At 57.4% G+C, this 56,616-nt stretch carries 57 protein-coding genes (1 of these 57 only partly in view); 46 read left to right on the forward strand and 11 right to left on the reverse strand.

Features of this window, described 5'->3' with window-relative positions:
* Positions 1 to 29: 29 nt before the first annotated feature.
* Positions 30 to 1,412, reverse strand: coding sequence for an ATP-binding protein (locus WIR04_RS07075; protein WP_307764339.1), 1,383 nt, complete (start codon positions 1,410 to 1,412; stop codon positions 30 to 32).
* Positions 1,412 to 2,086: a response regulator gene (locus WIR04_RS07080; protein ID WP_025327574.1), complete on the reverse strand. Its 675-nt coding sequence runs from the start codon at positions 2,084 to 2,086 to the stop codon at positions 1,412 to 1,414. The genes WIR04_RS07075 and WIR04_RS07080 overlap by 1 nt, the downstream gene beginning before the upstream one ends.
* 850 nt (positions 2,087 to 2,936) lie before the next feature.
* Here WIR04_RS07080 and rfbB point away from each other — a divergent pair.
* The 23 genes from rfbB to WIR04_RS07195 all read left to right on the forward strand — a co-directional run bounded on the left by rfbB (position 2,937) and on the right by WIR04_RS07195 (position 29,515).
* Positions 2,937 to 3,992, forward strand: coding sequence for a dTDP-glucose 4,6-dehydratase (gene rfbB / locus WIR04_RS07085; protein WP_338891532.1), 1,056 nt, complete (start codon positions 2,937 to 2,939; stop codon positions 3,990 to 3,992).
* Positions 3,993 to 4,055: 63 nt separating this feature from the next.
* Positions 4,056 to 5,234 carry a UDP-N-acetylglucosamine 4,6-dehydratase gene (locus tag WIR04_RS07090; protein WP_338891534.1) on the forward strand — a complete coding sequence of 393 codons (1,179 nt, stop codon included), beginning with the start codon at positions 4,056 to 4,058 and terminating at the stop codon, positions 5,232 to 5,234.
* A 9-nt stretch (positions 5,235 to 5,243) separates the two neighbouring features.
* Positions 5,244 to 6,386, forward strand: coding sequence for a LegC family aminotransferase (locus WIR04_RS07095; protein ID WP_338891536.1), 1,143 nt, complete (start codon positions 5,244 to 5,246; stop codon positions 6,384 to 6,386).
* Positions 6,387 to 6,388: 2 nt separating this feature from the next.
* Complete coding sequence (gene neuC / locus WIR04_RS07100) at positions 6,389 to 7,549, forward strand: UDP-N-acetylglucosamine 2-epimerase (protein ID WP_338891538.1); 1,161 nt, start codon at positions 6,389 to 6,391, stop codon at positions 7,547 to 7,549.
* Complete coding sequence (gene neuB, locus WIR04_RS07105) at positions 7,546 to 8,619, forward strand: N-acetylneuraminate synthase (protein WP_325784812.1); 1,074 nt, start codon at positions 7,546 to 7,548, stop codon at positions 8,617 to 8,619. The genes neuC and neuB overlap by 4 nt, the downstream gene beginning before the upstream one ends.
* Positions 8,612 to 9,253 (forward strand): acetyltransferase, encoded by a 642-nt coding sequence (locus tag WIR04_RS07110; RefSeq protein ID WP_338891542.1) that lies wholly within the window; start codon positions 8,612 to 8,614, stop codon positions 9,251 to 9,253. The genes neuB and WIR04_RS07110 overlap by 8 nt, the downstream gene beginning before the upstream one ends.
* A 12-nt stretch (positions 9,254 to 9,265) precedes the next feature.
* Entirely contained in the window at positions 9,266 to 10,318 is a 1,053-nt protein-coding gene (locus WIR04_RS07115; protein WP_338891543.1) for a nucleotidyltransferase family protein, read from the forward strand.
* Positions 10,318 to 11,007, forward strand: a complete 690-nt coding sequence (locus WIR04_RS07120) for an acylneuraminate cytidylyltransferase family protein (protein WP_338891544.1) — start codon at positions 10,318 to 10,320, stop codon at positions 11,005 to 11,007. Before WIR04_RS07115 ends, WIR04_RS07120 begins: the two co-directional genes overlap by 1 nt.
* Positions 11,008 to 11,089: 82 nt before the next feature.
* Positions 11,090 to 12,340: a lipopolysaccharide biosynthesis protein gene (locus WIR04_RS07125; RefSeq protein WP_338891545.1), complete on the forward strand. Its 1,251-nt coding sequence runs from the start codon at positions 11,090 to 11,092 to the stop codon at positions 12,338 to 12,340.
* Entirely contained in the window at positions 12,337 to 13,323 is a 987-nt protein-coding gene (locus tag WIR04_RS07130) for a glycosyltransferase family 52 (protein WP_338891546.1), read from the forward strand. Before WIR04_RS07125 ends, WIR04_RS07130 begins: the two co-directional genes overlap by 4 nt.
* Positions 13,324 to 14,574 carry a hypothetical protein gene (locus WIR04_RS07135; protein WP_338891548.1) on the forward strand — a complete coding sequence of 417 codons (1,251 nt, stop codon included), beginning with the start codon at positions 13,324 to 13,326 and terminating at the stop codon, positions 14,572 to 14,574.
* A gap of 2 nt (positions 14,575 to 14,576) precedes the next feature.
* Entirely contained in the window at positions 14,577 to 15,500 is a 924-nt protein-coding gene (locus tag WIR04_RS07140; RefSeq protein WP_338891550.1) for a glycosyltransferase family 2 protein, read from the forward strand.
* Positions 15,501 to 15,518: 18 nt separating this feature from the next.
* Positions 15,519 to 16,562: a glycosyltransferase family 4 protein gene (locus WIR04_RS07145; protein WP_338891552.1), complete on the forward strand. Its 1,044-nt coding sequence runs from the start codon at positions 15,519 to 15,521 to the stop codon at positions 16,560 to 16,562.
* Positions 16,563 to 17,312 carry a glycosyltransferase family A protein gene (locus WIR04_RS07150; RefSeq protein ID WP_338891554.1) on the forward strand — a complete coding sequence of 250 codons (750 nt, stop codon included), beginning with the start codon at positions 16,563 to 16,565 and terminating at the stop codon, positions 17,310 to 17,312.
* Between the two features lie 212 nt (positions 17,313 to 17,524).
* Positions 17,525 to 18,637, forward strand: coding sequence for a sugar transferase (locus WIR04_RS07155; protein ID WP_338891556.1), 1,113 nt, complete (start codon positions 17,525 to 17,527; stop codon positions 18,635 to 18,637).
* Positions 18,638 to 18,642: 5 nt separating this feature from the next.
* Positions 18,643 to 19,560, forward strand: a complete 918-nt coding sequence (gene rfbD, locus WIR04_RS07160) for a dTDP-4-dehydrorhamnose reductase (RefSeq protein WP_338891558.1) — start codon at positions 18,643 to 18,645, stop codon at positions 19,558 to 19,560.
* 32 nt (positions 19,561 to 19,592) lie between these two features.
* Positions 19,593 to 20,498, forward strand: coding sequence for a glucose-1-phosphate thymidylyltransferase RfbA (gene rfbA / locus WIR04_RS07165; RefSeq protein ID WP_338891560.1), 906 nt, complete (start codon positions 19,593 to 19,595; stop codon positions 20,496 to 20,498).
* 54 nt (positions 20,499 to 20,552) lie between these two features.
* The gene (gene rfbC, locus WIR04_RS07170; protein WP_338891562.1) at positions 20,553 to 21,080 is read left to right on the forward strand and encodes a dTDP-4-dehydrorhamnose 3,5-epimerase; all 528 of its coding nucleotides are present in this window, start codon (positions 20,553 to 20,555) and stop codon (positions 21,078 to 21,080) included.
* 23 nt (positions 21,081 to 21,103) lie between these two features.
* Complete coding sequence (locus WIR04_RS07175) at positions 21,104 to 22,186, forward strand: LPS O-antigen chain length determinant protein WzzB (protein ID WP_338891564.1); 1,083 nt, start codon at positions 21,104 to 21,106, stop codon at positions 22,184 to 22,186.
* 96 nt (positions 22,187 to 22,282) lie between these two features.
* The gene (locus WIR04_RS07180; protein ID WP_338891566.1) at positions 22,283 to 23,998 is read left to right on the forward strand and encodes a PglL family O-oligosaccharyltransferase; all 1,716 of its coding nucleotides are present in this window, start codon (positions 22,283 to 22,285) and stop codon (positions 23,996 to 23,998) included.
* Between the two features lie 177 nt (positions 23,999 to 24,175).
* Positions 24,176 to 24,628: a glycine zipper 2TM domain-containing protein gene (locus WIR04_RS07185; RefSeq protein WP_338891568.1), complete on the forward strand. Its 453-nt coding sequence runs from the start codon at positions 24,176 to 24,178 to the stop codon at positions 24,626 to 24,628.
* Between the two features lie 173 nt (positions 24,629 to 24,801).
* Positions 24,802 to 25,455 carry a YceH family protein gene (locus tag WIR04_RS07190; RefSeq protein WP_338891570.1) on the forward strand — a complete coding sequence of 218 codons (654 nt, stop codon included), beginning with the start codon at positions 24,802 to 24,804 and terminating at the stop codon, positions 25,453 to 25,455.
* A gap of 217 nt (positions 25,456 to 25,672) precedes the next feature.
* On the forward strand, positions 25,673 to 29,515 hold the full coding sequence (locus tag WIR04_RS07195) for a DEAD/DEAH box helicase (protein WP_338891571.1): 3,843 nt from the start codon (positions 25,673 to 25,675) through the stop codon (positions 29,513 to 29,515).
* A gap of 110 nt (positions 29,516 to 29,625) precedes the next feature.
* Here the strand turns inward: WIR04_RS07195 and WIR04_RS07200 are convergent, their stop codons facing one another.
* Positions 29,626 to 30,519, reverse strand: coding sequence for a DNA replication terminus site-binding protein (locus WIR04_RS07200; RefSeq protein WP_338891572.1), 894 nt, complete (start codon positions 30,517 to 30,519; stop codon positions 29,626 to 29,628).
* A 522-nt stretch (positions 30,520 to 31,041) separates the two neighbouring features.
* Between WIR04_RS07200 and WIR04_RS07205 the strand changes: the two genes are divergently transcribed.
* The 7 genes from WIR04_RS07205 (at position 31,042) to WIR04_RS07235 (ending at position 36,957) form a co-directional block, all read left to right on the forward strand.
* Complete coding sequence (locus tag WIR04_RS07205) at positions 31,042 to 31,251, forward strand: DUF1127 domain-containing protein (RefSeq protein ID WP_338891573.1); 210 nt, start codon at positions 31,042 to 31,044, stop codon at positions 31,249 to 31,251.
* A gap of 273 nt (positions 31,252 to 31,524) precedes the next feature.
* On the forward strand, positions 31,525 to 32,541 hold the full coding sequence (gene astE, locus WIR04_RS07210; protein ID WP_338891574.1) for a succinylglutamate desuccinylase: 1,017 nt from the start codon (positions 31,525 to 31,527) through the stop codon (positions 32,539 to 32,541).
* Between the two features lie 261 nt (positions 32,542 to 32,802).
* On the forward strand, positions 32,803 to 33,900 hold the full coding sequence (pdhA, locus tag WIR04_RS07215) for a pyruvate dehydrogenase (acetyl-transferring) E1 component subunit alpha (protein WP_025327557.1): 1,098 nt from the start codon (positions 32,803 to 32,805) through the stop codon (positions 33,898 to 33,900).
* A 68-nt stretch (positions 33,901 to 33,968) separates the two neighbouring features.
* Positions 33,969 to 34,955 (forward strand): alpha-ketoacid dehydrogenase subunit beta, encoded by a 987-nt coding sequence (locus tag WIR04_RS07220; protein WP_234569727.1) that lies wholly within the window; start codon positions 33,969 to 33,971, stop codon positions 34,953 to 34,955.
* Between the two features lie 94 nt (positions 34,956 to 35,049).
* Positions 35,050 to 36,150 (forward strand): dihydrolipoamide acetyltransferase family protein, encoded by a 1,101-nt coding sequence (locus tag WIR04_RS07225; protein ID WP_338891575.1) that lies wholly within the window; start codon positions 35,050 to 35,052, stop codon positions 36,148 to 36,150.
* A 205-nt stretch (positions 36,151 to 36,355) separates the two neighbouring features.
* Entirely contained in the window at positions 36,356 to 36,565 is a 210-nt protein-coding gene (locus WIR04_RS07230; protein ID WP_005331438.1) for a cold-shock protein, read from the forward strand.
* Positions 36,566 to 36,648: 83 nt separating this feature from the next.
* Positions 36,649 to 36,957, forward strand: a complete 309-nt coding sequence (locus tag WIR04_RS07235; protein WP_080675170.1) for a hypothetical protein — start codon at positions 36,649 to 36,651, stop codon at positions 36,955 to 36,957.
* Here the strand turns inward: WIR04_RS07235 and WIR04_RS07240 are convergent.
* Positions 36,944 to 37,192, reverse strand: a complete 249-nt coding sequence (locus WIR04_RS07240) for a TIGR02647 family protein (RefSeq protein WP_025327553.1) — start codon at positions 37,190 to 37,192, stop codon at positions 36,944 to 36,946. The two genes, WIR04_RS07235 and WIR04_RS07240, sit on opposite strands and share 14 nt — an antisense overlap.
* A 248-nt stretch (positions 37,193 to 37,440) precedes the next feature.
* Here WIR04_RS07240 and WIR04_RS07245 point away from each other — a divergent pair, with 248 nt between their 5' ends.
* Positions 37,441 to 37,998, forward strand: a complete 558-nt coding sequence (locus tag WIR04_RS07245; protein ID WP_338891576.1) for a hypothetical protein — start codon at positions 37,441 to 37,443, stop codon at positions 37,996 to 37,998.
* Between the two features lie 94 nt (positions 37,999 to 38,092).
* Positions 38,093 to 38,485: a DUF2750 domain-containing protein gene (locus tag WIR04_RS07250; protein WP_005331447.1), complete on the forward strand. Its 393-nt coding sequence runs from the start codon at positions 38,093 to 38,095 to the stop codon at positions 38,483 to 38,485.
* A gap of 86 nt (positions 38,486 to 38,571) precedes the next feature.
* Here WIR04_RS07250 and WIR04_RS07255 read toward each other — a convergent pair whose 3' ends face one another.
* Together WIR04_RS07255 and WIR04_RS07260 are read right to left on the reverse strand one after the other, a co-directional pair.
* Positions 38,572 to 40,377, reverse strand: coding sequence for an extracellular solute-binding protein (locus WIR04_RS07255; protein WP_420883458.1), 1,806 nt, complete (start codon positions 40,375 to 40,377; stop codon positions 38,572 to 38,574).
* 137 nt (positions 40,378 to 40,514) lie between these two features.
* Positions 40,515 to 41,408, reverse strand: a complete 894-nt coding sequence (locus WIR04_RS07260; RefSeq protein WP_338891580.1) for an EamA family transporter — start codon at positions 41,406 to 41,408, stop codon at positions 40,515 to 40,517.
* Positions 41,409 to 41,623: 215 nt separating this feature from the next.
* On the opposite strand from WIR04_RS07260, the gene WIR04_RS07265 reads away from it, so the two are divergent.
* A complete protein-coding gene (locus WIR04_RS07265) occupies positions 41,624 to 41,812 on the forward strand; it encodes a hypothetical protein (protein WP_025327549.1) in 189 nt (62 codons plus the stop codon).
* Here the strand turns inward: WIR04_RS07265 and WIR04_RS07270 are convergent.
* On the reverse strand, positions 41,809 to 42,996 hold the full coding sequence (locus WIR04_RS07270; protein ID WP_338891582.1) for an HD-GYP domain-containing protein: 1,188 nt from the start codon (positions 42,994 to 42,996) through the stop codon (positions 41,809 to 41,811). The two genes, WIR04_RS07265 and WIR04_RS07270, sit on opposite strands and share 4 nt — an antisense overlap.
* A gap of 174 nt (positions 42,997 to 43,170) precedes the next feature.
* Here WIR04_RS07270 and rsuA point away from each other — a divergent pair, with 174 nt between their 5' ends.
* Positions 43,171 to 43,863: a 16S rRNA pseudouridine(516) synthase RsuA gene (gene rsuA / locus WIR04_RS07275; RefSeq protein WP_338891584.1), complete on the forward strand. Its 693-nt coding sequence runs from the start codon at positions 43,171 to 43,173 to the stop codon at positions 43,861 to 43,863.
* 180 nt (positions 43,864 to 44,043) lie between these two features.
* Here the strand turns inward: rsuA and WIR04_RS07280 are convergent, their stop codons facing one another.
* A complete protein-coding gene (locus WIR04_RS07280; RefSeq protein WP_338892487.1) occupies positions 44,044 to 44,955 on the reverse strand; it encodes a DMT family transporter in 912 nt (303 codons plus the stop codon).
* Positions 44,956 to 45,261: 306 nt separating this feature from the next.
* Here WIR04_RS07280 and WIR04_RS07285 point away from each other — a divergent pair, with 306 nt between their 5' ends.
* Both WIR04_RS07285 and yfcE read left to right on the forward strand, forming a co-directional pair.
* Positions 45,262 to 46,899 (forward strand): peptide ABC transporter substrate-binding protein, encoded by a 1,638-nt coding sequence (locus WIR04_RS07285; RefSeq protein ID WP_338891586.1) that lies wholly within the window; start codon positions 45,262 to 45,264, stop codon positions 46,897 to 46,899.
* Between the two features lie 10 nt (positions 46,900 to 46,909).
* A complete protein-coding gene (gene yfcE / locus WIR04_RS07290; protein ID WP_338891588.1) occupies positions 46,910 to 47,464 on the forward strand; it encodes a phosphodiesterase in 555 nt (184 codons plus the stop codon).
* A gap of 29 nt (positions 47,465 to 47,493) precedes the next feature.
* On the opposite strand, the gene WIR04_RS07295 is transcribed toward yfcE, so the two are convergent.
* The 3 genes from WIR04_RS07295 to flgA form a co-directional block, all read right to left on the reverse strand.
* Positions 47,494 to 47,910 carry a flagellar protein FlgN gene (locus WIR04_RS07295; protein ID WP_338891589.1) on the reverse strand — a complete coding sequence of 139 codons (417 nt, stop codon included), beginning with the start codon at positions 47,908 to 47,910 and terminating at the stop codon, positions 47,494 to 47,496.
* Positions 47,907 to 48,227 (reverse strand): flagellar biosynthesis anti-sigma factor FlgM, encoded by a 321-nt coding sequence (gene flgM, locus WIR04_RS07300; RefSeq protein WP_025327542.1) that lies wholly within the window; start codon positions 48,225 to 48,227, stop codon positions 47,907 to 47,909. Before flgM ends, WIR04_RS07295 begins: the two co-directional genes overlap by 4 nt.
* A 94-nt stretch (positions 48,228 to 48,321) precedes the next feature.
* Entirely contained in the window at positions 48,322 to 48,927 is a 606-nt protein-coding gene (flgA, locus tag WIR04_RS07305; protein WP_025327541.1) for a flagellar basal body P-ring formation chaperone FlgA, read from the reverse strand.
* Positions 48,928 to 49,164: 237 nt separating this feature from the next.
* On the opposite strand from flgA, the gene WIR04_RS07310 reads away from it, so the two are divergent.
* The 10 genes from WIR04_RS07310 to WIR04_RS07355 all read left to right on the forward strand — a co-directional run.
* Positions 49,165 to 50,076, forward strand: coding sequence for a chemotaxis protein CheV (locus WIR04_RS07310; protein WP_025327540.1), 912 nt, complete (start codon positions 49,165 to 49,167; stop codon positions 50,074 to 50,076).
* 17 nt (positions 50,077 to 50,093) lie between these two features.
* Positions 50,094 to 50,918, forward strand: a complete 825-nt coding sequence (locus WIR04_RS07315) for a CheR family methyltransferase (protein WP_005329773.1) — start codon at positions 50,094 to 50,096, stop codon at positions 50,916 to 50,918.
* 61 nt (positions 50,919 to 50,979) lie between these two features.
* Positions 50,980 to 51,378, forward strand: coding sequence for a flagellar basal body rod protein FlgB (gene flgB, locus WIR04_RS07320; protein WP_025327539.1), 399 nt, complete (start codon positions 50,980 to 50,982; stop codon positions 51,376 to 51,378).
* Positions 51,378 to 51,797, forward strand: coding sequence for a flagellar basal body rod protein FlgC (gene flgC / locus WIR04_RS07325; protein WP_005329775.1), 420 nt, complete (start codon positions 51,378 to 51,380; stop codon positions 51,795 to 51,797). The genes flgB and flgC overlap by 1 nt, the downstream gene beginning before the upstream one ends.
* A gap of 105 nt (positions 51,798 to 51,902) precedes the next feature.
* Positions 51,903 to 52,640 (forward strand): flagellar hook assembly protein FlgD, encoded by a 738-nt coding sequence (locus WIR04_RS07330; RefSeq protein WP_025327538.1) that lies wholly within the window; start codon positions 51,903 to 51,905, stop codon positions 52,638 to 52,640.
* A gap of 10 nt (positions 52,641 to 52,650) precedes the next feature.
* Positions 52,651 to 54,009 (forward strand): flagellar hook protein FlgE, encoded by a 1,359-nt coding sequence (gene flgE, locus WIR04_RS07335; RefSeq protein WP_025327537.1) that lies wholly within the window; start codon positions 52,651 to 52,653, stop codon positions 54,007 to 54,009.
* Positions 54,010 to 54,155: 146 nt separating this feature from the next.
* A complete protein-coding gene (flgF, locus tag WIR04_RS07340) occupies positions 54,156 to 54,902 on the forward strand; it encodes a flagellar basal-body rod protein FlgF (protein WP_025327536.1) in 747 nt (248 codons plus the stop codon).
* A 14-nt stretch (positions 54,903 to 54,916) separates the two neighbouring features.
* Positions 54,917 to 55,705 (forward strand): flagellar basal-body rod protein FlgG, encoded by a 789-nt coding sequence (gene flgG / locus WIR04_RS07345; RefSeq protein WP_010675290.1) that lies wholly within the window; start codon positions 54,917 to 54,919, stop codon positions 55,703 to 55,705.
* Positions 55,706 to 55,731: 26 nt separating this feature from the next.
* Positions 55,732 to 56,403, forward strand: a complete 672-nt coding sequence (gene flgH, locus WIR04_RS07350; RefSeq protein WP_025327535.1) for a flagellar basal body L-ring protein FlgH — start codon at positions 55,732 to 55,734, stop codon at positions 56,401 to 56,403.
* Positions 56,404 to 56,464: 61 nt separating this feature from the next.
* A protein-coding gene (locus tag WIR04_RS07355; protein ID WP_025327534.1) for a flagellar basal body P-ring protein FlgI crosses the window boundary here: on the forward strand, positions 56,465 to 56,616 show its beginning. 946 nt of this gene lie beyond the right edge of the window; only the first 152 of its 1,098 coding nucleotides appear in the window; it begins with the start codon at positions 56,465 to 56,467; the stop codon falls past the right edge of the window.

Here is a 56,616-nt window from a genome sequence, read left to right on the forward strand (position 1 = left end):
GGCCCATGGCATGGGCCCTTATCGCGGTATCAGGGGAGGGTGATATGGAACCTGGCGCCGCCAAGCGGTGACTCGTCAACCCGGATCTTGCCACCATAGCTGTGCACTATTTCGGTCACTACCGCTAGCCCTATTCCCTGGCCGGGGGAGCTGTCTGCCCGTACACCGCGCTGGAAGATCTGCTGCGATTTGCCGGGGTCTATGCCCGGGCCGTCGTCTTCCACCACGATGAGCAGGCCGCTGCCCTGGCGGTTGACCCGCACCTGGATCTCGCTGATGGCAAACTTGCAGGCGTTGTCGAGCAGGTTGCCCATCAGCTCCATCAGATCGCCCTGTTCACCGTGAAAGAAGACGTCGTCATCAAACTGGAAGCCGGTCTGCAGCTTCTTGTGGCGGTAGACCTTGGTGAGGCTGGCCAGCAGCTTCTCGATGAGGGGCACCGGCTCGGTGCCCTTGCTGGCAAGGCGTTTTCGTCCGGTGACGGCACGGCGCAGCTGGTACTGGATGATCTGATCCATGGTGGTGATCTGCTCACTGATGTTGTCATGGATATCGTGGCCGAGCTTGAGCTCCTGGGCGGTGATCTGGATGAGCGCCAGCCGAGTTTTCAGGCTGTGGGCCAGATCGTTCAGGGCGTGCTGGTACCGCTGGGTCTGCTGGCGTTCGTTCTCCAGCAGCTGGTTGACCGACTCGGTCAGCGGTGTCAGTTCCCGCTCGTAGTCGTTGGAGAGCGACTCCCGGGAGCCTGCGCGGATCTCGTCAATCTGCCGCGCCATGGTGCGCAGGGAGGAGAGACTCCAGAAGCTGGTCAGCAGCAGCAGGGCCCCGAGCAGGCAGTAAGAGAGCAGCGCCTGACGAATGCAGCGGTAGAGATACTCCCTGGTCTGGGCCTGGTAACGCTTGGCGGAATCGACCATGACCACGTAGTAGGTGGTGGGGCCGTCGCCGTGGTTGCGCAGGAAGCGCAGGCTGTAGATGAAGTAGCTTTCACCGTTCTTGATGGTGTGCAGTTTGAAGAAATAGTCCTGATCCAGACCGCCAAGGTATTTCATCAGATCCCGGCAGATGGTCCCCTTCATGGTGATCACCTCGGGCATGTGCAGGCTGGACCAGCTCAGCTCACCGTCGGAGCGGCAGATAAGGGTGTCGAGATTGGGGTCGATGGCATCCGGGGTGATGTTGCCAAGATCCGTAATGGCATGGGGATCGGGCTGCTTGGAGGAGAAGAGCTTGGAGAGATTCTCCTGCATGCGGATGCTGGCCTTCTGCGCCTGCTCCTCGGCGTGGCCAAGATAGAGGATATAGACGGAGAAGGTCATGATGATTGCGATGACCAGCATGGCGCTCAGCATCAGCTTGAGGTGCAGCGAGCGGCGGATCAGTTGCATGGGGTGCAGCATGAAACGGGGCATCAGCTGCAGGAGAGATTGAAGATGTAACCCTGACGGCGGATGGTGGAGATGGGGGCTATGACCCCTTCCGGATCCAGCTTCTTGCGCAGTCGGCTCACCATCACCTCTATGGTGTTCGGATCCCCTTCGCCATCACCATAGAGTTGATCCAGCAACTGCTGCTTGGAAACCACCTGGCGGGCGTTGCGCATCAGGTATTCCAGGATCAGATACTCGAAACTGGTGAGCACAGTGACTTCGCCGGCGACGGTGAGCTCCTTGCGGGAGAGATCCAGCTCGTAGTCACCCGCCTTCACTCTGGGGGAGATGAAACCGGCGCTGCGGCGAACCAGGGCATTGAGGCGGGCGAGCAACTCGTCTTTCTGGAAGGGCTTGACCAGATAGTCGTCGGCGCCGGCCTCCAGACCCTCCACCTTGTCTTGCCAGTTGCCCCGGGCCGTCAGGACTATGATGGGGAAGGGGATCTGCTGTTCGCGCAGCCGGCTGATGAGCTGCAGACCGTCCATGTCCGGCAGGCCCAGATCGATGATGCCCACATCGATGGGGTAGTCGGCCGCATAGTGCAGCGCCACCTGGGCACTGTCCGTGCTGTGAACTTGATTCTGGGCCTCGGTCAACAGCGTGGTGAGGTGATGATTGAGCAGCTTGTCGTCTTCGACCAGTAGGATTTTCATAAGATGCATGATGATAAGGGTCCAGGCTGTCAATTAGAGGGTGTCTAAGGGGGAGAGTCAACGAGGATCCTACATAGCCCCCCTGTATCGGGACTGAATCGTGTCTGCCTTTATTATCATCGCTCCGCCTCACTCCGTGACCAGGCGGATTCATGACCCCTCAACCAAAGCTATCGGCAACCTTGGGCTCACCCAGCACTTCGGTACCAAGGGTTGCGACCGTTCTTATCGCACGGGCCGGGGCTTGACATATATATAGGCGCTCTATCAGGGGCCATGGTGTCGTTGTGGTTACCTCATCTTGACGACCAGACCACTACAGGTGCATAGATTTAACCTTATGAATTAATTTGACTTTCATCTTATTGTCAGAGGTTGGATAACACAGTCTGGCGGGATCTATACATGTCTCCTGAAGCGATCTGGGTGGAAAGTTCGATGAACGGTTTTTATTGAATCCTGGATGGCATGGGGGGTTTCCTGTTGTTTTGACTGTTCATCCTTGGGGCAAACAAGATAGAATCTGGCCCAAAATCGGGTTTGGGGCACTTAACTGCCCAAGATGTGAACAATGGGGCACCAGGAATGCCTGTACGTGCAATGTGATGTAACGCCATTGTTAAACATCAACCAAAACAAGAAGCTGGAGGATATGATGACCAACAGCGCACACAATCAGGTTAAAAGCAGCGTGTTGGGAGCTGTAACTCAAGGGCGGTAGCTAACGCAGTTACCAGAAAAACAGCGTGTTTTGACGGTTTGGTAGCTATTTGTATTAACCGCATTGTCAGTACTGCAGTGCGCGTTTTGTTCCCCGCCATTCACTGGCTTTGCATGAATATCTATTGATATGAAGATTCTTGTTACCGGAGGTGCCGGCTTTATCGGTTCGGCTGTGGTACGCCATATCATTGGTCATACTCAGGATCTCGTCATCAACCTCGATAAACTGACCTATGCAAGCAATCTGGCATCCTTGGCGAATGTGACCGATAGCGAACGCTATGTGTTCGAGCAGGTAGATATCTGCAATCGTGCCGAGCTGGATCGCGTATTTGCTGTGCATCAGCCAGATGCCGTGATGCACTTGGCGGCAGAAAGCCACGTCGATCGCTCCATCACCGGACCTGCCGCTTTCATCGAGACCAACATCGTCGGCACCTATATGTTGCTGGAAGCCGCCCGCGCCTATTGGAGCGGCCTGGATGAGGTGCGCCAGCGCATTTTTCGTTTCCATCATGTCTCCACCGACGAAGTTTATGGGGATCTGCCCCATCCCGATGAGGTGAGTGTTGGCCACCCTCTGTGGAACGAGCCGCTTCCGCTCTTTACCGAGAGAACGCCCTACGCGCCCAGCAGCCCCTATTCTGCTTCCAAGGCATCTAGTGACCATCTGGTGCGCGCCTGGCATCGGACATACGGGCTGCCCATTCTGGTGACCAACTGCTCGAACAATTACGGGCCCTGGCAACATGCGGAAAAACTGATTTCACAAACCATAGCCCACGCCCTCGCGGGCAAGCCGATCCCTCTTTATGGCAAGGGAGATCAGATCCGCGACTGGCTCTATGTGGAAGATCATGTCAGTGCGTTGCTGCTGGTCTTGACCAAAGGGCGGGTGGGAGAGACCTACAACATCGGTGGTCACAACGAAAAGCAAAACCTGGACGTGGTACGTACCGTCTGCGATCTGTTGGACGAAATGGTGCCCAAGGCTGGCTCCTACCGTGACCAGATTTCCTATGTGGAAGATCGCCCAGGCCATGATCGCCGTTATGCCATCGATGCCGGCAAGATGGCCACTGAATTGAAATGGCTGCCGCAGGAGAGTTTTGAGTCAGGATTGTCCAAGACGATAATCTGGCATCTCTCCCAGACAAGCGACGTTGACAGAATTCATCATTGATATATTGCATGTCCTGCGTGGACTGAACTTGAGATTGGTATCTTTTATATGAAGAGTAATATTTTGAGTCTCATTGGTCGTAATAAAGACCTGTTTGTTGATGACATTGGTAAAAATGAGAAAAAACTGTCTGAGATCGTCAGCCAGTCCCGTTTTCTTGTTCTTGGTGGCGCTGGTTCTATTGGCCAGGCGGTGACCAAAGAGATCTTCAAGAGAAATCCACGTAAATTGCATGTTGTCGATATCAGCGAGAACAACATGGTCGAGCTGGTGCGCGATATCCGCAGCTCGTTCGGGTATATCGATGGTGATTTCCAGACGTTTGCGCTGGATATTGGTTCCATTGAATATGACGCCTTTATCAAAGCCGACGGCGCCTATGATTACGTGCTCAATCTTTCTGCGCTCAAGCATGTACGCAGCGAGAAAGACCCTTTCACGTTGATGCGCATGATCGACGTCAATGTGTTCAACACGGACAAAACTATCCAGCACTCCATCGACATGGGTGTGAAAAAGTATTTCTGTGTTTCGACGGACAAGGCGGCCAATCCGGTCAACATGATGGGGGCTTCAAAGCGCATCATGGAGATGTTCCTGATGCGCCGTAGCGAGCAGATTGCCATTTCAACCGCGCGCTTTGCCAACGTGGCCTTCTCTGACGGTTCCCTGCTGCACGGCTTCAACCAGCGGTTGCAAAAGCGTCAACCCATCGTCGCCCCCAACGACATTAAACGTTACTTCGTGACGCCCCAGGAGTCCGGTGAGCTGTGCCTGATGTCCTGCATCTTCGGTGAGAATCGGGATATCTTCTTCCCCAAGCTCAGCGAGTCCCTGCACCTCATTACCTTCGCCGAAATCGCCGTGAAGTATCTGGAACAGCATGGCTACAAGCCTTATCTGTGCAAGGACGAGGATGAGGCCAGAGCCCTGATGGCGAATCTGCCTGAGCAGGGGATGTGGCCTTGCCTCTTTACCGAAAGCGACACCACGGGTGAGAAAGACTTCGAAGAGTTCTTCACTGATAAAGAAGTGCTGGACATGGATAGGTTTGAAAACCTGGGCATCATCAAGAATGAACCCGCCTATCAGAATGACCTGCTCAATCATTTTGAGCAGACCATCGCGGCCATGAAAACGAAACGCGCCTGGGACAAGAAAGAGATCGTCGAGCTGTTCTTCGCCATGATCCCGGACTTTGGTCATAAAGAGACAGGCAAATATCTCGACGGCAAGATGTAAGGAATCGGTATGCATACCCAATTGATTCGTTTTATTCGTGATACCTACAAAACCGATGACTTTATCCCTCTTCACGCCCCGACCTTTGCCGGCAATGAACGTCAATATGTGCTCGATACCCTGGAAAGCACCTTCGTTTCCAGCGTGGGCGCCTATGTTGAGCAGTTCGAACAGCAAATAGCCACCTTTACCGGTTCTGCCCGTGCAGTTGCCACCATGAATGGCACGGCGGCGCTGCATATCGCGCTCTATATGGCGGGGGTACAGGCCGGCGATCTGGTGATCACCCAGCCGCTGACTTTTGTGGCGACCTGCAACGCCTTACATCACATGGGCGCAGAGCCCGTGTTCGTCGATGTGTCACGCCAGAGCCTAGGCCTGTGCCCCATTGCCTTGGCCAGCTGGCTGGAAGAGCATGCCTCTCGCACCGAGACAGGCGCCATCCACAAGGCAAGCGGGCGCCGCCTGAAAGCCGTCGTGCCCATGCATACCTTTGGTCATCCGGTCGAACTCGATGAGTTGCAGACCGTGTGTCAGGCCTGGGGCATAGCTTTGGTGGAAGATGCAGCTGAAAGCCTTGGCTCCTATTACAAAGGCAAACATACGGGGACGCTGAGTGCATTTTCCGCCCTGAGCTTCAATGGCAACAAGATCATCACCACGGGGGGGGGTGGCATGGTGCTCTGCCAGAATGCCGAACAGGGGGCACGTACCAAGCACATCACCACCACGGCCAAGGTGCCGCACCCGTTCGAGTTCTATCACGATGAGCCTGGCTTCAACTACCGCATGCCCAATCTGAATGCGGCTCTGGGGTGTGCCCAGGTGGAGGCCTTGCCTCAGTTTCTGGCACAGAAGCGGGCGCTTGCCATGCACTATGCCGAGTTCTTCAAGGATCAGGCATGCCAGTTCGTCACCGAACCGTCCTACGGGCGTTCCAACTACTGGCTCAATGCGATTGTCTGTGAAGATCAAACCCAACGGGATACGTTGCTGACCGAGCTGAACAAGGCCGGTGTCATGACCCGGCCGGTATGGAAGCTGATGCATCGCCTGCCCATGTTCTCCCATGCCCTGTGTGGGGAGCTGGGGAACGCCGAGTGGTTGGAAGCCCATCTGATCAACCTGCCCAGCTCGCCTGTCGAGGTCTGAACATGGCCAACACCATCGCCGTCTTTACCGGTACCCGCGCCGAATACGGTCTGCTCTATTGGTTGATGAAAGACATTGCGGTCGATCCCGAACTGGAGCTCAAGCTGATCGTCTCGGGTACGCACTTGTCTCCCGAGTTTGGTCTGACTTATCAGCAGATAGAGCAAGATGGCTTCAAGATCGATGAGCGCATCGAGATGCTGCTCTCCTCCGATACCTCTGTCGGTGTGGTCAAAAGCATGGGGGTTGCCTTGCTCGGGCTGGCAGACGCGTTGGCCCGGTTGCAACCGGATGTGTTGGTGATCCTGGGGGATCGCTTTGAAGCTCTGGCGGCAGCACAGGCGGCCATGTTGCAGCGCATACCGGTAGCGCACCTCCATGGAGGGGAGATCACCGAAGGGGCCTATGACGACGCCATCCGCCACGCCATTACCAAGTTGAGCTACCTGCATTTCACCGCAGCCGAGCCTTATCGGCAGCGCGTCATCCAGTTGGGTGAAGCGCCGGAGCGTGTGTTCAACGTGGGAGCTGTCGGTCTGGATCACATCGTCAAGACCCCTCTGCTTTCCATGGACGAACTGCAATCATCCCTTGGGTTTGTACTGGACTCACCGTTCTTCGTGGTGACTTATCACCCTGTGACTCTGGCTGATGAACCGGCCAAGGAGAGTTTCAGTGCCTTGCTGGCGGCGTTGGATAACTATCCCGGCCATCAGGTCATCCTGACGTATCCGAATGCAGATGACGGTGGTCGAGCCATCATTCCACTGCTTGAGCAGTATGCGGCAGCAAATCCTGCACGCGTGCTGGCCATCCCGTCTCTGGGTTACAGGCGTTACCTGAGCGCGGTGAAACACTGTGCCGCCGTGATTGGCAACTCGTCGAGCGGCATCATCGAAGTGCCCTCTCTGGGTGTACCGACCATCAATATCGGCCAGCGTCAACAAGGGCGTCTGGCAGCGAAGAGCGTGCTGCATTGCGAGGCGAAGGCTGCGTCCATTACGCAATGTATTGCCCGGGCCCTGCAGCCGATGGCTCTGGATGCTTATGTCAATCCTTATGGTGCAGGGGATGCCAGCGGCCAGATTGTGGCGCGCCTGAAGCACTTTGCCGCCCCCACCATCAAACAGTTCCATGATCTCGACAGGAGTCCGTCGCCATGATCCGCATCATTGCCGAAGCCGGCGTCAACCATAATGGCGACGAAGCACTCGCCGTGGCGCTGATCGATGCCGCCCACCGGGCAGGCGTCGATGTCGTCAAGTTTCAGACCTTCAAGGCGGCCAATCTGGTGACCCGCCAGGCTAAACAGGCCGCTTATCAAACCGCCAACACCGGCAAGGAAGAGAGCCAGTTTGCCATGCTCTCCCGCCTCGAGCTTTCGTTCGATGCCCATCTTCGTCTGATCGCCCATTGCGAGTCTCTCGGCATCGAGTTTTTGTCTACCGCCTTCGATACCGAGAGCCTGGACTTCCTGGTGAACCGGTTGAAGTTGCAGACACTGAAGATCCCTTCCGGGGAACTGACCAATGCTCCCTTCGTACTGGCCCATGCCCGCACCGGCTGCGAGTTGATCGTCTCGACCGGCATGGCCACATTGGCAGAAGTGGAGGCGGCCCTGGGGGTGATAGCCTTCGGATTGACCGCGCCGCAGGATGCGCAGCCCAGTGAGGCTGCCTTCATGGCTGCCTATGCCAGCGAGGCCGGTCAGGCAGCTCTTGCCAACAAGGTGACCCTGCTGCATTGCACGACCGAGTATCCGGCGCCCATGGTGGATATCAACCTCAAAGCCATGGATACCCTGTCGCACGCCTTCCGGTTGCCGGTCGGTTATTCGGATCACAGCCAAGGCATCACCATCCCGGTGGCGGCAGTAGCCCGGGGAGCCTGCCTCATCGAGAAGCACTTCACGCTGGATCGCAACATGGAAGGGCCTGATCACAAGGCTTCTCTTGAGCCCGATGAACTGGCCGCCATGGTGAAAGGGATCCGCGATGTGGAACTGGCACTGGGAGACGGCATCAAAGGGCCTCGCCCGAGCGAGATCAAGAACAAGGAGATCGCACGCAAGAGCCTGGTCGCTGCCTGCGACATTGAGGAGGGCGCCATCCTCTGTGCCGACAACCTCGCCATCAAGCGCCCTGGCGATGGAATGAGCCCCTATGCCTACTGGCAGCTCCTGGGGCAACCGGCCAAACGTGCCTATCAGGCGGGTGAGCCTATCCGTGAATAAACCGGTCATCGTCCTCGGGGCAGGGGGGCACGCCTCGGTGCTGGTCGACATGCTGCGCAGCCAGGGAGTGGTTCCCATCGCCCTGGTTGCGCCCGCCGCAGGTACACCGCGCGCCGCACTGGCTGATATTCCCCTCTGGCATGATGAGGAAATACTGACCCACCATCCGGATGAGGTGGTGTTGGTCAATGGCATCGGCTCCCTGCCGGGCAACCCGCTGCGCGCCACGCTGTTTTCCCGTTATCGCGCTCTTGGTTACCGCTTTGCAAGCGTCGTCAGCGTACAGGCCATGGTCTCTGACTACGCCGTGCTGGAAGAGGGTGCCCAGGTCATGGCGGGGGCCATCATTCAGGCGGGTACCCGGATCGGTGCCAACAGCATCATCAATAGTGGTGCCATCGTGGATCACGACTGCCATCTGGGAGGCGACAATCACGTCGCACCGGGCGCCGTGTTATCCGGCGGTGTGGTGACGGGTGAGAGAGTCCATATCGGTACGGGAGCTGCCGTGATCCAGGGCATATCAATTGGCTCTGATGCCGTGGTCGGGGCCGGCGCCACGCTGACGCGCCCTCTTGGAGAAAAGCAGATTGCATACGTTGCCCGGGGCAGCGTGATGCCTATCAAGCAGTAAAGGATGGATTGGATGAGCAAAAATTGGGAAAAAGTGGTGTTGTCGCCGGAACACTCGGTGCGTGATGCCCTGGCCGTGATCAATGAAGAGGCACTGCGGGTCTGTCTGGTCGTGGATGAAGAGCAGCACCTGCTGGGAGTCGTGACCGATGGAGATGTTCGCCGCGCCATCCTGAACAATGTCTCCCTGACGCAAAGCGTCACGGCGGTGATGAACACCACCCCCATCACCGTCTCTGCCAAGATGGCCCGCACAGAATTATTGGAGCTCATGCGAGAGCGTAGCGTTCTTTCTCTGCCGGTGGTCGATGACGCTGGCAGGCTGATCGGACTGGAAACCTGGGAGCTGGCGGCGAAAGCGCCGAGCTATGACAACCCAGTCTTCATCATGGCGGGGGGGTTTGGTACCCGGCTGCGCCCGCTCACCGACAGTTGTCCCAAGCCCATGCTCAAGGTGGGTGACAAACCCATTCTGGAAACCCTGCTCAGCCAGTTCCTCAAGGCGGGCTTCAAGAACATTTATATTTCCACCCATTATATGCCCGAGCAGATCACCGACTATTTTGGTGATGGCTCTCCCTGGGGCGCCCATATTCGCTACGTGCATGAAGAGACCCCTCTCGGAACAGGTGGTGCCTTGGGTCTGCTACCCGCCGACATTCCTGCCCTGCCGCTTATCATGATCAATGGCGACGTGCTTACCACAGTGGATTTCAATCGCCTGCTCGATTTCCATAACAAGTACCAGCCGGTGGCGACCATGTGTGTTCGTGAATATGACTATCAGGTTCCCTATGGGGTGATCAGCGGAGACGGGCACCGCATCCTCGAGATGCAGGAAAAACCCATCCAGCGCTATTTCGTGAATGCTGGTATTTATGTGGTCAGCCCGGAATTATTCATGAATGTACCAAGGCAAGAGCGTATCGATATGCCAACCCTGCTTGAACAGCAAATCGCCAAGCAGGAAGAGGTGTTGATGTTCCCGATACACGAATACTGGCTCGATATCGGCCGTATGGATGATTTCCACAAGGCTCAGCTCGATATCAAGGGGTTGGTATAATGTCCCTGAAAATTGCGATTATCCCTGCCCGAGGTGGCAGTAAACGCCTGCCTGGAAAGAATATTAAGCCGCTGGCAGGCAAACCACTCATCCGCTGGACAACGCAGGCCGCACTCGCCAGTGGTGAGTTTGACATGGTGATTGTCAGCACTGATAGCCAAGCGATTGCCGATATTGCAATGCAAGATGCTGGTGTAACATTTCCAGGATTGCGTCCCGCTGAACTTGCCGGTGATACGGCCACGACCAACGATGTGGTCTCTCATGTTGTGCAATGGGTAGAAAAAAATTATGCGATGGTGGACATGGTCGCCATATTGCAGCCTACGTCACCATTGCGTACCGCACGGCACATAACAGAGGCAGTCGCGCTTTATCGGAATAAGAAAGCGACTGCAGTGGTATCGGTTTGTGAACTGGAACATCCGGTTCAGTATTGCAATAGATTACCGAAAGATAATAGTTTGAACGGTTTTATCACACCTTCGGTTAATAAAAGAAGCCAGGATCTTGAGCCTTTCTATCGGCTGAATGGCGCTATTTATATCTTTGAACGTCGCTTCGTAGGGTCTCTGTCCAATATATATTCAGACGGTGCCTTTGCATACGTGATGGATAAATATAGTTCTGTTGACATAGATGATGAGTTCGATTTCAAGATGGCTGAGTTCATTAAGGCTTATTTTTAATGTTAATTGGATACTACTTTTTGAATATGTTATCATTTCTCATTTTTAAAATGAAGAGACGTTTTTATATATCGAGTTTAATATGGGGTTATTAAAGCGATCCAGCATTTATTTATTGTCAAATATACTGAATGCACTAATTCCATTTTTCTTATTACCAGTATTAACGCGTTATCTAACACCAGATGAATATGGACAGATTTCCATGTTTCAAATTTTGGTGACAGGGTTGGCTGCATTGACTGGATTGAATTCTATTGGTGCTGCAAACCGTAAATATTATGATAATAATGAGGCGTCATCACTAGCATTATTCAATGGCACTTGTGTCCACATATTATTACTCAGTACATTTTTCTTGGCTGTCGTCAGTTTTCTGCTTTCAGAGCAGTTGAGCCAATGGTTGAATATCCCTGAATCATGGATTTATTTCGCAGTTGTGATTTCAGCTGCAAATTTTCTTATTCAATTAAGATTAGGTCAATGGCAAATACGAGAAAAGGCTATTGCATTTGGAGTAATGCAAGTCAGTCAGAGTATCATCATCATGATATTGTCGTTATTCCTGATCATCTGGTTGCAACAAGGAGCATCTGGGCGGGTTGATGCGCTATTTTTAACTACAGTGATCTATGGGCTTCTCGGTCTACTTCTACTTTACCGTGAACGATTGATCCTATTATTTCCTCTTCGGAAAAGTTTTTTTAAAGAAGCTTTAGATTTTGGTATTCCACTAATACCACATGTAGTAGGTGTCTTTGTTCTGAGTTCGGTGGATCGGTTTCTTATTAATCGAGAGTTGGGGATCGCTGAGACAGGTATTTATATGTTAGCGGTTCAATTGAGCTTGGGCATGGCAGTTGTTTTTGATGCTATCAATAAAGCATTGGTGCCATGGCTATTCAGAGCTTTGAAGGATAATAATCCTCTGCAACTCCAGAAAGTAGTTAAGTTTACTTATATATTCTTTATCGTAGTTTTCATTTTAGGTTGTTTATCATTCCTTGTTGGCCCTTGGGTGGTAACATGGATTGCAGGGGAGGCTTATCAGAAAGCAGGAACAGTGATCGGTTGGTTGTGCCTAGGACAGGCATTCGGTGGCATGTATTTAATGGTGACTAACTATCTGTTTTATGAAAAAAGAACAGGAGTTTTATCTGTCCTTACCATATTTTCTGGATTGGTTAATATAGTAGCATTGCTCTATCTTATCCCAATCAAAGGGATTGAAGGGGCAGCGATAGCATATTCAATTTCAATGCTTGTTCGATTTTTAGGAACATGGTTCTTGGTATCGATGTATTCTTCTATTTCTTGGCGAATTATGTTATGAGTGATATGAGTATTTTTTCTCTGGTAAAAATTAATGAGAACTGTGAGATCAGAAAAGTTCTACATGTTGAATCTGTATATGCGATCCTATTGTATTTAATTGTAAATAAAAGATTGGATGATACGTTGATTTTGACTAGTGATAACTTCCCGCATGAACTATCAGATCGAATTCCAAATATTATTACCTATAATAAAATAGCACGCCCTAATAGATTTGATATATTTTTATCATCACTCTTCGGGTTCAAACCAAAATGTTTTAAAGAGATAAGTGTAAACTTGAATCTTTTTTCACAATGTACCTTGTATGGCCATGATCATCTTCCTTTATCGTTGATTTTTAGAAAAAGAGATATGTTTTTAATTGAAGATGGACTTTCTAATTATGTAGTGCGGCCGGGAATCTATAATAAAATAAAGGCTCACCTCAATATACTTCCGTATGGGTACAGAAAAAAAGTCAAAAAAATTTATTTAACAGAAATTATGGATTTACCTTTTCTATTGAGAGAAAAAATAGAGGTGCTTGACATAAAAAATGGTGTAAAGGATAACATAGAATATATAAATAAATTATTTCCACCATCTTGGGAAATAATTAAGGGGGCTGACATTTTCATCACACAGCCTCTTGAAGATATGGGGATTTCTGAACATGAGAAAATCTCTATATATAAGGAGTTGATAACAAACAAATCGAATGAATGTAGACCTATATATATAAAGCCACATCCTAGAGAGACAACAGACTATAAGGATGTTTTTTCTTCTTATGATAATATCTATGTATTAGATGGAAAAATTCCTGTTGAAGTATATGTCTTAATATCTGAAGAGATTGAATCTGTTACAACATTGTTTTCTACATCCGCATATACAATAAAAAGAATTTGTCCAAATACTATCGTGAAATTCATTGGTACAGAATGGAATAAAACATTGAAAGATAAATTTGGGATATATAAATCAGAGACGTTTTGAATGGATACTTTAAGTCGAAGCACTACTTTTGGTTATATTTCCAGTGTAGGGTTGTCATTAATATTGCTGATGATGTTATATGCATCACCGATGATGGTGTTGTTATTAGTTATCGTCTATGTCTATGTTGTAAGAGGTAAGCGATTAGATAATTGGTTTGCATTCCTCTCGGCTTTATTTATTGCAACTGTTGCCTCTCTGGTTAATCCCAATGGAGAAGTTATAGGTGACGTAGTCAGATACTATAATCGTTATGACTATAATAGTGACTACTATATGTCATTGTTAGAAATGAAAGCGTATCAATATGCTTTGTTTAATATGATGGAGTATTTCGGATTACCTAATAGATTTTATACATTTATTTCTATATTCTTATTCACCTTCAATATAATATCATCCATACTTAATATAATAACTGGTCTTAATGTTGAAATTAATGGTGTTAAGAAGAATGTTTTGTTTATTGTATTGTTGTTCTCATTTATACCGTCATCAATATACTTTTCCTTCGAGTATCTCCTCGCATTATCTTTTATTGTACGCGGCTTGTCCTCAATTTTATTAAAAAGATACTTTCCGTTTTTATTTTGGAGTCTTTGTGGAATACTTATCCATAATGGAATATTCTACTTTATTGGGATTATCATCCTCGCTCATATAATTAGAAAACGTAACTATACTTTTGCATTATTACTTTCTAGTGTTATGCCATTGGCTCTTTTCTTTTTGACTAGCCAAGCTCACGTTACTGGATTCGATTATCTTGATTTATTATTTAAAAAACTATATTTTTACATAAATGGGCCATGGTCAAGATATGAAACATTGGCAGATTATGATTACTTCATATATACCTTTTTAAGGCTCCTTTCATTTTTTTTGGTTCTATTTATTTTTATAAGATATAAGGTTCCTCATAAAGGATATACAATTCTAATTTTAGTTATCTCTGTCTCCTCTCTTTTTTTTCCTCCATCAAGAACATTGTTTTTCAGATATGTTTATTTTGGTGCCTTGTTTTTAATTCCAGCCTATGTATATATCATTCTAAAACTAAAAATTAGTCAAAATGTGAAATATTTTTTCATGTTATTTATCCTAGTTAGTGGTTTTCAGTATATGAATTTATCTGTCTATAGGTTGGTTTCTGAGCATGTAGAACCATTGGTTTTATTTGGCAGTATCGACAAAATAGCTAGTTATAAACTTAATGTACCTTTAGATAATTTGGGAAGTGAGAGAGAGTAATTATGGATGAGCTGATTTCAGTCATTATTCCTGTCTATAATGTATCTGAATATGTTGACGAAGCTTTAGAGAGCATTATTAATCAGGATGATGTGAAGCTTGAGATCATCGTTGTCGATGATTGCTCATCAGATGATACCTTTGATAAAGTTCAACGCTGGGCAAATAGATTTGATAACATTAAAGCATATAAAAATAAATCTAACATTAAAATATGTAAGACTTTAAACTTTGCTTTTTTGATGTCTAAAGGAGATTATATAGCCAGGTTCGATGGTGATGATATATCTCTAAAAACAAGATTAAGAAATCAGCTAGATTTTATTAAAAATAATAACGTGGATTTAGTCGGTTGTCAGATGATAGCAGTTAACGCTGATGGCAATATTTTATCGAAAGGCAAAATGCCGGTTGGAAAAGAATTCGTAATTGATGCGAGTAAATATGCATCACCTATTGCACATATATGGCTTGCTAAAAGAGAAATATATGAGAGGCTTAATGGGTATCGTAATATTCCATATGCTGAGGATTATGATTTCATTTTGAGAGCTCTGGATATGGGATATTGCTGTGACAATCTTCCCGAGTATTTAATGCTGATTAGGCAAAGAGAAGGTAATACAGCGAGTACTGCCAGTTTAAAGCAGCGCAAGACACACCGGTATGTACTTGAATTACACAAGCGACGTTTGGTAAATAAAAGTGATGACGATGGATTCAGTGAAGACGAACTGGCGAAAAAGATAAAATCATGGCCTTTGACAGAAATCTTACACATATATTCAACTAATATGCTGTCATCGGCATATAGTGATAAAAATGTGTTTAGGAAAACCTTTAAAGTCATACTCTGTTGTTTATTGTCATACTATAATTTTGAATATTTGATATCACGTATGATGTTTAAACGGACTTTCATGTGAGTGTATAAGGAAGACAGTGTGAGCCAGAACATCGCAATAGTGATAAACGATATTTCAGCCTCTGGCGGGACTGAGCGAATTGCCACTTTTTTATCAAACCAACTTTCCTTGCTAGGCAATCAAGTTGTTCTTGTGTCAATTGTGAAGAATGGAGATCCCTTCTATCACTTGGACCATGGGATAACAATCTCCTATGTTAACTCTCCATCTATATTGAAACTGGGTGCTCACTTAAAAAAGCTGAAATGTGATAGCATAATATCAATATCAATGGGGAGGCTTTCTTTTAAACTAGCTCTGCTAAAAAGGCTCTTTTTTATAAAGAGTAAGTTAATACTTAGTGAGCATGTAGGTTTTGAAACATCATCTACTCCCGTAAGGCTCATGAAGCTATTTAGTTATGGTCTTGCCGATCAGCTGGTGCTATTAACCAAGCATGATTATGATCTTCTGGAATCTCGTACTACCACTCCAGTAACTGTAATCCCGAATCCCACTCTTTATCCGACCATGCCCATATCGGCTTTATCTGAAAAGAAAAAAGTCGTCTTAGCCGTAGGACGTTTAAATCAGCAGAAGAATTTCTCTAGATTGATATATATTTGGTCTTATTTACCTGAAGTATTGCGCCAACATTGGATTTTGAAAATAGTTGGTGATGGTGAAGAAAAGGAGATGTTGACTCAATTAGCATGTCAACTTTCTGTTTCTGATTCTATCTCTTTTGAACCAGCCTCTCCACAAATTGGTGCTGAATATAAGGCTGCAAGCATATTGGCTATGACTTCTCGTTATGAAGGGTTACCTTTGGTTCTTATAGAGGCAAAATCTTTTGGGTTACCTGCTGTAGCATTTGATTGCAAGACCGGGCCAAGAGAAATTATCAGCGAAGGTGTTGATGGATTCTTGGTATTGGATGGTGACATGGAGGCATACAAGGACAAGTTGGTCTATTTAATGAACTCGGATGATGAACGCAGAAATATGCAGCTCGCTGCCTTGTCTGCAGCAGAACGCTATTCACCCGAGATCATTGTCAAACAGTGGATGAGGTTGATATAAATGCCATTTGAATTAGTGTCTATTATCATGCCCGCATATAATGCGGCAAGATATATACGGCATAGTGTTGAATCTGTATTGTCCCAATCATTTGGCGATTGGCGCCTCTATATTGTTGATGATGCATCAACAGATGACACAGCGAATGTTGTGGCAGATATCCATGATGATAGAATCGAATATATCCTGCTCAAGGATAATGGTGGTGTAGCCAATGCCCGCAATGTCGGTATTCAATCTGCCAAGGGCAAGTATATTGCTTTTCTGGATAGTGATGATCTCTGGGAAGTAAACAAACTGGAAAGACAGATATCTTTGCTGGAGCAAGGGTATGCTGTGGTGTGTGGCAATTACTCTACTTTTCTGTCTGATGACATTGATCGCCCCGTGTCAGTGCGAACCAGCCCGATGGAATTCAGCTACGAAGATATGCTAAACAGCAACCGGATAGGAAATCTGACAGGAATATATAACCGCGAGCTGCTTGGCACATTTTACCAGGAGCGCTGTGGGCATGAAGATTACTTGATGTGGCTTGCAATAATGAAGGCTGCAAAAAAGGCTGCCTGCGTACAAGACATCGTTGCTCGTTATAGATTGAGTTCAAACTCATTATCTGCAAATAAATTGACCGCAGCGAAATGGCAGTGGCATATCTATCGACACAAGTTGTTGTTAAGCTTGCCAGATAGTTTGTATCATTGGCTTAGCTATGTCGTCATCGCGTTGAAAAAACGAATTCGCGAGTAGAATTAGAAAATTATGTATTTTTTTGACCTTTATTTCGATCTCTGGGGGTAACTTTGTCCTTTCAACGCCGTCACTCACGCTGGTATGAACGTGTGTTATTCAGCCCTCCTGCCTTGTTCATCTTCGGGGCCTTGCTTGCTGTTTGTTTGCCAGCCATAGAGCGATGGGGCCTGGAGTTTTGGCATCAGCTTGATGCCGTCCGGATCAATACCTTGAGCGGTGCCTTTGTGGCCTTCCTGCTGACAGGGATAGTGCTCCAACGTTTCTTGCGCTACCCGGGGGCCAGCCCGGTGGCCTATATGATCCCTACTGTGACGACCCTTTATGGTGCTCTTGTAGGGATCCTCTTCTTCCTGCGTCTGCCTTACAGCAGGCAGGTGTTGTTCGAGTCATATTTGGTGGCGCTGCTTTGCTGCTGGCTGGCCTACTTCATCGGCCGCCGTTACCGGACGCCCAAGTATGCCTTGCTGCCCTTTGGTGACTACCAGGCCCTGACTCAGCACACCAGCGTGCAGTGGCGTCTGCTGGACAAACCCGATCTCGGTGCCGTGCGCTATGACGCCGTGGTGGCAGACCTTAGGGATGAGAAGCTGGCTGGCGAGTGGGAGCGTTTCCTCGCTCGCTGCGCTCTGGCTCATATCCCCGTCTATCACATCAAGCAGATCAGCGAGACCCTCACCGGCCGGGTGAAGATTGACCATCTGCACGAGAACCAGCTTGGCTCCCTGTTACCCTCTCCCGTGTATGCCTTCATCAAGCGGGGCATGGACATACTGGCCGCGGTGATCGCGATCCCGCTGTTCTCCCCCTTGATGCTGGTGACGGCCATCCTCATTAAGCTGGAGAGCCCGGGCCCCGTGATGTTCCTGCAAAACCGGGTAGGGAAGGGTAACCAGGATTTCAGGATCTACAAGTTCCGCAGTATGTGCCAGAACTCCGAGCAGCACGGTGCCCAGTTTGCCCAGGACGGTGACATGCGCGTCACTCGGGTGGGCAAGGTGATCCGCAAGCTGCGTATCGACGAGTTGCCGCAGTTCTTCAACGTTCTCAAAGGGGACATGAGCCTGATTGGGCCGAGACCGGAGCAGCGTACCTTCGTCGATCAGTTCGAACGGGAGATCCCCTTCTACATGTATCGCCATATAGTGCGGCCCGGGATCAGTGGCTGGGCGCAAGTGGTGCACGGCTATGCTGCCGATGCCGATGACACGCGCATCAAGATTGAGCACGATTTTTACTACATCAAGCACTTCTCCCTCTGGCTGGATGTGCTCATCGTGTTCAAGACCATCCGCACCATTCTGACCGGTTTTGGCGCACGGTAATTCCGATGCGGATCTTGTTGCTGGGGGCTCGTGGCCAGTTGGGACGAGCCCTTTTTTCTGCCCTTTGCCGGGATTACCCCCATTGGCAGGTGACGGCCCTTGGCAGGTCTGAGTGCGACATCACCGACCCCCGTGCGCTGATTGGTGCCCTGGATCGCCATCAGCCGGAGGTGCTCCTCAACGGGGCTGCCTATGCGGCAGTCGATCTTGCACAGAGTCAGCCTGTGCTGGCAGATCGCATCAATCATCAGGCGGTGGCACTCCTTGCCCGGGAAGCCTGTAACAGGGGGGCGCTGCTGGTGCACTTCTCCACCGACTATGTGTTTGATGGCACAGGGATAAGACCCTGGGCTGAGACGGACAAGCCCAATCCCATCAATGTCTATGGTGCAAGCAAGTATGCCGGTGAGCAGGCCATTCAAGCGTTGTGTCCTGATCATCTGATCCTTCGCACCAGCTGGCTCTATGGTGGTGAAGGCCCGCATTTCGCTCGTTCTATACTTGACCGCGCCAGGGAGGGGGGGGGCCTTCAAGTGGTGGATGATCAATGGGGTGCGCCGACCCAGGTTCACTGGCTGGCAAGGGTAGCGGTGTTTGCGCTGTCACAAGTGCTGAACGATCCGGGTAAGGGAGGCTTGTATCATCTGACGTGCGAGGGGGAGACAAGCTGGTATGGCTTTGCCTCTGCGCTGGTACGAGAAGCTTGTCGGTTGGGGCTGTTGACGCATTCCGTTCCGGTTAATCCCATTCCGTCGGCGAACTGGCCCCAGGCGGCCCGTCGTCCGCTCAACTCCAGGCTCGATTGCCGACTGTTCTCTACTGTTTTTGGCATCAGGCTGCCTTCCTGGCAGGAGCAGATGGCTAGCTGGCTGGCCAGCCAAGATGCCGATCTTGGGGCGGTGGGTGTTCGCCCCCACCCATGAGTTGCCCCTCTTAACTCCATGGAGTCCCATGCATGATCCAGCGTAAAGGCATCATACTGGCCGGTGGTTCGGCCACCCGGCTCTATCCGGCGACTTTGGCCATCAGCAAGCAACTGCTGCCGGTTTATGACAAACCCATGATCTATTATCCCCTCTCGACCCTGATGCAGGCAGGTATCCGTGACATTCTGATCATCAGCACGCCACTGGATCTGCCCCGTTTCGAATTGCTGCTTGGGGATGGCAGCCAATGGGGGATGCGTTTCAGCTACGCGGTGCAGGATGAGCCCAATGGACTGGCACAGGCCCTGCTGATTGCAGAGCCTTTTCTGGCCGGGAGTCCCTGCTGCCTTATTCTGGGGGACAACATCTTCTACGGCACCGAGCTGCCTCGCCAGTTGCAGCGTGCGAGCGCCAAGGCGCAGGGCGCCACCCTGTTTGCCTATCATGTGCAGGATCCGGAGCGATACGGCGTCCTTGGATTCGATGAAGAGGGGAGGGTGCAAACGATCGTCGAGAAGCCCGCCTCCCCGGCGAGCCAGTATGCGGTGACAGGCATCTATTTTTATGACGCTGACGCTAGCAAGATAGCCCGTACCCTGCACCCGTCGGGGCGGGGGGAGCTTGAGATCACCGATGTCAATTTGTGTTATCTGAAACAGCAGCGCCTGGATATCTGCTTTATGGGGCGAGGTTCAGCCTGGCTCGATACCGGTACCCACGACAGTCTGCAGGAGGCCAGCAGCTTCATTCAGACTCTTGAAAAACGGCAGGGGCTCAAAGTTGCTGCTCCCGAGGAGATCGCCTGGCGCCGTGGCTGGGTATCAGATGAACAGCTTCGGGCCTTGGCACGCCCTCTTGCAAAGAGTGGGTATGGCGCCTATCTGCTGCGTTTGTTGCAAGCGCCTTTTGGCAAGACTCATTCCGATTGGGATTGATAAGGTTGTCTATTGGGTGATATATCTTTTCCCATCTATTCAAAGACATCACCTATGCACTTTATTTCATTGAAAATTCCGGATGTGTTACACATCCAGCACCAGCGTCATGAAGATGAGCGAGGCTGCTTTATGGAGCTGTTTCGCCACCAGGACTTCACGCAACAATGTGGCGATCTTTGCTTCGTTCAGGACAACCTGAGTCGCTCCCGGCAAGGGACGCTGCGTGGCCTTCATTATCAGAGGGAGAGACCGCAAGGCAAGCTCGTACAGGTGATTACCGGCACCATCTTCGATGTGGCGGTCGATGTGCGCACTGGGAGTCCGACCTATGGCCAATGGGTTGGCATGCAGCTCTCGGCGGAAGACGGAGGGCTGTGGATCCCTCCCGGGTTTGCCCACGGCTTCTATGTACAGAGCGAATGGGCCCATGTGCTGTATAAATGCACCGACTATTATGTTCCCGAGCTGGAGGCATCTCTCAACTGGTCGGATCCGACGCTGGCTATTGCGTGGCCCCTCATGGACAATGTGCCATTGATCTTGTCTGACAAAGACCGTCACGCCCCTTTCTGGAAGTAACTTCATCATCTTTAGAGCTCAGTATGAACAAACAGGTATTCGATAATTCTGACAAACAGTTACCTCAGGGTTGGCAAGCATCCGCCGGCGATGAGATAGATCTGCGTGAGCTGATCCTGGTGTTATGGCACCAGAAGATCCTGATCCTGCTGGTCGCAGGGGTATTCGCTGCAGCAGGTATAGCTTATGCCCTGCTGGCGCCTCAGGTCTGGGTCAGCCAGGCCGAGATCAAGTCGCCCACCCTCAAGGAGGTGGAATCACTCGAGCTCAATATCAACCAGCTGATCAATGCCCAGGTGCCGGCGGCGGCTTTCACCTCCTTTGACAAGAAGGCGCTCTACGGAGATTTCGTCAACAACTTCAATAGCTTCAATAACAAGCGTCAGTTTCTGATGGAGAAAGGTTATCTGGATGCCGAGGCGGCGCAGTCCGGAGTAACGGACGCGAAAGGCAAGCGACTGTTGCTCAAGACGATGACCGAAGGGATCAATGCCAAGGCCACGGACAAACTGCGTGAAGATGTCACCCTCTCCTTCGCCGCAGACACGGCGGCCGAGGCCAAGGAGCGCCTGGAGCAATACATCGCCTTCATCCAGCAGCAGGAGTCGGCGATCAAGGGCAAGGAACTGGGCACCATCTGGCAGAACCGGATCAAGACGCTGCAGACCCAGTTCGAGAGTGCCAAAATAGATACCCTCAAACAGTTGCAAGACGACATCTTGCGTACCGAATACAGCCTGCGTATTGCCCAGGTGGCTGGACTGGAGGCGCCGGTACAGAACCTGCAGGATCAGGGCAGCCTGCCCATCGATCTGGGGGCTCGCGCCCTGGCTGAGAAGCTCAAGATCCTCAAGGAGATCAAGAATCCCGAGTTCCTCAACCCGGCGCTGAGCGATCTGCGTCTGCAACTCAGCAGTCTCCAGGCCATCAAGCTGGAGGAGCTACCGTTCCAGTCCTTCGCCTATCTGGCTTCACCGAGTGAACCCCTGAGCCGTGACAAACCCAAGCGCTCACTGGTCGTGGTCTTGGCCACTTTGCTTGGCGGCATGCTGGGAGTGGGGATAGTGCTGGTACGTCATGCGTTTCGCAGGCCAGAACCGGCATGATGACAAGGAAGTGAACAAGGGGGGCTGTTGCCCCCTTTTACGTATGGGTTGCTTGGTGACGACACCATGAGAATGACACTGCAGGGATCAGGGACGATGAGGACAACAACAGGGATCTTTGGCTTGGTCAGCATCCTCTATTGGCTGCTGGGCATGCACTTTTTCATGCACAACCCGGGCGGGGCCGGGCTCTATCTGCCTTTCAACGCCTGGGGCTGGATCTTCGCGAGCCTGGTGATGGCGCTGGGGCTGTGGCAGGTCACCCTCAGCCAGCGGCTGGTGGTTTCGCCGCTGCTAACGGCGTTGTGGCTGGGGGCCTTGCTGCTGCTCTTGCCCATGGCCTATCCGGGCTTCGAGCTCAAGGACTATGCCATCCCCCGCCTGTTGGGGCTGTTTGCCGGTCTGCTGTTTCTCGCTTGCCTCTATCAATGGCGACTGGACCGTCAGATGCGGGATCGGCTGCTCTACCTGCTGCTGGGGGCAGTAGCCATAGAGGCGTTGCTCGGCCTGGTGCAGTACTACCTGCTGGTGCCGGGCAACTGGATAGGCTACGACACCAGAACTAATCGCCCTTACGGTATCTTCCAGCAACCCAACGTGATGGCGACCTTTATGGCAACCGGGTTTGCTTTGGCGATATGGCTTCAGATGCGAGGGCACGCCAACCCCTGGCTCAAGGGGCTGCGTCATGGCGTGATCCTGGCGACCGCCTTGCTACTGGTGGTGCTGCAGTCCCGGGTGGGCCAGCTGGGCGGGGCCTTGGCTCTGATCCTGCTGCTGCCGCAGTTGCATCGCGAGCGGCAACTGGGGCGGGTGTTGGGGCTGGTTGGGCTGGGCATAGCGCTCGGGCTGGCATCCCAGTACTGGATGGCGGGGGTCAGGCGGGGGCTGGAGATATATCAGTCCGGCGGCATGAGATCCATCTACTGGCCCTATGCCGCCAGGCTGATTGCCGAGGCGCCCTGGACCGGCTGGGGCTATGGCAGTTTCGAGTCCGTGTTCCTCCAGCATTACATGGCGGACAAGGCGCTCAACCCCGCCATGGTGCAGATCGAGTACAACCTGGATCACCCCCACAACGAGTTTCTCTACTGGGCGGTGGAAGGGGGGCTTGCCCCCATGCTCGGCATGGCGCTAGTGGGCGGGGCCCTGCTGTGGCGACTGGGTAGGGCCGGCTGGGTCAGGGGGATGGCCTTGCTGGCACTGGTGACTCCCATTCTGCTGCACACCCAGACCGAGTATCCCTTCTACCACGCCATCGCCCTGTGGTGGGCGCTGCTGCTGCTCATCCATGTGCTGGATGCGGAAGTGGAGGAGGGGGGGACGGCGGGCCACGCCAACTGGCGGGAGCATATCTACCGCCCCTGGCTCTTGCTGCGTTTCTTGGCCATTGGCATTCCCCTGACTGTCGTCCCCTTCATGCTGACGGCTCTGCATACCGCCTGGGTGGTGACCAAGTATGAGCGCGGTGGCTACAAGCAGCCTGCGTTGCTGCTCGACATCGTCAACCCCATGGCCTGGCTGACCCGGGTAGAGTTCGACGTCAACGCGGTGCGCCTGATGGTGGGCTTGCAGGCCAACAACAAGGCAGAGCTGGAAGCCTATCTCGACTGGGGGCAGGCGTTTGTACGCCATACCCCCAGGGCCAACATCTACGCCAACATGGTGATTGCCCTCAATGCGCTGGGGCGGACCGAGGAGGCCGACCGCCTGCGCACCCAGGCGCTGATGCTCTATCCGGGTGAGCCCTTGCTCACCGCCTCGGCGGCCAAATCGGTCGCCGCTACCCTGGAGCCCAAGCCCTCCTCATGAGCGGGCCGGACACCGCTTTCCCTTACTCCATCACGGCCGCCTTGCGGCCGTGATCATTTCCACTTCAGGCAAGCTCACAGTCAGGATCGGCGGTGTAGTCTCCCGAATGGGGATGGCGGGACCGCGCAGGCGCGGTGTCGGCGCCATCGGGTCTCAGTCGTCATCGGAGTCGACATAGTGAAGAAGATTGCATTCATGGTTACCAGCCTGCTCATTCTGATGGGCACACCGGCCCTCGCAGGCACCAGCGCCCAGGTGGAATACGGCACAGTGCAAGAGAGCCGCGTCCTGACCCAGGAGGCGGCACCCCAGCAGGGCGGAACCCGGCCACTTCGCACCATAGGGGCCGCTGCCCTGGGGGCGGCCGTCGGCAGCCAATTTGGTGGTGGCTCGGGCCAGACTGTCGCCACCACTGTGGGGGCTGTGGCGGGAGCCGAGGCTTCCCGTCGCCGTCAGGGCAACCAGCAGAGCGTGCAGGGCAAGCAGAGGGTCGAGCTGCTAATCAAGACCGAGGCGGGAAAACTGCTCAACGTCGTGCAGGATCAGGATCCCGCGCTCAGATTCAACAAGGGGGACAAGGTGCGCATCCTGACCACGGGAACGGATACCCGGGTCGACAAGTCCGTCTAGGGGGCTGCCTGGCGGTATGATGTCAGGGGGGTTAGCCCCCTGGTTGCGGCCGGATTGTACGATGTTTCATCAAGGGTTTCATCGGCTCGCAAAAATGCGGTTCAGTGCTGGACGGCGAGAGCGCCTTGGCTAAGATAACCGTCTTAACGTCTTGTTTGGCAAGGGAGTATGAAATGGAGATAGTACTAGGCCCATTAGAGGCTCGCGTGATCGGCTGCCTGATAGAGAAAGAGATCTGCACGCCGGATCAGTACCCTCTCTCTCTCAATGCACTGGTCAATGCCTGCAACCAGAAGAGCAATCGCGAACCCGTGCTCGAGCTCGCCGAGCTGGATATCCGCGCCGTCATCGACGAACTGATCCGCCGCCGTCTGGTGGTCAACACAGCCGGCTTCAATGCCCGGGTGCCCCGCTATCAGCACCGTTTCTGCAACACCGAGTTTGGTGAACTGAAGTTCAGCGCCCAGGAGCTCGGCATTATCTGCGAGCTCTTGCTGCGGGGCCCCCAGACCCCGGGCGAGCTGCGCTCGCGCACCAACCGGCTGTGCAGCTTCGACGATGTGACCGAGGTGGATGCGGTGCTGGCCGCGCTGGCCGAGCGGGGACCCTATGTGGTCAAGCTGCCCCGTGAGCCGGGCAAGCGGGAATCCCGCTATGCCCACCTGTTTGGTGGCGAAATCGATCTGGAAGCTCTGGCCGAGGCCGCTCCCGCCAGCGGCTATGCCTCTCCTGCCGCCGATCGCCTGAGCCAGCTGGAAGAGGAAGTTGAGCGCCTCAAGTCGCAGTTGCAGGCCCTGGAGGCCCGTCTGGCGCGCCTGGAAGGCTGAGTTAGGCGAGTTGGCTTACCCCATCAGGAGGCGCTGCGGCGCCTTTTTTCATGTCCCGTTGGCCGCCCGCAGCGCCCTCGCAGAGGATGACCCGCCCGGCCCCCAGTCTCCGCTTTTATGAGCCTGGCCGCTTTTTTTGTACTAATTCGCGGTTAAGGGTCGAGCCGCCGCCGCTTTCCCGTTAAAATTCCGCCTTTGCACCTGCCCGCGAGTTCTGATGTCAGCCTTCACCCTCTCTTCGGATTGCCATGCCCTGCTCAGCGAGCTGCAACTGCAGCGCGCCGCCAGTACCCGTTATTTGCAGGACACGCTGTACCCACAGCGCTCGCCCGGGCAGGCGCTGACGGATGCGCTGAACCAGTTGCAACAACAGGGATTGATAAGGCTGCGCACCGAGCAGCAGTGGAGCCTGACGGCGGAGGGCACCCTGACCCTGATCCTGGCGGTGCGCTCAGGGGAGTGCCCCATGCCGGACTGGACGCGGGTCCCCTCGGTCACGGGTCAGGAGATGGCACAAGGGGTGGTGCGCGAACTCTGCCTGGGGGAGGCGGGGCAGATCCCCGCCTACTACCAGAGCGCGGATCTCTTGAGCCTGCTGGACCTGCCCGATGCCCACCGCCTGCTGGCGGGCTCAAGCCCTGCCTGGCAACAGCTGCTGCTGGAACACTTCGCCCTGCAGACCCTGCTCGATGCCGAGCCTGAAGCGCACTGGCCGCTGACGTCCGTGACCGAGGCCTGCGCCCCTGCGCTGGCAAGCCGGCTCGAGGCGCTGGCCAGCGAGTGGGACTGGCTCTGCGGCCCGCTGGCCGGCGAGGTGACCACTCACTGGCCGGCCCTGCAGCAACTGGCCGAGCAGGGGGATGAGCAGCCCCTGGCGGAGCGGCTGCTCGGTGCACTGGGGCAGTGGCAGGCAGTGGCGGCGCACGAGCCTTGGCCCAGGATGTTCAGCGCCCTGCTCTGGCTGGGCTGGCTGCAGCAGGCCGATCCCGTGCTCGCCAGCGAGCAGCGCAAGAAGTGGCAGCGCAGCCTTGGTAACCATTTCCCCCTGCTTGCGGATCTGCTGGGACAGTGGGCCGGTGATCGCCACGGTCAGGCGATAGGCCTGTTCGATACCCTGCAACTGCCGCTGGAGGAGCTCCACTGGGGCTACCTCTGGCTGGATCTCTGCGCCCTCGCGCGCCACGGCGAGCAGAGCCCCCAGGTGGCCATACTGCACAAGTGGGATCTCTCCCATGTGCTGGAGGCCGAGCCCCGTCATCGTCTGATGGCCTTCTGCCAGGATCTGTTGCGCCTCTTGCTGGGAGAGGGGGCCGAGCGCCCCCCGTTGCAGCAACTGCGTGCCACCCCGATCCCCGAGGCGGCCAGCGACGCAGAGGATGAGGACAAGACCCCCGCCTCGGCCAGCTGGCTCAACTGGCTGCAGGGGCTGGGGCGCTCCAGCGGCGTGCGCAAGGCGCAGGAGCGGCTGGTATGGTTGCTCCATGCGGAAGGGCCCGAGCTCGAGTGCAAGATCCAGAAGCAGAGCACCAAGGGGGAGTGGACCGCCGGGCGCCGGGTCGATCCTGCCCTGCTCTCCACCCAGTATGCCGCTCTGCTCGACGAGGCGGACTGGGCCCTGGTGCGCACCCTGCCAAGGGGCATGAGCAAGCTGCCGCGGGACGCCTGGGCCCCCCTGGCCAGCCATCCGCGCCTGTTCAACGCCAAGGGGCAGAAGCTGCAACTGGCCATCAGCGCCCCCTTGCTGCAGGTGGTCGCCACCGAGCAGGGCATGAGCGCCGTCCTGAGCCCGGGCGCTGCGGCGCGAGGGGCGCACATAGTACCCCTGGCCCAGGATCTGTGGCAGCTCATCCTGACCCCGCAGGCGCTGCTGGACAGACTGCCTGCGCTGGAATCCATCCCGCTGCTGCCAGCGGACGGGCTCGCCGAGCTGCAACGCACCCTGGACGCCATTCCCGAGCTGCCCTGGCACAGCCAGGTCGAGGGGCTCAGCGGCAATGCCGAGCTGACCCCCTGGCCCGGAGTGCCCTCGGTCCAGCTGGACTGGCAGGATGGTCAGCTGGTGGTCCAGCTGGTGACCCGGGAGGGGGATCTGCCGCCGTTGCCCCTTGGCAAGGGGGAGGCCATAGTGCGTCAGGGCGTCAGGGACTATCACTACTGGCAACGGGATCTGGCTGCAGAGAAGGCCGAGGCCCAGTTGCTGCGCAACCAGCTGCCCATTGGCCTGCCGGGCAACGAATGGAAGCTGGACGGTGAGCAGGCACTGACCCTGGTCAATGCGCTGCCCGAGCTGGTGGACGCCGGAGTGGTCGTTCACTGGCATCAGGACAGCGCCCGTCTCAAGAGCCTCGACGAGGCGGCCCTGAGCCTGCGCATCGAGCGTCGCCAGGACTGGTTCCAGGTGGAGGGGGCACTGGCGCTGGATGAGCACCAGATCCTCGACTTGCGCCTCATCCTGCGCCAGCTGACCCCGGGCCAGCGCACCGTTCAGCTCGACGAGAAGACCAGCCTGATGCTGAGCGACAAGCTGGTGGAGCGCCTCACCATGCTGGGGGCCATGCTGGACACCGAGCAGCGCATCAACAACAAGCTGGCCTATCCCCTGGCTCGCTTGCTGTCGGCGGTGACCACGGCCGGGGATGATGCCTGGCACTCCCTGCAGCAGGAGTGGCAGCAGGAGGTGGAGTGTGCCCCCGAGCTCCTGACGGCGCTGAGGGACTATCAGAAGGAGGGGGTGCGCTGGATGGCGACCCTGGCCCACCATGGCTTTGGCGCCTGTCTCGCCGATGACATGGGCCTTGGCAAGACGCTTCAGGCGCTCATGGTGCTGCGCATGCGCCAGCACCTCGGCCCCGCCCTGGTGGTGGTGCCCAAGTCCGTGGTCACCAACTGGCAGGAGGAGGTGACGCGATTCGCCCCCGAGCTGGAGGTGGTGGTGTTCGAGAATCCCGCCGAGCGGGAGACCCTGATCCAGGAGGCCAAGGCGGGCCAGATCATCCTGGTCAACTACGGCATGCTCGGCAGCCTGGCCCAGTCCCTCAAGTCCCGCCGCTGGGCGAGCATGGTGCTGGACGAGGCGCAGCAGATCAAGAATGCCGGCACCCAGCGTGCCAAGCTGCTGTTCCAGCTGGACGGCGATTTTCGCCTGGCCCTCTCCGGCACCCCCATCGAGAACCACCTGGGGGAGCTGTGGAGCCTGTTCACCTTCATCAACCCAGGCCTGCTCGGCAGCCTCGGCGAGTTCAAGCGCCGCTTCGGCAAGGCGGTGAAGGATCCCCAGCACATGGCGCTGCTGCGGGCGGTGATCAGCCCCTTCATCCTGCGGCGCCTCAAGCAGCAGGTGCTGACCGAGCTGCCGGACAAGACCGAGATCATCCACCACATCAGCCTCTCCCCCGAGGAGCGTCAGCTCTACGAGGCGACCAGGCGCGAGGTGGTGCAGCAGGTGCAAAGCGCTGATGGCCGCGCCCTGATGCACGTGCTGAGCGGCCTGACCCGCTTGCGACGGCTCTGCTGCTCCCCCGAGCTGGTGATGCCGGAGTGGTCACAGACCAGCAGCAAGCTGGACGAGGCCATGGCGCTCCTGGAGGAAGCCATAGATGGCGGGCACCGGGTGCTGGTGTTCAGTCAGTTCGTCGATCTGCTGAGCCTGCTGCGAGCCCGCATCGAGCTCAAAAAATGGGACTACTGCTACCTGGACGGGGGCTGCTCCGCCAAGTCCCGCCAGGAGTCTATCCTACGGTTCCGCCACGATCCCGTGCCGCTGTTCCTCATCAGCCTCAAGGCGGGGGGAACAGGCCTCAACCTGACCCAGGCCGATACCGTGCTGCACCTGGATCCCTGGTGGAACCCGGCGGTGGAGGATCAGGCGAGCGATCGGGCGCACCGCATGGGCCAGACCCAGCCGGTGACAGTCTATCGACTGGTGTGCGAGCAGACGGTGGAGGAGAAGATAGTGGCGCTGCACGACGAGAAGCGAGCCCTAGCCGATGGCCTGCTGAGCGGCCAGTCCGAGGTCCGTGGCCTGGACGTGGAGAGCCTGCGCGCCCTGCTGATGAGCTGATCCGCGCTATCACCCGCGATATGACCATGTAATATGGAAGAGGGGAGCACATCTTGCCGATGTGCTCCCCTCTGTTGTTTCTGCGTGTCGGTGTTAGCCGGAACGGTGCGCTAGCCCTGATAGCGATAGAGGTGCAGCCGCTCTATGATGGCCTCGCCGCCAATCTTGCGATCCCGCCGCGCCTGGCGCAGCTTGGGCGGATAGTGGCCGAGGTGAGTGACGCTGGGCGGGTTGTCCGAGCAGAGCAGCAGGGGCAGACTCGCCTTGAGCTGCTGTTTGCGGGGCTCCCTGTCCAGCCAGAGCAGGTTGATCATGGGGTGGGTCTTGACCGGTCGGCGGATCCGCAGCTGCGCATCCGCCGGCAGGCGGCGAATGTCATACACCTCCTGATCCACCATCTTGCTCCACTCCTCGTTGCTGGAGAGCGCCGGCACATAGCGGCGGCTGCGCTCCAGCATCTCCAGTACCTGCTCGCGAGTGAGGCGGCTGATGCTCTGCTTGTCGGCCCAGGTGAAACCGAGCGAATGCAGCTCTCCGGTGAGCAGGGTCAGCTTGCGATAGACCTGCAGGGTGATGACACCAGGCAGTGCGCCGTGCACCAGCTCGAACTTCTCGTCCCGCCCGCCGGCAGCTTGCACCAGGGTCTTGAAGGCGAGCTTGTGGCCATTGATCTCATCGAGCAGCGGTTGCAACAGGGGGGCGCTGGCGGCGGAGAAGCGCAACCAGCCAGGCAGGCGGTGAGTCGCCTTGGTGGAGCAGCCAGGGCGGGCACTGTGATCCTGAAAGGCCGCTACGGCCGCGGCCAGTGCCACCTCGCCCGAGAGATAACCCACCTCGATGGCCTCGATGGGGTCATGTTCTTCCCCTTGCGGTACTGCGGGCAGGGGATAGACATGGGCCTCCAGCAACTCGAGCTGGCCGAGCTGCCTGGCGAGACGGGCAAGGGCCTCTTCCAGCGCGTCCATCTGTTGACGCAGGGCGGCGGTGGGGGTAAAGGTGTCCATCGGCATATCCTGTGTGTTCCCCCAATCCGTCGCCCTAAAGGCGGCGATCAGGAGCATGATTAAACTACTGTATAAATAACCATACCAGTATGGCGGGAAGGCGCCAAGTGCCGCCTTTCAAGCGCGGTGCAAGGGCGGCTGCCGTGGCCGCCTTCCGGGGGTTGTCTAACTGTATCATTCTGTTAAATAACGATCTTTAAGTGATCCAATGATTAACAATTGGTGGCAGGGCGGGGGGGATCGCGCTCTGCCGGGAACCTGGGCTCTGCATAGCTAACGTGGGAAACTGCATAGTTAGAAGCCGATGGGGCAGGAGAAAATGCTGCCGGGCTGGGAGGGGGAATATCTGGTTAATATTTTACATATAAATCAATGAATTGTGTTTTACCCCATGGCGAGATCAGCCATTACTTTTACTAATCTCATGTATCAAAATTCGTCAATTGAGGCACCTCCTCGCCCTGACTAAGCTTTGCGCATCAAATCCGAGCCTTGCGCAGAACTAGAGAGAGGAGCCATATCATGGCCAACATGACTTATACCGAAGCCGGTTACCAGGATTCCAGCGAATCGAATCTGGTTGCTCGCGTCAAGATGACCATCCTGACCTGGCTGGAACGCAGCCGCAGCCGTCGCCAGCTCTCCGAGCTGCCCGCCTACCTGCTCAAGGACATTGGTCTGAACGAAGCTGACCGCTATCAAGAGACCACCAAGCCGTTCTGGCGTGGTTGATATACCGGGCATGGATGCCTCGTTTTCTTGCTGATCTGAACTGCTCTGCCTGATGCTCTTTGCCCCATAACGGGCCTGACTCTTACCCTGTTGCCGCTGCCTGTCATTTCCCCTTGTCTGTTTTTCCTGCTGTTTGCCCCCTGCGGCATGAGTTGTCATCATCCCTCGCCAACTTTGTATCCTTACTGTTTGAATTTGTTTAAAAATTGATTTTAAGCCCGCTTGCCTTGCGTATAATCCGGCCATGGCATTCCAGACAAGAGGGTGAGATGGATGATTCCCCAGCATGACTTTTTGGCCCTGACCCGCCGCCACGAGTGGCAGCTCGAGCCTTTTGCCTTCGACCTGGCCAACGGTACCCGGGTGAGCGTGTGGGACACCGGCGTGCTCTGCCTGGAGCCCGCGCCTGAGTCGCCAGGCGGGCGCAAGGACATAGTGCTCTCCTGCGGCATTCACGGTAACGAAACAGCCCCCATCGAGATCTGCAACCAGCTGCTGACCCGGCTGCTCGGCGGGGAGCTTCAGGCCCGCCACCGGGTGCTGTTCCTCTTTGGCAACCCGGCCGCCATGAACCAGGGGGCGCGCGAGGTGGAGGAGAACATGAACCGGCTCTTCTCTGGAGCCCACAGCAAGGGGGAGGGGCTGTGCAACAGGGAGCGCATTCGCGCCATGCGCCTGGAGCAGTATGTGAGCCGCTTCTTCGCCGATCCCGCCCGGCCCCGCTATCACTACGATCTGCACACCGCCATTCGCGGCTCCCGCCACGAGAAGTTTGCGGTCTACCCCTTCCCCCACGAGCGACCGCACTGCAAGGAGCAGGTGCAGTTCCTCGGGTCCTGCGGGGTGCGCACCATACTGCTCTCGAGCGGCCCGACCACCACCTTCAGCTATTACAGCTCGCATCAGCATAGCGCCCATGCCTTCACGGTGGAGCTCGGCAAGGTGCGTCCCTTTGGCGAGAACGACATGACCCGCTTCATCGAGGCGCGTCAGGCGTTGCAGGAGCTGGTGACCCAGGATGAGGTGGTGCTCGAGCCCTGGCGGGCGGATGACTTCACGATTTTTGCCATCGATCGGGTGATCAACAAGCAAACGGCCGCGTTTCGTTTCCTGTTTGCCAGCGATGTGGACAATTTCACCGAATTTCCCCAGGGATTTGTGCTGGCGGAAGATGGAGATCGGCAGTACAGGGTAGAGAAAGCGCGGGAGGCGGTGGTCTTCCCCAATGCCAACGTGGCCATCGGCCAGCGGACCATGCTGCTGGTGGTGCCGACCCGCCTGTGGGAGTGATCTGAGCCTATCTTTTCACGCCAACCCTGCGCCCCTGGCGGCGTGGTCAGGATAGGCGTGATCCCGAACTCGCCCTGACAGGGAGCCCGAAAGGGCTCCCTTCTTCGTTTCTGCTCGCCGAAAATCTCATCTTCTTTCTGAAATTAAAGAAGTTTCTACTGGTCTTACCTGGCTGAATCACGTTGCTCTTTGCTTAACATCTTATTTACATTATAAGGGTCACCTCATGGTGGTGACGCTGACAACGGCAAGGAGCCAGTTATGACCCATGTCGACATCCCCTTCCTTCGTTACCTCGATGAGGAGGGGCGCCCGGTCGCGACACTGCCGACCTGGCTGGACAAGGCGATGCTGCACACCTTCTACCGCAACATGGTGATGGTGCGCAGTTACGACAAGAAAGCGATAGCACTGCAGCGAACCGGCAAGCTCGGCACCTTTCCCTCCCATCTCGGGGCGGAAGCGGTGGGAATCGGGGTCGGTCTCGCCATGCGGCCGGAGGATGTCTATGTGCCCTATTACCGGGACATGCCCACCCTCTATGTGCGGGGCGTGCCCATGGAGCAGAACCTGCAGTATTGGGGCGGAGATGAACGGGGCAGTGTCTTCTACAAGGCCGATGGCGAGTTGTCGGAAGACTTGCCCATCTGCGTCCCCATCGCCACCCAGATCACCCATGCCGCCGGCATAGCGGCCGCCTTCAAGCTGCGCAACCAGCCCAGGGTCGCAGTGGTGACCATAGGTGATGGCGGCACCTCCAAGGGGGATTTTCTCGAGGGGCTCAACTGCGCCGGCGTCTGGCATCTCCCCATGGTGATGATCATCAACAACAACCAGTGGGCCATCTCGGTGCCACGCAAGCTGCAGTCGAGCGCACCGACCCTGGCCCAGAAGGGGATAGGGGCCGGGGTGCGCAGCCTGCAGGTCGACGGCAACGACGTGGTGGCCGTCTATGAGGCGACTCGCGTCGCCATGGAGCGGGCCCGCAGCGGCAAGGGGCCGACGCTTATCGAAGCCGTCAGCTACCGGCTCGGGGATCACACCACTGCCGACGATGCAACCCGTTATCGCGAGGCCGCCGAGGTGGAAGCCGCCTGGGCCAAGGAGCCGGTCAAGCGGCTGCGCCAGTTCATGGCCGATCAGGGCTGGTGGGACGAGCATCAGGAGCAGGCGTTGCTGGCGGAGGCAGCCCGCGAGGTCGAACGTGCCGTTGCCGCCTATGAAGGCATGGCGCCCCAGGCGCCGGAAACCCTGCTCGATTACCAGTTTGCCGAGCTGCCGAGGGAGTACCGTGCCCAGCGTCAGCGCATCATCGCCAAGGGCATGCAGCAGCGCGGCGGGGAGACACACCATGAGTGACATGACACTGCGCGATGCGATTCACCTGACATTGCATCACGAGATGGTTCTGGGTCTGGGGAGGCGGCATGAGTGAAATAACGCTGCTCGAAGCGATCAATCTGGCGCTGCATCACGAGATGGAGCACGACCCAGACGTAGTGGTGCTGGGTGAGGATGTGGGGGTCAACGGCGGGGTGTTTCGCGCCACCGTGGGGCTGCGCGACAAGTTCGGGTTCAAGCGGGTGATAGACACGCCGCTGGCGGAGGGGCTGATCGCCGGGGTGGCGGTCGGCATGGCGACCCAGGGGCTTAAACCCGTGGCCGAGTTCCAGTTCCAGGGCTTCATCTTCCCCGGCATGGAGCAGATCATCTGCCAGGCGGCGCGGATGCGAAACCGCACCCGTGGCCGGCTCTCCTGTCCCATCGTCTACCGCTCCCCCTATGGCGCCGGCATCCATTCGCCCGAGCACCACAGCGAGAGCGTCGAAGCCCTGTTTGCCCATATCCCGGGTCTGAGAGTGGTCATCCCCTCCAGCCCAAGACGGGCATATGGCCTGCTGCTCTCGGCCATTCGCGACCCGGATCCGGTGATGTTCTTCGAGCCGGATCGCATCTACCGCTCCATGAAGTCGGATGTGGTGGATGACGGCGTCGGCCTGCCGCTGGATGTCTGCTTCACCCTGAGGCCCGGACGGGATCTCACCGTGGTCGCCTGGGGGGCCTGCATCCAGGAGGTGATGCGGGCCGCCGCCCTGCTGGCGGAGCAGGACATCCAGTGCGAGGTGCTGGATCTCGCCACCATCAAGCCGCTGGACATGGAGAGCATCCTGGCCTCGGTGCGCAAGACCGGCCGCCTGCTGGTGGTGCACGAGGCCTGTGGCAGTTTCGGGGTCGGTGCCGAAATCGTGGCGCGGGTCACCGAGGAGGCGTTGACCTCCCTCAAGGCGCCGCCAAAGCGCCTCACCGGGGTGGATGCCGCCGTCCCCTACTACCGCAACGAGGAGTATTACCTCATCACCGAGCAGGATATCGCGGATGCGGCTCACCAGCTGATGGAGAACAAGTGGCTATGACGTTTCTCAACGGTTGGCGCCCAGGCGCCCGAGCAAGGAAGAGCTATGAAGTCGGTCAACCTTTGGTGATGTTCCCGCGGATGGAGAACTGGTCATGAAATTTTTCAAATTACCGGATCTGGGCGAAGGCTTGGCCGAGGCCGAGATAGTCGAATGGAAGGTCAATGCCGGCGATACCGTGAGTGTCGATCAGGTGCTGCTGTCGGTGGAAACCGCCAAGGCGCTGGTGGATGTGCCCTCGCCGGTGGCGGGGGTGATCGCCAGGCTGTGCGGCCAGGAGGGAGACATACTCCACATCGGCGCTCCCCTGGTGGAGTTTGAGGGGGGAGAGGATGACGGCACCGTGGTGGGCAAGGTCAGCGCCCATCAACAGCACATCGAGGATCACTTCGTGGTGGGTGCCATGGCACCCGGTGGCGCCCTGGTGCAGGCCATGCCGGCGGTGCGTCTGCTGGCGCAAAAACTGGGGCTGGACATCGACAGGCTCAAGGGTACTGGCAGCGCCGGCATGGTGACCGAGCAGGACGTGCAGAGCGCCTTCGAAGCGTTGCAGAGCAGCGGCAACGAGTTCCTCAAGGGCTCGCGCCGGGCCATGGCCAAGGCGATGGAACACTCCCACCAGACGGTGGTGCCGGTCAGCATCACCGACGAGGTGGACCTGCGTCACTGGCGGGCAGACGAAGACGTGACGGTACGCCTCATCAAGGCCATCGGGGTGGCGTGTCGTGCCGAGCCCTCCATGAATGCCTGGTTTGACGGGGATACCCTGTCCAGGCGTCTGTTCAGGGAAGTCAACGTGGCCATTGCCGTCGACTCCAAACACGGGCTCTATGTGCCGGTGATGGAGAATGTGGCCGAGCGGGAGAGGGTGGACATTCGGCACGGGCTGGATCGGATGATCGACGATGTGAAGGCACGCGCCGTGCCGCGGGAGATGCTGCAGGGGGCGACCATCACCCTCACCAACTTTGGCGCCATTGCAGGCCGCTATGCCAGTCCTATCGTCACGCCACCCCAGGTGGCCATCATAGGGGCGGGCAAGCTGTTCGAAAAAGTGGTCTTCATCCATGGGGAGGCGCGGCCGGTCCGGGCACTGCCCTTGTCGATGACATTTGACCACCGCGCCTGTACCGGTGGGGAGGCGGCGCGCTTCCTCAAAGCCTTGGTTCAGGCACTGGAAGCGGCGGATGCGTAAGTGATTGCACCCTGCCCCCGGCGGGGTGCAAATTTGGTTGCGTAATCGACAAAGGCACGTATAATCTAAACCAGCTTGAAAGGGCGTTAGTTATGTCAATGAATATGATGTTTTGCATCTTTTCCTGTTGTTCATAAGTTAATCCCGTTTTTGAGCTTTACCCGCTGAAAAGCATAAGTAATTATTTTGAATACAGGTTAAAGATATGTCTAACATGATCACCGGTACCGTTAAGTTTTTCAACGAAACCAAAGGTTTTGGCTTCATCCAGCAAGAAAACGGCCCGGACGTTTTCGTTCACTTCAGCGCTATCAGCGGTAACGGTTTCCGTACCCTGGCTGAAGGTCAGCGCGTACAGTTCTCCGTGACCCAAGGTCAGAAAGGCCCGCAGGCTGAGAACGTAACTGCTCTGTAATTCTTACAGAATTTAAGAAAGCCGTGGTACCTCTGGTGCCACGGCTTTTTGTTTTATGGCATATTCATAAACCACCTGTGCCAATGACCATCATCATGCTCTCATCACTCTTGTTGACCGTGGCGCTTGCCAATGCTTCCGTGCCGGATCCCGCGGCCAGAGAGGCCGTGACAGTGTGCCAGCAATTCGTGCAGGTCCGTTTGGGCAAGGAAGGGCAGCCCGAGGAGATCAAGGCGCAGCCTGTCCCGAAGCGGGCGGGGGAGTGGCTGATCGATGGCAAGGTAAAAGGACCCGAAGGTCCTTTGTTGTTTGCTTGTCTGTTGCGGCAGGGAAAGCGCTGGGAATTGCTCAACTTCTCGCTCTGGGCGCCGCAGGAACTCAATTCGGCTTGAGTGCCACCAGCAGGTGTTGGAGATGCTCCAGCATGGTCATGCCGAAGGGGGTCAGATAGCCGCCATCGACGGCACTGATCATGCCTTGTTGATGCAGGCGTTGCGCCGCGAGGCACAACTCTTCAGACATGTCGCTGCGTAACTTGATCCCCAGACTCATGTTCGCCGGATCAAAGCATGCCAGTATTTTCAGCTCATTCACAAAATCGTCAGAAACCTGGTCGATCCCACTCATGGATGCACTCCTTACGCTAAAGATGTATGCAAACTAGCATTCCCGGTTTGACTTTAGTGGGCGCTGGCTCAAAGTATTGGGCTTTCTCGGGGCCGGCAGTACCCGAACGCTGTTTTTTTGGCCGAAATCATCACGCCACGGCTGACCGGACGAGCAGAGTCCGCGTGCCGGTAAACATGGTAGAATGCTCTCTCTTTTGTCCCCCTGGCCAGGTATGAACCCAGGTCTTCCAGCTCAAGGCGCGTCTCATGATCACTGTCACTCTGGTATCTCTGCTGCACACCCTAGGTCCCCGTTTTCCTGTTTATGCTCCGTCCTTGTTGCTCCCCTTGCTCGATGAGCATCAGGGGGATATCTGGCTGCCATCCATCAAGGGGGCTGATGTCGCCGCCCTGCGCCAGCATGCCAAGGGGAGCGAGGCGCAAAGTCTGGCATCTCTGGCTGCGGGATGGTGTGATTTTGGGACCGGCGGCGAGGGCGAGACGCCCGAGCTGGACGCGCTGGCGAGTTACGACGAAGAGATGTTGGACAACCTGTTGATGTACTGGCACAGCCCTGCCAAGATCAACAGCCCGATCACCGATAACCTGTTCGAGCTGCGCCGCGAGGTGGTCGATGAAGCCCATGGCACCAAGCTGGCGGCTGCCTGGCAGCAACAACAACAGGTGCGCTTCGAGCAGATCATGCACGGAGTGCAGGCCGGGCGGGATCAGCTCTGCTTCGTCGAGGTGGAGTCCGCCTACTGGCTGCGTCAGCGTTTCTGCGAGACGGCGGAGATCACCCTGGTGACCCCGGCGCTGGGCTGAGATAGCCGAAACAGGAGTGACTGAGTACTCTTGCTGGACAAGGCGCCAGCAAGATGTGAACATGTCGCCCTTTATTGAATGAGAGACTTGACCAATGAGCTATGAACTTAGCGACACCGAGCGCAATGCCGCGCTGCAACTGAACGCCGACTACCGCTTTGATCACTTCATCAGCAAGCTGGTCGAGCACGAAGAGCTGTTTGTTCTGACCGACGAGCACGGCGTCATGATGCTGACCACCGAAGACGAAGACTGCATCCCGGTCTGGCCGCATCCGGAATACGCCAAGGCGTGGGCCGAAGGCGAGTGGGCAGATTGCAAGCCGCAGTCCATCACCCTCAAGGTGTGGCTGGATCGCTGGGTCGACGGCATGGAGCAGGACGAGCTCTGCGTGGCCGTGTTCCCGACCCCGGAGCAGGAAGGCATAGTGCTGGATCCGGCCGACGTGGCCGATGCCATCGCGCAAAAGCAGGCCAAGCGCGGCTAAGTCCCGCCCAGGTGCTGCTGCCACAAAAAAGACCCCGCCACAGTGCGGGGTCTTTTGTTTGTGTCGAGCTAGAGCGTGGAGAGGGCTCAGGGCTTTTGATAGCGGGTGTCGATCAGGGTGACGGGAGGGAAGGTCTTGCCCTGCTTGATGGCGGCTTTCGTCTCCGCTTTCAGCTCCTCGTCAATCCAGAGCAGGCCGCCGAAGCTGTAGCCCGAGTTGGCGCCATCCAGGGGCCAGTAGAGCAGATCGCTCTGGGGCGTCGCCGGGATCTTGGGCAATTTCACCCAGCGCCAGGCGCCTGCCCGGGTATAGGGGACCTGATAGGCGGGGACAAAACTGGCCAGCTCATAGAGCCGCTGCTGGATCTGCCGTGAGAGTTCTGCCTTCTTGCCGAAGTCGAAGGCCTTGTCGTATTGCTCCACCAGGGCCGAGATGGCGTCGTCATCGAGGTTCATGATGTTATTGGTCTGGGGCTTGTTGGCGTTGACCTTGTGGAAGTGCTCCCAGTAGGCGGGATAGCGGCCACTGCTCCAGGCCATCCAGGCGCTCTGATGTTTCTTCTCCAGCATGGATTTGAAGCCAGCGGAGGCATCCATCAGGTTCAGCTCCAGATTGAGACCCGCCTTCTTCGCCTCTTCCCGCAGCAGGGTCAGGCGCTGGGCATGCTCCGCCGTGGTGTAGGTGATGCTGAGGGAGAGGGGCTGGCCCTTGTCGTTTTGCAAGATGCCATCCGGCCCCGTCTTGGTGAAGCCCGCCTTGGCGAAGTAGTCCCGTGCGAGCCTGGGATCGAAGGGGCGTGCCTTGATGTCGGTGTTGGTGAAGGCCCCCTGGCCCGAACCGTAGCTGTTGAGGCGCTGGTAGTCTCCCCGCAGCAGGGTGGCGATCATCTTGTCGAGGGCGAGGGCGTACTGGATGCCGAGCCTCACATTGAGATCCTTGAGCAGCGGGTCGGCGGTGTTGAGGTAAAGCCCCATGGGGGACTGCGGGGTCTGATTGTAGAACCAGAGTCGTTCGATATAGCCCTTCTCGAATTCGGCTGTCTTGCTCTTGTCGTGCCACCAATTGGGCATCACCAGCGGGAAGGTGTCGAGATCGCCGCGCAGGAAGTGCTGCCAGGCGATGTTCTGATCCCTGAGCACCTTGATCTCTACCCGGTCCGGGTTGAAGCGGTGCTGGAAGTAGCGCTCTCCGTCACCCCACCAATCCTTGACCCGGTTGAAGGTGACTGACTTGCCCTTCTTCAGCTCGCCAATCTGGTAGGCACCGGTGACCGGCATCACTTTCCAGTTGTACTCCTTGACCCAGTTGGCCGTGAGCTTGATGGCATGGCTCGGTTCCGGGCTGAACGGCAGGGATTCCAGCAAATCCTCCCGGCTCTTCTCGGTGCCGCTGGTGATGGCGAGGGTGTGATCGTCGAACCTGGTCACCTCGCTTATCTGGGTGCTGTAGTAGTTGTTGTACCAGGGATCGTTGATCTCCTTGCTGCGCATCATCTTGAGGGTAAAGAGCCAGTCATCGGCGGTGACGGGCTGGCCGTCCGACCAGCGGGCCTTGGGATTGAGGCGAAAATAGAGGGTCTTGTGATCGGCACCGAAGGCCCAGGCGCTGGCCAGCATGGGCATTGGATTGCCGGTCACCGGATGGGTGGCGAGCAGGGGCAGATTGGTTTCACGGACGTAACCGGCGAAGCTACCGTTGGAGTCGGGCCCGTACTTGCGCAAGGTGAGCGGGAAGCTCGACATGAAGTCACGGAAGGTACCGCCCCGTTTGGCCTTTGGATCCGCATAGACGGGGTCTGTGTCGTTGCTCTCCCACTTGAGATCCGCCGGCAGGGTGGCGCTCCAGCCGAAGGCGCTCCAGCAGAGGGGGATCATCATGGCCGCGACTCGCATGACACGCGGCAAAGTGGGGATGACCGGGGGTGAACTGTGCAGCATGTCCTTGCTCTCCTGATGGTTGGCGTCCTGCCGGGGTCAAGCGGTGAGGCCCGTGAGGGCCTGTCTCATCATGGGAAGTTTCCCCATCAAGGTCAATGTTCGGCTTGTGTCTTGAACAGCCTCATTTTTCCGCCCAGCAGATGGACCACAAAGCCGAGCAGCACCAGGCCCGAGCCCAGCCACTGCAGGGTCGTGGGGTGCTCTTCGAGCAGCAGGGCGGCCGCCACCATGCCGACGCAGGGCACCAGCAGGGAGAGTGGTGCCACCTGGGCTACCGGATAGCGCATCAGCAACCGCCCCCAGAGGCCGTAGCCAAGCCAGGTGGCGACCAGCGACAGATAGAGTACGCACAAGAGCCCCTGCCAGCTGAAGTTGAGCAGGCTGGTGACAATGACATCGGGCCCCTCGAACAGCCAGGAGAGCGCGAAGAAGGGCAGTATGGGCACCAGGCCGCCCCAGGCGATGAGGCTGGGTAATGAGGTCTGATAACGCAGCCCAATCTGGCGATTGATGACGTTGCCAAGGCCCCAGCAGGCGGCGGCGCACAGGGTCAGCACGAAGCCGAGCAGGGTCAGGTTGCCTTCGCCATGGGTGGCGATGAGATAGAGGCCGGCCCCCGCCAGCGGCAGCGCCACCCAGTGGTGGGGCTGCCAGCGCTCTCCCAGCCAGATCATGGCGAACAGCAGGGTGAACACCACCTGGGATTGCAGCACCAGGGAGGCCATGCCCGCCGGCATGCCGAACTTCATGGCGCAGAACAGGAAGGCAAACTGCCCCAGGCTGATGGCACCGCCATAGGCCAGCAGCCAGCGCCAGGGCATGGCGGGCCTGGGCACCAGCAAGATGGCGGGGAAGACAACGCCGACGAAGCGCAGCGCCCCCAGCAGCAGCGGCGGTATGCCCTCCAGCCCCCATTTGATCGCCACGAAGTTGAGTCCCCAGCAGAGAATGACCAGGGCGGCCAGACACTTGTCCTTGGCTTGCATACAGCGTCCTTGTGTGAGAAACAGGGCCATGAGATGGCGCCGGAAGGAAACGAGCATACCCTCGATGGGGTGGTCGACGTCAAGCCGCAAGCGGGGTGGCGTGCGATCGCGCCGGGTAGTTCGGGAGGAGAGGGCGGCGTGTCGGGGGAGGACTAAGCTAGTAGGAGAGCGCCCGATGTGACGGGCGAGTTTCTATGGCTGACTGGAGGTGTACCATGAGCGACCATACCCTGCTGCCCCATGGTGAGGATCTGCGCCGCGCCGTACGCTGGCTCAGCGAACACCATGAACACGACATCCGGGCCATCGAAGAGGCCTGCGTCCGCTTCGATCTCTCCCCGCTGGATGAGGAGTTCCTCCTCCGCTATTGCCGCGAGCAAGCACCGGAGTCCCGGTCTCGCTAGACGAAGTTGGCCAGGTTGATGCCAAACTCCTTGGGATCGACCGTGCTCTCTATGCTCTCCTGCCCCCCGTTTCTGGCGAGATCCAGCCACTGCACCTCGAGGTAGTGGCGCTGGGTGGCGTGATAGATCACCTTGACCACCGGCTTGAGCGGTTGCTGTTCGTTGCGCTGCATCACGACCGCCAGCCGCTGATTGGAGAGCTGCACCAGGGTGCCCACCGGATAGACCCCCATGCACTTGATGAACTTGGTGACCAGCTCGGCATCAAAGTGCTGATTGATGCCTTTGAGCAGGACGCGAAACGCCTGGGTCGGCTGCATCCCCTGCTTGTAGACCCTGTCTGCCGTCACCGCATCGTAGACATCGACGATGCCGCTCATGCGGGTGTAGAGGGAGAGTTGATCCCCCTTGAGCCGCTGCGGATAGCCGGTGCCATCGAGGCGCTCGTGGTGGTTGGCGGCCACCTCCAGCATGGTGGGGGTGATGCCGGCGGTATTGCTGAGGATGTCGTAGCTGTGCACCACGTGCTGGCGCATCACGCCAAACTCCTCGTCGGTGAGCTTGCCCGGCTTGTTGAGCACCTCGTCCGGGGTCATGATCTTGCCCACGTCGTGGAGCAGGCCACCCAGGGTCAGCTCCTTGAGTACGTTGCGCTCAAGCCCGAGATAACGCCCGAAATTCGCCAGCAGTATGGCCACGTTCATGGAGTGTTCCATCAGGTAGGCATCCTTGGCCCGGATCCGCGCCAGACAGAGCATGGCGTCGCCATGGGTGAACATGGTGTCCACCATCTCCTCGGCGACCGCCGCCAGCGGGGTGATGTCGATGGGTTCTCCGGCCTTGAGGTGGCGAATGAACTTGCCCTGCAGCTCGCGCGCCTCCTGATAGAGACGGCGGATCTTGAGCTCGCGCCCTTCGCCACTGCCTGCGGGACGCGCTGAGCCAGCGCTGTGGGCCGGGCTCGGGGAGACGACCTGCTCTATCCCGGGCAGCTTGCTGCGGGCGAGATCCACCCGCACCGTCAGCACGCCGCGCCGGATCAGCGCATCCACCTGCTGACGGTTGGTCACCAGCCCCGTCTGGGCTATTTCCATGGCACCGGTCTGGCTGACGATGGCTAGCACGTACATGCCGGGTTGCAACTGGTTGACGGGGATGACGGGATGAGGCTGAGTCGACTTCATGGTGGCTTCCTGGGATTATTATTATGCGTGGTGTCGGCGCTCTGTCGGCAGTCTATCACTGGCACATCATGGCGTCAGGCACCATCTGCCTAACTTCTCCCTTAGTGCTGGCGTTGTGGGGGACGGCCTATATAATGACGCCCCTTGATAACGTTGGATTCCGAGGTTTTGTGCATGCGGCTCGATAAATTTCTTTGCGATTGCTCCGATTTGACCCGTTCCCAGGCGGGCAAGCTGATCCGTCAGGGGGAGGTGATGGTGGACGGTATCCTGGTCAAGCAGCCCGCCTTCCACATCAATGAGCAGAGCCTGATCGAGTTTGATGGCGTGACCTTGACCCTGAATCAGCAGAATCGCTACTTCATGCTGCACAAGCCGGAAGGCTATGTTTGCTCCAACGAGGACCCCGATCACGCCACCGTCTTCCACCTGCTGGATGAGCCCGCCATGGGCAAGCTGCACGTGGTGGGCCGGCTCGATCTCGATACCACAGGCCTGGTGCTGATCACCGACGATGGCAAGTGGTCCCACCGCATCACCTCGCCGCGCCACGAGTGTGCCAAGACCTATCACGTCTGGCTGGCCGACCCCGTGAGCGAAGAGGCCATCTCGCTGTTTGAAGACGGCGTCTACCTGCGCAACGAGACCGACAAGACCCGTCCCGCCCAGCTGGAGATCCTGGGGGAGTGCGAGGCCAGGCTGACCATTCACGAGGGCAAGTACCACCAGGTGAAGCGGATGTTTGCCGCCATCGGCAACAAGGTGACAGGGCTGCATCGTGAGCGGATCGGGGCGCTCTGTCTGGACGACGAGCTGGCACCGGGGGAATACCGGGAGCTGACTGCCGAGGAAGTTGCCCGGTTCTAATCACGCCATCCGACGGCGAACGTTCGCAATGATGTTACCGTGTCCGATTCCCCCGCGACGCGACTAATCGAATCGACAGAACCAATTGAATTTTGTAGGTTCGAATAGCGAAGCCTGTTCGGACGCTCCGGAGGATTGGGCGTAGGTTGGTGCTGAGCGAAGCCCAACATCAACCCCGACTTACCCCGCTCCCAACACCAAGGCGGTGCCCAGAGTGGCCAGCAGGGCGCCGGCCCAGGCGGGCAGGGCAGGGCGCATCCCTGAGTGCCACCACAGCAGGGGCAGCAGTATGACCGGGGTGGTGGAGGAGAGGATGGCCACCATGCCCACGTCCCCCTGGCGCAGGGCGACCAGGATGAGCGTCATCCCCAGCGCCATCGCCAGGAAACCGTTGATGCCTATCATGCCGAGCACCTGGCGGTTGATGGGGTTGTGCGGCATGGCCAGCGGCACCCGCAGCACCCGCAAGGCACAGTGCGCCAGCAGGGCGCTCCCCATGCGGATGCCGGAGGCGCTCACCGCGTCCACGTTGCCAGCCATCATCACCGGCTTGGCGATGATGGCCCCCAGGCTCTGACACAGGGCCGCGGTCAGGCCGAGCGCGATGCCGACGGCGAGGTGGCCTCGCACCTGCTCCCACTCGTTGTGCTGTTGGACCTGCTGCGGGTTGCCACGGCGGCCGAACAGAATGGCGAGCATGACCCCGGCCAGCACCAGCAAGGCCCCCACCAGACGCCAGCCACCGAGTTGTTCCCCAAACAGCCAGAGCCCGAGCAGGGCGGAGAAGAGCGCATGGCAGGAGAACAGCAGGCCGCTGCGCCTGGGCCCCAGCCGGTTCATGCAGGCGAACAGGGCTGTGTCACCGACGAAGATGCCGATGAGCCCCGACAACGCCAGCAGTGGCAGGGCGCTCTCGGTGAGTGTCTGCCAGCCCCCCGTGATCAGGCTGGCGCTGGCCAGCATCAGGCTGACCAGAAACATCCGCCAGCGGCTGTAGGCAAAGGCCCCCAGATGGCGTGCCGGTTTGACGGAAATCAGGGCTGCGACTGCCCATAAACTGGCGGCAGCCAGCGCCAGCCACTCATACCCCATAAAGACCCCTGAAACGGTGAAAATCAGCCGGGCGGATGCCAGCATCGGGCGCCATGGCGGCCTGACTGACCTTCATGCGAGGCGAGGCGAGTCGAGGGGGCCGTCAGGCTATCCTGCGCACCCATGGCCAATATTTGGGAAGAATCCCCTGAAAAAAATAGCCCGAAAGACTCCATCTGCCGGGCAAGCCCGATACAATACGGGGCGTCTTCGGGGATAACAAGCGCGGCATCATGCATTCGTTTTAAGGCGCGCCGCCGGCCTTCCCCCTTCTTGAAATAAAGTGAATTGAACGAGGTTGATGTCATGCTTTACCGTTTCGCCGCCCGGCCAGCCCGTCGCTGGCTCTCTCCCTTGCTGCTCGGACTGATGCTGGCACCGCCGTTGCAGGCGACCACAGTGATGCAGCAGCCTGCGCTCTCTGACAGGCAGACCCTGGTCAAGGGCAACGGCGCCGAACCCGAGTCCCTCGACCCTGCCCAGATCCGCTCCGGTTTCCCGGGGGAGGTGGTGCTGGTGGATTTGTTCGAAGGGCTGGTCAGCGAGGATGGGCAGGGCAGGATAGTGCCGGCGCAGGCCCAGCGCTGGGAGACGCGCGAGGATGGCCTGGTGTGGCGCTTCTTCCTGCGTCCGCAGCTCAAGTGGTCCAACGGCGAGCCGCTCACCGCCCGGGATTTCGTCTACGCCTGGCGGCGTCTGCTGAGCCCGGCACAGGCCTCGCCCTCCGCCGGTCTCTTGCTGGCAACCGGCATCAACAACGCCCAGTCCATCTATGCCGGTGCCCTCGATCTCGATGCCCTGGGGGTGGAGGCCGAGAGCGATCAGATCCTCAAGGTAACCCTGGAGCGGCCCGTGCCCTACTTTCTGCAGCTCATCAGCCAGCGCCCCTTCGTGCCGGTCAACGAGCGGGCCATCACCCAGTTTGGCAAGCAGTGGACCCAGCCTGGCAAGCTGGTCAGCAATGGCCCCTACCGGCTGGTGAACTGGGTGCCGAACGAGCGTATCGAAGCCGAGCGCAATCCCCAGTACTGGGATGATGCCCACACCCGGATCCAGCGGGTGACCTATCTGCCCCTGGCTTCCCAGCACGCGGAGCGGTTGCGCTACGAGGCGGGGGAGATCCAGCTCACCAACAAGGTCGCGCTGGAGTATTACCAGAAGACCATGGAAGAGACCCCGGAGCGGATCTGGGGCCTGCCGCTGCTGGGCACCTACCTCTATACCTTCAACCTGCGCCGCCCCGAGCTGCAGGATGTGCGGGTGCGTCAGGCGCTCTCCATGGCCATAGATCGCCGCCTGCTGACCGAGAAGGTGAGCGGTCAGGGGGAGCGGCCGGCCTGGTCCCTGCTGCCCGGCATGCCGGATTACGAAGAGCTGGGTTCGGCGCTGGCCCTGGAGGACATGCCGACCCGTCTGGCCAGGGCTGCCGCCCTGCTGACGGAGGCGGGCTACAACAGTGCCCACCCCCTCAAGCTGACCCTGACCTACAACACCTCGGAGAACCACAAGAAGCTGGCCCTGGCGGTCGCGGCCATGTGGAAGCCGCTGGGGGTGGAGGTCAGCCTCGACAACATGGAGTGGAATGCCTATCAGGTGGCCAAGGACAGCGGCGACTTCATGTTGGCTCGCTCCTTCTTGTTTGGTGACTATGTCGAGCCCTCGTCCATGCTGGGCAGTTTCCGCTGTCAGGATCCCCAGAACGAGAGCGGCTACTGCAACCCGGCCTTTGATGGCCTGTTGCAGCAGGCCGCGGATACCCTGGATGGTGCCGCCCGGACCGGACTCTACCGCAAGGCCGAACAGCTGCTGATGGAGGAGATGCCCGTCATCCCCGTCTATCACTACAACCAGATGAGGCTGGTGGACCCCGCCCTGCGCGGCTTGCCGAGCAGCAACCTGAAGGGGGCCATCGCCACCAAGGATCTCTACTTCAGCCAGCCATGAGGAGTGTGCGATGAAGATAGCCATCATTTCCGACCTGCACGGCAGCCTGCCTGCCCTGGAGCAGGTGCTGGCGCAGCTTGCCCCCTGGCAGCCGGATCACTATCTGTTGCTGGGGGACCTGCTCAATCACGGCCCGCGCAATCCGGTGCCGGCGGGTTATGATCCTGCCGCCGTGGCGGCGCGGCTCAACCAGCTGGCCCCCCGGATCATGGCGGTGCGGGGCAACTGCGATTCTGAAGTGGATCAGATGCTGCTGCACTTCCCCATCACGGCACCCTACAACCAGTTGCTGGTGGACGGGCGGCGCTGGTTCGTCAGCCATGGTCATCTCTATGAGCCCGAGGCGGTGCCCCTGCCGGCGGGCAGCCTCTTCATCAGCGGCCATACCCACCTGCCCATATTACGACGAGAAGAGCGGCAAGAAGGGGTACTGGTGCTGGTGAACCCGGGATCCATCTGTTTTCCGAGGGGAGAATGGGCGGCCAGCTATGGCCGGTATGAGGATGGCGTCATGAGCATTCATGCCTGCCGCGACGGGGCAAGGATGATGGAACTGGTGCTCTGACAGCAGGGCATCAAGGGAAGGAGAGAGAATTAGGCCTTGATCCCCAGGGAGCGGGTGCCCGAGCGGGTGTTGCCCTTGGCGTCATAGGTCAGGGAGTTGCTGTCTCGCAACTTGCTGAGAAAACTCGCCAGGCGGCGATTGGAGATGATGCTGAGCTCGAGCAACCGACCGTTGAGGTTGTTCTGCTCCTGACAGGCTTCCAGCTTGGCTTGCAGGGCCTGCAACTGGATCGGGAAGGCGCCGAGTTGTTGCTGCAGGTCAGGCAGCTCGGCCAATGTCTTGTCAAGGGTCTCGATGGCCTCAAGCAGTTGCTGCTTGCGCTCGGCCAGCGCTGGCAAGGCCAGAGCCCGGTGTGCCTTGAGCAGGTCAAACTCCTCTGCCAGCAAACCTTGCATCTGGGAGAGGTTGTCGTCCTGGGCGTGCAGCAGCGAAGGCAGTTCCATCATCCCAGCCGTTTGTCCAGATCCGCTTCGAAGCTGAACATCTTCCTGGCCACTGCTTCGCTGTTGACCTTGTATTCCCCACTGGCCACGGCCTTCTTCAGGCTCTCGACGCGGCTCTCGTTACCGGTAGAGGCGGTGTTGAGGGTCTTCTGCATCTGTTGCAATTGCTGCGCCTCACTGGTCAAGGAGACAGAGTCGGTCTTGACGGTCGCCGCGCGATTGCTCTCGGCAGAGGTCGCGGACTTGGTGGCTACACCCTGACTGGTCCCACTGTTTTGCAACCGGCTGTTTGCCAAGTTGTTGATATTGTTGATAGCCATACGGTTTACCTTCGTCTGCTTTGCTGTTCGCTTACCTGTTTATCGGTGACGGCGGTCAGAACTTTAGAAAAAAATTGCTGCATTAATAAAGCAGTCAGAATGTGACCACCACAGAGCCGACGGCACTCACCTGGCCCTGCACCGCTCTGCCCGAACGAATGTTGACGAGCCTGATCATGTCTCCGAAGCTGCCATCTTGCAAGGCTCGGGCCATGGTTTTGATCTGCATGCTGCTGTTTTCCGCACTCAGGGTGACCTGGTCCCCCTTGCAGACCACGCAGACCTGGGTGAGCCTGATTGGCTGGCCCGGCTTGAGTTCACGCTTGCTGCGCACCCCGATGAGGGAGGCCGGGTCGGTGAGATAGTCACCGCGGATCAGGGTCTGATCCTGGTAGGCCAGGGTCAGCATGGATTCGCTCAGTATGTCCCCCTTGGCCACGGGGACCGCGACTGTGACATAGGGTTTCTGGATGCTGACCCGCACCGGGAGGTAGAGATCCCAGGGTTTCTCTCCCTCGCACTTGAGGTAGACGGTGGTGTTGCGGCGGATCTCCATCTTGGCCGGGAGGGAGATAGTCAGCCCCTCTTCGCAGTGGTTCAGGGGGAGGCGCTCATCTATGGTACCGGCGGTCACCTCGGCCTGGGCGTCGAGGGGGACATCCAACTGGTCGAGGACGAATGTCTGTGCCTGCTCCTGCAGATAGTCGGTCACCTCGGATGCCATGGCGTGAGAGAGGCTGCAAAACGGCAGTAAGATGAGGAAAAGTCTATTAATCATTTTTGCTTACCGGTCGATAAGTTGTTCACGAACACCATCGCAGTTAACTATGCTTGCTGCAGATTTCGGTTGTCGAGACATCGATAGTCTGATGCAAGCCAATGTGCATGCACACACAACATGCACGATCAGTGCCAAGCGTTTTTTTAGGGAGTGTTTATGGCGAGTATTCTGGACTCGGTCAACCAACGGACCCAGCTGGTGGGACAAAACCGGTTGGAGCTGCTGCTGTTTCGTCTCAACGGACGTCAAAGATTTGGCATCAACGTATTCAAGGTACGTGAGGTGCTGCAGTGCCCTCCCTTGACCGTCATGCCCAAGCTCAACTCCTGCATTCGCGGTGTGGCGCACATTCGCGGCCAGACCATCTCGGTGATCGATCTCAGCATGGCGATGGGCAAGCGCCCCATCCAGGACATCTCCAAGTGCTTCATCATCATCTCCGAGTACAACAGATCCGTTCAGGGGTTCCTGGTCCATTCGGTCGAGCGCATCATCAACATGAACTGGGAGTCCATACTGCCGCCCCCCAAGGGCGCCGGTCGCATCAACTACATGACGGCGGTGACCGAGGTGGATGGCGAGCTGGTGGAGATCCTGGATGTGGAGCGCATTCTCAACGAGATCTCGCCGGTCTCCACCGAGGTGAGTGCCGAGCTGGTGGAAGCAAGCGTGGAGCGCAATCCCCATGGCCGTCCTGTGCTGGTCGCCGACGACTCTTCGGTGGCGCGCAAGCAGGTACAGCGGGCGCTGGAGGCCATAGGAGTGCAGTGCGTGCTGGCCAAGGATGGACGGGAGGCCCTCAACATGCTGCTGGAGATGGCCAAGCAGGGCCCCATCCTCGATCAGATTGCCCTGGTCATCTCCGACATCGAGATGCCGGAGATGGATGGCTACACCTTCACCGCCGAGATCCGCAACAATCCCAACCTCAAGGATTTGCATGTTATCCTGCACACATCCCTCAGTGGGGTGTTCAATCAGGCCATGGTGCAGAAAGTTGGTGCGAACAACTTCATTGCCAAATTCCAGCCTGATGAATTGGCCAAGGCCGTACAAGGCGCTCTCTAATAAAGAAGAACAACTGCATGAAGACACTTTCGGACGACTTATACAGGCAATTCAGCAATTTTCTGGCGCAGCAGAGCGGCATAGTGCTGGGTGACAACAAACAGTATCTGGTCAAGAGCCGTCTGTCGCCCTTGATGACTCAGTTTGGTATCGAGAGTCTGTCTGAACTGGTGACCCGGGCGATGAACGTGCGTGAACGGGAGCTCAAGATGGCCGTGGTCGATGCCATGACCACCAATGAAACCCTGTGGTTTCGCGATACCTACCCGTTCCAGCTGCTGAGTGACAAGATCTTCCCCGAGCTCGGCAAGAGTGGTCGTCCCATCAAGATCTGGTCTGCGGCCTCCTCCTCCGGGCAGGAGCCTTACTCCATCGCCATGACGGCGCTGGAGCAGCAGGTCAAACGCCCAGGCACCTTGCCGGGCGGGGTGCAGATAGTGGGGACCGACATCTCCAGCACCATGCTCAACCAGTGCAAGGAAGGGGTCTATGACAGCCTGGCACTGGCTCGCGGCCTGTCACCCGAGCGCAAGCGGCTGTTCTTTGAGCCCTGCGGCGACAACAAGATGCGGGTATCGGAGCGTGTCAGAAAATTGACCAGCTTCCGGCCCCTGAATCTGCTGGAGAGCTACAGCCTGCTCGGCAAGTTTGACATCATCTTCTGCCGCAACGTGCTCATCTACTTTGCGCCAGAGGTGAAGTCCAAGATCCTCAACCAGTTCGCCAGCAGCCTCAATCCGGGCGGCTATCTGATGCTGGGGGCCTCGGAGTCCCTGGCGGGCCTCACCGACAAGTTCGAGATGATCCGCTGCAACCCCGGCATCGTCTACAAGGTCAAATAACTCCCCCTCGTCCCTCTTTGGCACACCTCTTGCTAAACATTCGTGAAGCAGGAGGTGCGCTATGGCAATTTCATTCGACAAGGCATTCGGTGTTCACCAGTACACGCTGAGCGTTCGCGCCAAGCGTGCGGAGGTGTTATCGAGCAACATCGCCAACGCGGATACGCCGGGCTTCAAGGCCCGGGACATCAACTTCTCCCAGGCGTTGCAGGATGCCCAGAGCCAGCAAGGGTTCGGGCTGTCCACCACCAGCGAGAAGCATTTCGCCTTGCAGATGGATGCCCCCGGGTCGACCCAGTATCGCAACCCCCTGCAACCGGATACCGGTGACGGCAATACGGTGGATGTGCAACAGGAGCGCAGCGAGTTCCTGCGCAACAGCCTCGAGTACCAGGCTTCCCTCGAATTCATGAATAGCAAGATAAGCGGCCTGCTCAAGGCGTTGAAAGGAGATCAGTAATGAGTTTGTTCAAGGTCTTTGACATTGCAGGCTCTGCCATGAGCGCGCAGTCCGTCCGCCTCAATACGGTGGCCAGCAACATGGCCAACGCCGACAGCGTCAGCTCCAGCGTGGAAAAAACTTACCATGCCAGGCGGCCAGTCTTTGCCGCCCAGCTGGATCAGGCCATGTCAGACAAGCAGGCCTCGGTGGGGGTGGATGTGAAGGGCATAGTCGAGAGCGATGCGCCGCTGCTCAAGGAGTACAACCCGAATCACCCCATGGCGGACAAGGATGGCTTCATCTTCAAGCCCAACGTCAACATGGTGGAGGAGATGGCGGACATGATAGCCGCCTCCCGCAGTTACCAGACCAACGTCCAGGTGGCGGATGCGGCGAAGAAGATGCTGCAGCAGACGCTCGGCCTCGGCAAGTCCTGATAGAGGTGAACCCAGATGACAGCGATCAGTGACGGCCTGCATGGCCGCGACCATGGGTTCGACCTGTACGGCGCCCGGCAAACCCGGACAGAGGGGGAATCATAAGTGGCAGATACCTATGACAGCCTGCTGGGGGTCAACCGGACGTCGTCCGCCCAGACCAATACCACCAACACCCCGACCCAGAAGAAGGAGCTGGATCAGGAGTCCTTCCTGAAGCTGTTGACCATGCAGCTCTCCTACCAGGATCCGTTCAAGCCGGTGGACAACGCCCAGATGCTCTCCCAGATGACCTCGATGTCGACGTCCCAGGGGATCAGCAGCCTCTCCACCCAGATGGAGAGCCTCAACAGCCTGATGACCTCCAGCCAGGCGCTGCAGGCCTCGGCCCTGGTGGGCCAGAATGTGCTCATTCCCTCTAACACCGGCTATCTGGAGAAGGGGAGCACCCTCTCCGGCGTCATCGCCACCGGGGACGGTGGCAGCAACGTCAAGGTGACGGTGAAGGACGAAAGCGGTCAGGTGATCAAGGAGTTCTCCATCGAAGGGGCTCAGAAGGGGAACGTGGCCTTCGAGTGGGATGGCAAGGACAAGTCGGGCAATGCCGTCAAGAGCGGGAAGTATTCGATAGAGGCGCACGCCACCGTCAATGGCAAGTCCGAGAGCGTGCCGGCCCTGACCTATGCCAAGGTGGAGAGCGTCACTCTGGGTACCAGCACCAACCCCAGCACCCTCAAGCTCAAGGGACTGGGTGGCATCTATCTGACCGATGTATTGGAAATTGGCGGGACGACCGGCAAGTCGACTACGACGCCGACCCCGACCCCTAACGCAGTGATCTAAGGAGAAAGACATGTCATTCAACAATGCCCTCAGCGGCATCAATGCGGCTCAAAAAGACCTGAACGTCACCGCGAACAACATTGCCAACGTCAATACCACCGGCTTCAAGGAGTCCCGCGCCGAGTTCGCCGACGTCTACGCCAATTCCATCTTCGTCAACGCCAAGACCCAGGTCGGCAACGGGGTGGCGACGGGAGCGGTGGCGCAGCAGTTCCATCAGGGGGCGCTGCAATTCACCAACAACGCGCTGGATCTCGCCATCCAGGGCAACGGCTTCTTCGTGACTTCCGATGGCCTGACCAACCTGGATCGCAGCTACACCCGCTCCGGCGCCTTCAAGCTCAACGAAAGCAGCTACATGGTCAGCAACTCCGGCGGGTACCTGCAGGGGTACGAGATCAACGCCGACGGCACCCCCAAGGCGGTGAGCATCAACGCGACCAAGCCCATCCAGATCCCGGACAGGGCCGGTGAGCCGGTCCAGACTTCCAAGATAGAGGCCAGCTTCAACCTGCCGTCCACCGCCTCGCCGCTGGCGGCGGGCAATGGCGCCGCCGATGCCTCCAAGTTCGACCCCAAGGATTCGAGCACCTACTCCTCCTCTACTTCCGTCGTGGTCTACGACTCCCTGGGGGAGCCGCACACCATTACCCAGTACTTCGTCAAAGAGGCGGATCCTGCGAACCTGACCCAGCCTGCTAGCCCGACGGCCTGGCGCATGTACATGTATGAAGGGGACAAGCCCATCGACGTCGTGGGCGGTGCTGCCACTACCATGGCCACCGGCGTCAGCCAGGCGCCCCTGAGTGCTCGCGTCACCTTCGATGCCTCCGGCAAGATGCAGACCCCCACCACGCCGGCCATCATCAAGACCGAGCCGCTGGGCACTCCGGGCGCCGGCGTCATCACCAATGGCGCCGATGGCACCCAGGATATAGAGCTGAAACTCGGCACCGTGACCCAGTACGCCTCGCCGTTCGAGGTCAACAAATTGACCCAGGATGGCTCCACCGTCGGCCGGTTGACCAAGGTCGAGATCGGGGCGGACGGTATCGTCTCGGCGACCTACAGCAATGCCACCACCGTCAAGGTGGCCATGGTGGCCATGGCCAAGTTCGCCAACTCCCAGGGGCTGACCCAGGTGGGGGACACCTCCTGGCGCCAGTCCCTGCTCTCCGGTGATGCCCTGCCGGGCACCCCGAACTCCGGCACCTTCGGCTCCATCAAGTCGTCGGCCCTGGAGCAGTCCAACGTGGATCTGACCACTGAGCTGGTGGACCTCATCACCGCCCAGCGCAACTTCCAGGCGAACTCCCGTTCGCTGGAAGTGAACAGCTCACTGCAGCAGAACATACTGCAGATCCGCTAAGGTTTTTCGCGGTGACAAGGGGCGCTCATGCGCCCCTTGTCGTTTCCGATGCGGTGCTTTTTCCTCCTTTGTTTTGCTCTTCCCACTCCTCTTGGCACTCAATTTGCAGTTCTCCTGCGAGAGTCATCTGTTTGACGGAGGATCCCATGGATCACCTGCTTTATATCGCCATGTCCGGGGCCAAGGAGAACATGAACAGCCTGGCTGTGCGTGGCAACAACCTGGCCAATGCCAACACCATCGGCTTCAAGTCTGACTTCGAGCAGGCACGCAGCATGCAGGCGTTTGGCGAAGGGCTGCCGTCCCGGGTGTTTGCCATGACGGAGCGGCCGGGTCAGAACCTGCAGCACGGCCTGCTGCAGACCACGGGGCGGGATCTTGACGTCGCCGTTGACGGCCCGGGCTGGATTGCAGTGCAGGATCCCAATGGGGCAGAGGCCTATACCCGCATGGGTAACCTGCAGCTCAATGCCACCGGCAATCTGCAGACCTCCACCGGGCTCAACGTGGTGGATGACGCGGGCCAGCCCATAGTGCTGCCGCTGCCCATGGAGAAGATCGAAATCAACCGGGATGGCACCATCAGCGGCCGCCCCGAGGGGGCCGCCGCCAACCTGCCGGAGGATTTCCAGCGCATCAAGCTGGTCAATCCCCCGAGCGATGCGGTGGAGAAGGGCCAGGATGGCCTGTTTCGCCGCAAGGATGGTCAGAAGGAAGCCGCCTCTGCCGAGGTCGGCCTGCTGGCTGGCGCCCTCGAGGGGAGCAACGTCAACGTGGTCGACGAGATGACCAACCTTATTCGCTTGCAACGTCAGTTCGAAACTCAGGTCAAGATCATGAAGACCGCCGAGGAGAATGACGAGGCCCAAACCCAGCTGCTGCGTATCAGCTAATCAAGGAGTATTAAATGAATCCTGCACTCTGGATCAGCAAGACCGGCCTCGATGCCCAGCAGACCAACATTTCGGTCACCTCGAACAACCTGGCGAACGCCAGCACTGTGGGCTACAAGAAGGCCCGCGCCATCTTCGAGGATCTGCTCTATCAGAACATCAACCAGCCTGGTGGTCGCTCTTCGGCGGATACCGAGCTGCCCTCCGGCCTGATGCTGGGGGCGGGGGCCAAGGTGGTCGCCACCCAGAAAAACCACAGCCAGGGCAATGTCCAGACCACGGACAACTCCCTGGATCTGATGATAAGTGGCCGCGGCTACTTCGAGATCCAGCTGCCGGACGGCAGCGCGGCCTACACCCGCAACGGCCAGTTCACCCTCAATGACGAGGGCACCATAGTGACGCCGGGCAACGGCTACCCGCTGCAGCCGGAGATCCAGATCCCCGAGAACGCCCAGAGCGTGACGGTGGGGGAGGATGGCCAGGTGTCGGTGCAGCTCAAGGGGGATGGTCAGTCCCAGGTGGTGGGCCAGATCAACACCACCGACTTCGTCAACCCGACCGGCCTGCAACCCATGGGGGAGAACTTGTTCCTCGAGACCCAGTCGAGCGGTGCCCCCATCCAGGGCACGGCCGGTGCGGACGGGCTGGGGGTGATCAAGCAGGGGATGCTGGAGACCTCCAACGTCAACGTGACCGAGGAGCTGGTGAACCTGATCCAGGCCCAGCGGGTCTATGAGATGAACTCCAAGGTCATCTCGGCAGTAGACTCGATGATGTCCTTCCTGACCCAGCGCACCTAATCCTGAAACATAAGCGGAGGCCCATGATGAAAGCCCTATGGATGCTGGGCCTGCTGACACTGGCAGGCTGTACCAGCACCCCCAATACCGCCAGACCCGACGACCCCGAATTCGCCCCCGTGTATGGCGAGTCGGAGCCGGTGTCGGTGCGCCCCACCGGGGCCATCTTCCAGCCCGAGCAGGTCAACGGCATCTACTCGGACATCAAGGCTCATAGAGTGGGTGACATCATCACCATCGAGCTGGCGGAATCGACCTCGGCGTCGAAGAAGGCCAATACCCAGAGCGGCAAGGACAACAAGATGGAGCTGGAGCCCGTCACTCTGGGCGGGGTGCCGGTCACTGCTGGCGCCTATGATCTGTCGGCTTCCATCGGCCAGAGCAGTGCGTTCAAGGGCCAGGCCAAGGCGGATCAGAGCAACAGCCTGCAGGGCAACATCTCGGTCAGCGTGGTCAAGGTATTGCCGAACGGCAACCTGCTGGTGCGCGGCGAGAAGTGGATCATGCTCAACAACGGCAACGAATACATCCGCATCACCGGCCTGGTGCGCCCGGAGGACGTGAGTTCGGAGAACAGCGTCTCGTCCCAGCGGGTCGCCAACGCGCGCATCCATTACGGCGGCACCGGCGATCTGGCCAACACCCAGGAACAGGGGTGGCTGACCAGCTTCTTCAACGGTCCCTGGTGGCCCATTTAATACTCGGGACCCGGGTCGTCAGTGGCGACCCGGGGCCGGAATGGTTTAGTTAGGAGATGTCATGAACCGACTCCGTTTGCTCGGCCTGCTGTGCTGTATCTTGCCGCTCGGGCTGGCGCACGCCTCCCGCATCAAGGATCTCAGCTCGGTGGAAGGGGTGCGCAGCAACCAGTTGATCGGCTACGGTCTGGTGGTGGGCCTGCCCGGCACGGG

Source organism: Aeromonas rivipollensis (genome assembly GCF_037811135.1).
GTDB lineage: Bacteria > Pseudomonadota > Gammaproteobacteria > Enterobacterales > Aeromonadaceae > Aeromonas > Aeromonas rivipollensis.

Excerpts from the sequence above, each read along its gene's own strand:
- WIR04_RS07310 (WP_025327540.1), top strand. The coding sequence starts at position 49,165 with ATGGCGAGTATTCTGGACTCGGTCAACCAACGGACCCAGCTGGTGGGA.
- flgH (WP_025327535.1), top strand. The coding sequence starts at position 55,732 with ATGAAAGCCCTATGGATGCTGGGCCTGCTGACACTGGCAGGCTGTACC.
- rsuA (WP_338891584.1), top strand. The coding sequence starts at position 43,171 with ATGCGGCTCGATAAATTTCTTTGCGATTGCTCCGATTTGACCCGTTCC.
- flgG (WP_010675290.1), top strand. The coding sequence starts at position 54,917 with ATGAATCCTGCACTCTGGATCAGCAAGACCGGCCTCGATGCCCAGCAG.
- WIR04_RS07250 (WP_005331447.1), top strand. The coding sequence starts at position 38,093 with ATGAGCTATGAACTTAGCGACACCGAGCGCAATGCCGCGCTGCAACTG.
- WIR04_RS07200 (WP_338891572.1), bottom strand. The coding sequence starts at position 30,519 with ATGGACACCTTTACCCCCACCGCCGCCCTGCGTCAACAGATGGACGCG.
- WIR04_RS07255 (WP_420883458.1), bottom strand. The coding sequence starts at position 40,377 with ATGCGAGTCGCGGCCATGATGATCCCCCTCTGCTGGAGCGCCTTCGGC.
- WIR04_RS07315 (WP_005329773.1), top strand. The coding sequence starts at position 50,094 with ATGAAGACACTTTCGGACGACTTATACAGGCAATTCAGCAATTTTCTG.
- flgC (WP_005329775.1), top strand. The coding sequence starts at position 51,378 with ATGAGTTTGTTCAAGGTCTTTGACATTGCAGGCTCTGCCATGAGCGCG.
- WIR04_RS07180 (WP_338891566.1), top strand. The coding sequence starts at position 22,283 with ATGAGGACAACAACAGGGATCTTTGGCTTGGTCAGCATCCTCTATTGG.
- WIR04_RS07240 (WP_025327553.1), bottom strand. The coding sequence starts at position 37,192 with ATGAGTGGGATCGACCAGGTTTCTGACGATTTTGTGAATGAGCTGAAA.
- WIR04_RS07195 (WP_338891571.1), top strand. The coding sequence starts at position 25,673 with ATGTCAGCCTTCACCCTCTCTTCGGATTGCCATGCCCTGCTCAGCGAG.
- WIR04_RS07265 (WP_025327549.1), top strand. The coding sequence starts at position 41,624 with ATGAGCGACCATACCCTGCTGCCCCATGGTGAGGATCTGCGCCGCGCC.
- WIR04_RS07285 (WP_338891586.1), top strand. The coding sequence starts at position 45,262 with ATGCTTTACCGTTTCGCCGCCCGGCCAGCCCGTCGCTGGCTCTCTCCC.
- rfbD (WP_338891558.1), top strand. The coding sequence starts at position 18,643 with ATGCGGATCTTGTTGCTGGGGGCTCGTGGCCAGTTGGGACGAGCCCTT.
- WIR04_RS07075 (WP_307764339.1), bottom strand. The coding sequence starts at position 1,412 with ATGCCCCGTTTCATGCTGCACCCCATGCAACTGATCCGCCGCTCGCTG.
- WIR04_RS07095 (WP_338891536.1), top strand. The coding sequence starts at position 5,244 with ATGCATACCCAATTGATTCGTTTTATTCGTGATACCTACAAAACCGAT.
- WIR04_RS07140 (WP_338891550.1), top strand. The coding sequence starts at position 14,577 with ATGGATGAGCTGATTTCAGTCATTATTCCTGTCTATAATGTATCTGAA.
- WIR04_RS07235 (WP_080675170.1), top strand. The coding sequence starts at position 36,649 with ATGACCATCATCATGCTCTCATCACTCTTGTTGACCGTGGCGCTTGCC.
- neuC (WP_338891538.1), top strand. The coding sequence starts at position 6,389 with ATGGCCAACACCATCGCCGTCTTTACCGGTACCCGCGCCGAATACGGT.
- WIR04_RS07130 (WP_338891546.1), top strand. The coding sequence starts at position 12,337 with ATGAGTGATATGAGTATTTTTTCTCTGGTAAAAATTAATGAGAACTGT.
- WIR04_RS07205 (WP_338891573.1), top strand. The coding sequence starts at position 31,042 with ATGGCCAACATGACTTATACCGAAGCCGGTTACCAGGATTCCAGCGAA.
- WIR04_RS07135 (WP_338891548.1), top strand. The coding sequence starts at position 13,324 with ATGGATACTTTAAGTCGAAGCACTACTTTTGGTTATATTTCCAGTGTA.
- WIR04_RS07125 (WP_338891545.1), top strand. The coding sequence starts at position 11,090 with ATGGGGTTATTAAAGCGATCCAGCATTTATTTATTGTCAAATATACTG.
- pdhA (WP_025327557.1), top strand. The coding sequence starts at position 32,803 with ATGACCCATGTCGACATCCCCTTCCTTCGTTACCTCGATGAGGAGGGG.
- WIR04_RS07120 (WP_338891544.1), top strand. The coding sequence starts at position 10,318 with ATGTCCCTGAAAATTGCGATTATCCCTGCCCGAGGTGGCAGTAAACGC.
- WIR04_RS07270 (WP_338891582.1), bottom strand. The coding sequence starts at position 42,996 with ATGAAGTCGACTCAGCCTCATCCCGTCATCCCCGTCAACCAGTTGCAA.
- flgF (WP_025327536.1), top strand. The coding sequence starts at position 54,156 with ATGGATCACCTGCTTTATATCGCCATGTCCGGGGCCAAGGAGAACATG.
- WIR04_RS07230 (WP_005331438.1), top strand. The coding sequence starts at position 36,356 with ATGTCTAACATGATCACCGGTACCGTTAAGTTTTTCAACGAAACCAAA.
- rfbC (WP_338891562.1), top strand. The coding sequence starts at position 20,553 with ATGCACTTTATTTCATTGAAAATTCCGGATGTGTTACACATCCAGCAC.
- flgE (WP_025327537.1), top strand. The coding sequence starts at position 52,651 with ATGTCATTCAACAATGCCCTCAGCGGCATCAATGCGGCTCAAAAAGAC.
- astE (WP_338891574.1), top strand. The coding sequence starts at position 31,525 with ATGATTCCCCAGCATGACTTTTTGGCCCTGACCCGCCGCCACGAGTGG.
- WIR04_RS07225 (WP_338891575.1), top strand. The coding sequence starts at position 35,050 with ATGAAATTTTTCAAATTACCGGATCTGGGCGAAGGCTTGGCCGAGGCC.
- WIR04_RS07080 (WP_025327574.1), bottom strand. The coding sequence starts at position 2,086 with ATGAAAATCCTACTGGTCGAAGACGACAAGCTGCTCAATCATCACCTC.
- WIR04_RS07190 (WP_338891570.1), top strand. The coding sequence starts at position 24,802 with ATGGAGATAGTACTAGGCCCATTAGAGGCTCGCGTGATCGGCTGCCTG.
- WIR04_RS07295 (WP_338891589.1), bottom strand. The coding sequence starts at position 47,910 with ATGATGGAACTGCCTTCGCTGCTGCACGCCCAGGACGACAACCTCTCC.
- neuB (WP_325784812.1), top strand. The coding sequence starts at position 7,546 with ATGATCCGCATCATTGCCGAAGCCGGCGTCAACCATAATGGCGACGAA.
- WIR04_RS07245 (WP_338891576.1), top strand. The coding sequence starts at position 37,441 with ATGATCACTGTCACTCTGGTATCTCTGCTGCACACCCTAGGTCCCCGT.
- WIR04_RS07175 (WP_338891564.1), top strand. The coding sequence starts at position 21,104 with ATGAACAAACAGGTATTCGATAATTCTGACAAACAGTTACCTCAGGGT.
- WIR04_RS07260 (WP_338891580.1), bottom strand. The coding sequence starts at position 41,408 with ATGCAAGCCAAGGACAAGTGTCTGGCCGCCCTGGTCATTCTCTGCTGG.
- flgM (WP_025327542.1), bottom strand. The coding sequence starts at position 48,227 with ATGGCTATCAACAATATCAACAACTTGGCAAACAGCCGGTTGCAAAAC.
- WIR04_RS07115 (WP_338891543.1), top strand. The coding sequence starts at position 9,266 with ATGAGCAAAAATTGGGAAAAAGTGGTGTTGTCGCCGGAACACTCGGTG.
- rfbA (WP_338891560.1), top strand. The coding sequence starts at position 19,593 with ATGATCCAGCGTAAAGGCATCATACTGGCCGGTGGTTCGGCCACCCGG.
- WIR04_RS07280 (WP_338892487.1), bottom strand. The coding sequence starts at position 44,955 with ATGGGGTATGAGTGGCTGGCGCTGGCTGCCGCCAGTTTATGGGCAGTC.
- rfbB (WP_338891532.1), top strand. The coding sequence starts at position 2,937 with ATGAAGATTCTTGTTACCGGAGGTGCCGGCTTTATCGGTTCGGCTGTG.
- yfcE (WP_338891588.1), top strand. The coding sequence starts at position 46,910 with ATGAAGATAGCCATCATTTCCGACCTGCACGGCAGCCTGCCTGCCCTG.
- flgB (WP_025327539.1), top strand. The coding sequence starts at position 50,980 with ATGGCAATTTCATTCGACAAGGCATTCGGTGTTCACCAGTACACGCTG.
- WIR04_RS07150 (WP_338891554.1), top strand. The coding sequence starts at position 16,563 with ATGCCATTTGAATTAGTGTCTATTATCATGCCCGCATATAATGCGGCA.
- WIR04_RS07220 (WP_234569727.1), top strand. The coding sequence starts at position 33,969 with ATGAGTGAAATAACGCTGCTCGAAGCGATCAATCTGGCGCTGCATCAC.